We start from the raw sequence: 57,671 nt of genomic DNA on the forward strand, positions 1-57,671 counted from the left end.
AGTCAAGAGATTATTCATTCGAACATTCTTCTTTTTCTCTTCCCGTCCGGGCGACTTGTCAGTCGTTGTTCCCGGTCAGTGGAGGCGCATTATAGGGAGTTCTCAGAAGGCCGCAACCCCTAAAATACAAATAATTTACCGACCGCTGAATCTTTCATCAAATGATGTTTAAAGCGGCAATTCCTGGATACTTCTGAAGCCATATGCCTGTAAAACAGGCAGCAAACTTTGCGCCTCTGCAGTCATCGCCATGCAGTAGGCGACACACTCGATTTCCACATCGGCTTTTCTTTCAGGAATTGGCACATGAGAAGTTTCAATTAACCAATGCGCACGCCTCGCAATCGCAGAACCCGAGTCGATCATACGCGTACCATCAGGCAAAACCTGTGACAGCTCTTGCGAAAGCAACGGGAAATGCGTGCAACCTAAGACCACCGTGTCTGGCGGTTCACGTAAACGCAACCAAGGATGCAGGATTTTCTTCAACGCCGCTAACGAAACCTCTTCACCATGCAGCTTCGCTTCCGCAAGTTCTACCAGTTCCGCCGAACCCAGCATCAGAATCTGACAATCCGTCGCAAAGCGTGCGACCAGATCATGCGTATAAGGACGCTGAACTGTCGCACGGGTCGCCAGCAATCCGACCACACCATTACGCGTTAATTTAGCTGCAGGTTTGATTGCCGGGACAACCCCGACAACAGGACAACTGAATTTGGCGCGTAATGCGGGGAGAGAAACGGTGCTCGCAGTGTTGCAGGCGATGACAATAATAGAAAGGGGATGGCGTTTCGCAACAGCGGTGACAATCTCCACCACGCGCTCAACGATAAACTCTTCGGATTTCTCGCCGTAGGGGAAAGCCACATTATCGAAGGCATATATATAGTGCAGGTCCGGCAACATCTGCCGGACCTCATCATAAACCGACAACCCGCCGACGCCAGAATCGAAAACCAGCACCGTCGGGCGGTCAGGAACTTGTGTTGTATCAGAAGGTATAGCTTCCAGTAAGGTTGTACTCACGTCCTGGTGTTTCGTAGCCATAAACCGTCTCGTAATCTTTATCAAAGAGGTTGGCAATTCTACCACGAACCGTCAGATGTGACGTTACCGGATATGACACAGCAAGATCCCAAAGACTCACACCACCCAGGCGTACATTTTCATTGGTGTTGTAATTCTTATCGTATCGTTCACCCAAATACTGATAATTGAGCGACCAGTCAAAATCAGCCACAGTCCAGTCGAGCTGATATTTCGCCTGTTGTTTAGCACGGCGTAATAAAATCTCGTTGGTCTCAGCATTGCGGGGATCCAAATATTCCAATGTGACCTGATGCCTCAACGGACCCGTATCGAAAGACCCGGTCCATTCAACACCCTTAATTGTTGCCTTATCGATATTGTAATAACCGAATTGCTGATTGTCGTAACTGATCATCTGATCGATGTCATTACGATAAGCAGACAAACGCCAGTTCAATGGTCCGGTCAGGCCTTCCAGCCCACCTTCCCATTCTTTACTTTCTTCAGGCTTAAGATCGGCATTACCGCCAAAACTGCCATATAACTGTCCCAGATTAGGCGCTTTAAACGCTGTTCCGTAAGACGCAATCAAACGGTAGCCGTCAATAAACTCCCAGGCAGCACTACTTTGCCAGGTGCCATGCGAACCAAACTGTGAATTATCGTCATTACGCACTGCGCCTTCAAAAGTGAAATCGCTCACTTTTTGCTGAGCTGTCGCGTACACACCCGTGTTTCGTTGGGTATAGCCATCGGTAATATAGTTTGTGCCTGGCTGAGTACTGAGTTTCTGCCAGTCAGCGCCAGCGCTGAGGGTTCCCTGCCCTACCTGGAAAGTGTTTCCCCATTGCAAATTGTATTGATCTGAATCGTCCAGCGTTGCAGAAGCGGAATAAGGACCGTATTTCGGGTCATAATTGTAGTCTTTAGTATTACTATAGCTTCCGCTGATTTGCGTCGAATAGATCCCTTGCTGGAAGCGCAACCCGGTATCGTAAGTCCGGCTGTACAACTGGCGTGTGTCAGGCAGCGCATCACTGTGTGCCGGATCTGCGTAACTGTATGTTCCGTCATAGGCCGTGCGGTTATCAAAACCGTATGCGCGGGCAAAACCGCTGAACTGGTCGTTGAACTGATGCTCAAGACCTGCCCAGAGCGTCTTACTCATGAAGCCATCACGATCGGGTTGACGCGGATCACCGTAATTATCCGGCAGATTCGCCACCACATCGGTACCTTTTGTATAGGTATAGTTCCCAGCTACCGTCAGAACAGTATTCTCACCGAGTTTCTGCTGCGTTGAGCCGTCATAAGCCTGATAGCCGTTTGAACCGATACCGGCTGTCAATGTCGTGCCTAATTTATCACGCGTGGTAATGATGTTAACCACACCCCCAATGGCATCGGAGCCATAAACTGCCGAGCGTGGGCCACGAATAAACTCAATACGCTGAACCAGAGAAATGGGAATCTGGCTGATATCCACCGCGCCGGAAATACCTGCCTGGTTAAGACGCACACCATCCATCAGCACCAATGTGTGGCTGGCATTCGTTCCGCGAACAAATAATGAGGTCTGCTGGCCCATTCCACCGTTCTGGGCAATATCCACGCCCGGTAAACGACGCAAAACATCAGCCACAGATTTTGACTGCCACCGGTCGATATCTGCGCGCGTGACGATATCCGTCGGCGCGAGTACTGAGGAAACGGGCTGTGGAAAACGGTTCGCGGTAACAACCAGATCATCACCACTGTTTGTGGAAGTGCTGTCTTGCGCCCACCCTGAAAAAGCCGTGACAGATAATGCCGTCAGCAGCACATGCTTTTTAATTGTCATGAATCGAGCATCCAAACTTAATTGGCGGATGCCGCAGAGGATCACCGACGGTATTTCGCGACGACGATGATTAATGCGACGTAACATCGGCAGGTCTTCGGACTTAGGATTTGCAGGCTAATTAATTACGTCGTAATTAATTAAAAAATACCCGCACCGGGCGATGACTTCCCATCTCCTCTTCTCTCTTGTCTTTATATAAAGAGGGAAAGAGAAAGAAGAAACAGTGTCTGCATAATAAAGAATGCTATCGCCGTGATTTCCCCATACCGCTGCGCGCCAGTTCCGGATTCACACCGGATTCCCTTTTAACTCAGTCAATGAGGCCGAAGCGCAATCCTACGATCAACCCATTTGGAAATCCAGACATCCGTAACGTCAGGTATGTTTTACCGGAAGAAATGCAACAAAGGTGGACATAGGAGTGACTTTCCCTACAATCCCCCGCAAAGTTTGTTCATTTACTTCCTGTTAGACGAGATAACCGATGACGCCTGAAAACCTGCCCATTGAACACTATGACGACCAGCTGGCGGAAAAGACCGCACGTCTCACGGCGATGATGTCGCCTTATAATGCGCCGCAGCCTGACGTTTTCCGTTCTCCTGTCAGCCATTATCGTATGCGCGCCGAATTCCGTGTCTGGCACGATGAAGGCGACCTGTACTACATCATGTTTGATCAGCAGACCAAAGCCCGTGTGCGTGTGGACCAGTTCCCGACCGCCAGCGAACTGATTAACCGCCTGATGCCTAAGCTTATTGCGGCCATCAAACAAGATCCGGCATTGCGCCGCAAGATCTTCCAGGTCGACTATCTGTCGACCCGCAGTGGCAAAATCATTGCCTCGCTGCTTTACCATCGTAAGCTTGATGACGAATGGCAGCAGGCTGCTACCGCCTTGCGCGACCAGTTGCGCGCTGACGGGTTTGACATCCAGCTGATTGGCCGTGCAGCCAAAACTAAAATCATGCTCGATCAGGATTATGTCGACGAAGTCCTTCCGGTGGCGGGCCGCGATATGATTTACCGTCAGGTGGAAAACAGTTTCACCCAGCCAAACGCTGAGATGAACATTCAGATGCTGGAATGGGCGCTGAAGGCCACGGAAAACTCGACCGGCGATTTGCTGGAACTTTACTGTGGTAACGGCAACTTCTCGCTGGCTCTGGCACGCAACTTTCGCCGCGTTCTGGCGACAGAAATCGCCAAACCTTCCGTCGCAGCCGCGCAATTCAACATTGCGGCGAACCATATTGATAACGTGCAGATTATCCGCATGGCGGCCGAAGATTTCACACAGGCGCTGAATGGCGTACGCGAATTCCGCCGTTTGCAGGATATTGATTTAAGCGGGTATGAATGCAACACCATTTTTGTCGACCCGCCGCGCAGCGGACTGGATGACGAAACAGTGAAGATGGTGGCAGGCTACGACCGTATTCTTTATATCTCCTGCAATCCGGAAACACTGTGCGCGAATCTGGAAACACTGAGCAAGACGCACCGCGTGACACGTCTGGCGTTGTTTGATCAGTTCCCGTATACGCACCATATGGAATCTGGCGTGCTGCTGGAAAAAATCTGACAGCGGATGAAAAAACAAAAACGGGCACCTTTTGAGTGCCCGTTTTTACTTCAGTCCGTTATCCGCAATACTACAGATAAACCCGCAGATATTCTGACAGACACAGGATCGCCATTGCCTGTCCGTAAGGCATTGAGGTCAGCGCGATTTCACGATAGAAATCGAGATCATTCCCCATCGCCGTTCCGAATGATGTTTGCGTCAGCTCCCCTGCCGGGTTGATGTGTTTGATCACCCCCTGAATGGCTTTCTCCGCCACCGGCGCATAAGACGCATCGATATAACGTTTACGCACGGCTTTCAGAATGCCATAGGCGAAACCGGCGGTCGCTGAGCTCTCAAGATAAGATTGCGGGTCATCAAGCAGCGTATGCCATAAACCGCTGTCATCCTGACATTTCGCCAGCGCACTGACCTGACTTTCCAGCACCTGCAATAAATAGCGACGGGTGGCGTTATTTTCCGGTAAATCCACCAGTTCGAGGAATTCCGGGATCGCGATGGTCAGCCAGCTGTTGCCACGCGCCCAGCGGGCCTGCGCAAAGTTATGATGTCCGTCGAACGTCCAGCCGTGGAACCACAGACCGGTCTCGCGATCCATCAGATACTGCACGTGCATCAGGAACTGATACGTCGCTTCTTCGACAAACTCCGGACGGTCCAGCAATTTGCCGATTTTCGCCAGCGGCAGCACGCTCATCATCAGTGTGTCGTCCCACATTTGCTGATGATTTTCGTTGTTATAAACGATGTGCTGCATCGCACCTTTATCAGTGCGCGGCATTTCATACATTACCCATTCCGCCCAGCGCTCCAGATAAGGGCGCCATGCCGCATTGCCGGTTTCCTCATAACGATAAGCCAGCGTCAGGAACGGGCTCATGGTATTGACGTTTTTGGTCGGCGTGCCTTCCGCCAGACGCGCGGTAAACCAGTCGTCGATCACCGCACGCATTTTTTCGTCACCAGTCTGCTGATAATACTGATAAATCCCGTAAAGTCCGATACCGTGCGTCCACTCCCAGCCTGCCCAGCCTTTGGTATCAATCACGCGGCCATCGTCCAACCGCAGCAGGAATTCACCGGTTTTATCTTCGATATTCACCAGATTGTTGGTCACGTTGTGGATCAGCGATTTCAGTTCCCCGCGAGAAATGAAATGTTCCGGCTGTCGCAGCAAGGCACTGTGTTTAACTTCAAAAACTTTCATGGCGTTCTCCTGTGAATTCAAAATTTATAAACGTCCCTGGACCGGCATTTCAGCGGTATTTTCACGGGTCAGCTTTTCGGGAGGCGGGTTATTGCGATGCAGATAACCGATGTTGTTATTGCCCCACAGAGATTCGTATTTCATTCCTGTCAGCATTTCGACCGTAGCCCGGTCTTCCGGCGTAATTTGCTCCGGTACGATACGGTTAGCATCACGCATTTTCTGCGTTTCGCGGGTCAGCACACCGTGCGTTTTCTGATTAAGACGGAAGAACAGGGAGATGGTGAAACCGATACTGAGCATCAGCAATGACCCGATCACCAGTACACCAAGAATGGTATGACCGACTGCCGGAACCTGCTGACTTTGCCCGGAAACGAACCCGGCAAGTTGCAAGATAATCCCTACCAGCATCACCGCACCGGCCTGTGATGCTTTGCGGGTCAGCGTCATCACGCCGGCGAAAATCCCTTCGCGGCGCTGACCGGTAATGGTTTCATCAACGTCAGCGATATAGGTGTAGATATTCCACGGCACGTAGTTGATCCCGCCACGGCCAAGACCGGCCAGCGCGGAAATCAGCAGCAGTAATGACATCGAATCATTCATACCGGTGTAATACAGCACGCCGTACGAGATAGCGGCCAGCCCGAACAGGGAAACAGCCAGACGATAAGATGGTGCAGGACCAAAGCGGATACACAGCGGGATCATGCCAATTACCGCCACGAATTGCAGGATGGCCATCATGCCCATCAGGTTGGAGGCAATTGCAGCACTTTGCATCAGCACGAACACGACGTAATAGGTGAAGACGGCATTAAACACGTCCTGCGCGATATACCCGCCAAGGTATAACCCCAGATGTTGACGGAAAATCTTGATGCGCAGCGTCGAGGATAATTCCACTTTCAGACGTTTCAGGCTTTGCGCCAGCGTCAGTTGCTGACGTTCGCGCTCAATTTTCTTCGTGGCTTCAGATTTGAGCTCTTCCGGTCTTTCCCAGGTAAAGAAATACACCAGTGTCAGAACGAATGCGCAAATTACCGCAAAGACCAGGCTCGAATAGAAGAAGGAAATGGCATTATCTTTGCCGAAATGCTGCAACAGAATCCCCGGCAGGAAGGCCGCCAGAATCGCTGACAACTGTGCCAGAGCGATACGGGCGCCGGAAAATTTAGTTTTCTGTTTGAAATCATCGGTCATTTCCGGCACCAGTGTTTCATACGGCACCAGAATCATGGTGTAGACGATATCGAACAGCAGATAGGTCAGCAGATAATAGACATATCCCATGTCTCCCACCCACATGAAGCTGTAGCTGAACACACAAGGAATACCGAGCAGGATGAAGAACTTGCGGCGGCCAAAACGCTTGCCGAGCCAGGTGTTGCCGAAATTATCAGTGAGATACCCCATCAGCGGGCTCAGCACCGCATCGGCTACGCGCGCGGTGGCAAAAATAAAGGTCGCTTCAATGGGCGAAAGACCGCAAAACGTGGTGTAAAAATAGAGTAGCCACGCCGCAGTCAGAGCTGTCGTTCCCGCCCCGAGAAAATCGCCTGACCCGTAAGCGATGTAATTAAAGAATCCGATTTTACGTGTTTTCATTGCCGTGTTGCCTCTGTTAAATCACCTATAGGCGTAGGCTGAATGCGAACGAAAATACTTCGTCCGGCCATGATTCAAATTAACGAGGAGCAGGAATGAAAACCTTTTGGTTTTTGCCACTCAAACGGACTTTATGGCAAAGAAATGAAGAAGTGGGCGATCAATCTCTAAATATTGAACATAGGTTTGATATTAATGAAATGACAGTTCATTAAATGGACTGGATATAAAAAAAGGCAATCCGCAGATTGCCTCGTTGGCTTATGAGGAAGGACTACTGAGCGGAAGACTTACGTTTTTTCAGCTTCAGACCTATCCAGAAGATCAGTGCCACACAAATCAGCGACGGCAGGAAGTTTGAGCCCAGTTCAGGGTATTCTGCGCGCACGATGGTGCTGTACAGTAACAGACCCAGCAGGAAGCAGGCTGCGGCCAGAACCGGTAACCCTTTCGGCATTTCACCGCGGTGGTAACGAACGTGCAGGCAATACACCGCTAACACCAGAGAAATGATCGGGAAGATCGAAAACGTTACGACAGAACTGAATAACGCATCGAAAGTGCCATTAATTGACAGCCCGGCAATCAAAGCCAAAACCAGAGTGCCATTATCCTGGTTCGGTTGTTCGGTCATCTTCTTTACCTCGGGTCATATTAGTGAGGGGGGTCACAGCCGTCCGTTCCTGCTGACGGCGATACCAGTAATATGCGCCTTTGGAAATCATCCGCAGCTGCAACACCAGGCGTTCCTCCAGCTGGCGGCGCTGTGCAATATCCACATCCAGCGCTTCCGCCCCGGCGTTGAAAACGATGATCACCATGGCTTCAGCCTGCGCTTCAGTAAAACTGCGCGGCATATGGTTTTCGAGTTGCAGATAGTCGGCAAGTTCCGCAATAAAATGCTGAATTTCACGGGCGACGGCGGCACGAAACGCCGATGACGTACCGGAGCGTTCACGTAACAACAGGCGGAATGCGTTGGGATTGTTACCGATGAATTCCATAAACGTGGAGACGGATGTGCGGATCACGCTGCCCCCTTTCGCAATGCGCTGGCGTGCCTGGCGCATCAGCTGACGCAGCATCAGACCACTTTCATCAACCATTGTCAGACCCAGTTCATCCACATCGCGAAAGTGCCGGTAAAAGGAGGTTGGCGCAATGCCTGCCTCGCGGGAAACCTCACGCAGACTCAGACTGGCAAAGCTACGCTCGGCACTAAGCTGGCTAAAAGCCGCCTCAATCAGTGAGCGGCGCGTGCGCTCTTTTTGTTGTGCTCTTACGCCCATAACCTTCATCCGGATAGTATTCTTCTTTTTGATTATTCGCCCGATATCGCTTCACTATACCAAAAATTTTAACGGCCGGAGCCAAAGATACAACAGCATAAAGTGGGTCAGAATGTTGCTGCATTACCATTAAATGACAACTGCATGTGGGGTAAATAGGTGTAATATGTTACTTTCTCGTTGTGATTTTGTATAAAAATAGGTTTCGAACCATGCCACAGCACTCACATTTTGATGCCATCATCATTGGCTCAGGCCCTGGCGGAGAAGGCGCCGCGATGGGACTGGTTAAACAAGGCGCCCGGGTTGCTGTCATCGAACGCTATAACAACGTCGGTGGCGGATGTACTCACTGGGGAACTATCCCTTCCAAAGCATTACGCCACGCCGTCAGCAGAATCATCGAATTTAACCAAAACCCGCTCTACAGTGATAACTCCCGCACTATGAGTTCGAGTTTCCCGGACATCCTGCGTCACGCCGATTCGGTTATTAATCAGCAAACACGTATGCGCCAGGGTTTCTATGAGAGAAACCAATGCCAGCTGTTTTCCGGAGATGCCAGTTTTGTGGATGCCAACACCATCAGCATCCGCTATGCCGATAACACACACGAACAAATTACCGCTGATAACATCGTTATTGCCTGCGGCTCCCGTCCTTACCGGCCAGCCAATGTCGATTTTGGCCATCCGCGGATTTACGACAGCGATCTCATTCTTGAACTGAGCCATGAGCCACGCCACGTGATTATCTACGGAGCGGGTGTAATCGGCTGCGAATATGCGTCGATCTTCCGCGGTCTGAACGTCAAAGTGGACTTAATCAACACCCGTGACCGCTTGTTGTCTTTCCTCGATCAGGAAATGTCAGACGCCCTGTCCTATCACTTCTGGAATAACGGTGTGGTTATCCGCCACAACGAAGAGTTCGAGATGATCGAAGGCGTGGAAGACGGTGTGATCATGCATCTTAAATCCGGTAAAAAAGTGAAAGCTGATGCACTGCTGTATGCCAACGGGCGCACAGGTAACACCGATAAACTGGGTCTGGAGAACATTGGTCTGGAAGCTGACAGCCGCGGGCTGCTGAAAGTGAACAGCATGTATCAGACTGCGCTGTCGCATATTTATGCGGTCGGTGACGTCATTGGCTATCCAAGCCTGGCATCAGCGGCTTACGATCAGGGACGTATCGCCGCGCAGGCCATGATTCAGGGCGAAGCGAAAGTCCACCTTATAGAAAACATTCCGACGGGTATTTACACCATTCCTGAAATCAGTTCCGTGGGTAAAACCGAACAGGAACTGACAGCGATGAAAGTGCCCTACGAAGTGGGCCGCGCACAGTTTAAACATCTGGCACGCGCACAAATTGCAGGCATGAACGTGGGTAGTCTGAAGCTCCTGTTCCACCGTGAGACCAAAGAAATTCTGGGAATTCACTGCTTTGGTGAACGCGCCGCCGAGATTATTCACATCGGTCAGGCCATCATGGAACAGAAAGGTGAAGGGAATACTATCGAGTATTTCGTTAATACCACCTTCAACTATCCGACCATGGCAGAGGCCTATCGCGTTGCGGCACTGAACGGCTTAAACCGCCTGTTTTAAGACTGCAGTTCGGTCCATGTAAGGCTGCATGTGCTCTTTGATGGCTTCCGCCAGCTGCTCGTAACGCCCGCGCAGTGGCGAACCGGGACGATATACCAGCGCGATGGTGCGTCGTGGTTCCGGTTTGTCACACATCAGATACGTCACGCCGTCACGGCTGCGCTCATTGGGCACAGCCAGTGATGGCAGCAACGTAATCCCGCTTCCCGCCGCCACCATATTACGCAGCGTTTCCAGACTGGTTGCCCGGAAATGGGTATCTTCATCCGCGCCTGCCTGGAAGCAGAAACCGAGCGCCTGATCACGCAGGCAGTGCCCGTCTTCCAGCATCAGCAGTTTTTCACCGGCCAGATCGGCCATCGCCACACGATCGCGAGATGCCCATGGATGATCGTCGTAGATCGCCAGCCTCATCGGCTCATCAAACAGCGGCACTTCAATAAACGCTTCGCTCTCTTTCACCAGCGCCAGAATGGCACAGTCGAGTTTTCCGCTGTCCAGCTGAGCCAGTAACTGATGGGTTTGCGCTTCGTGCAGATACATTTCCAGCTTCGGGAAGGTTTTGTGCAGCGAAGGAATAATCTGGGGCAGCAAATAAGGCCCGACGGTCGGGATCAGCCCGATATGCATCGGCCCGGACATCGCTTCACCCTGTTGGCTTGCCATCTCTTTCAGAACTTTCACTTCACGTAACACCGTGCGCGCCTGATCCACCAGCAACAAACCGGCTTGTGTAAACAACACTTTGCGGCTGGTTCTTTCAAGCAACATAACGCCAAGTTCATCTTCCAGTTTACGAATCTGACCGCTTAACGTCGGCTGACTGACATGGCATGAATCTGCTGCGCGGCGAAAGTGACGGAACTCCGCCAGCGCCACCAGATACTCTAGATCGCGAATGTTCATTTTTCCTCCAGTCCCTAAAAGGCAATGAGATAGCTGTTAACGATAGATAAGATAGCAATCAACGATTATATCTATCAACCATTATTGTGAATAATGCCTCCCAGCGAAACGGCAATGCCGAAAATATTTTGTATTTTATTGATTAATTAAGAGGTTATTCATGTTTGCAAGCCAGGAAGGGAAACACGTACCGCACGTTACTTTTCACACCCGACAGGGCGACCAGTGGGTAGATCTCAGCAGCGAGCAGCTGTTTAAAAATAAAACAGTGATTGTGTTTTCATTACCGGGAGCCTTCACCCCGACCTGCTCTTCAAGCCATCTTCCACGTTACAACGAACTGGCTCCGGTCTTTAAAAACCACGGCGTCGACAGCATTCTGTGCGTTTCCGTGAATGACACCTTCGTGATGAACGCCTGGAAAGCCGAACAAAACGCGTCCAACATCACTTTCATTCCGGACGGTAACGGTGAATTCACCAAAGGCATGGACATGCTGGTTGAGAAAGCGGATTTAGGCTTCGGCCCGCGTTCATGGCGTTATTCCATGCTGGTGCGCAATGGTGTAGTCGAGAAAATGTTCGTTGAGCCAAACAAACCGGGTGACCCGTTTGAAGTGTCTGATGCAGACACCATGCTCAAATATCTGGCACCAGAATTTAAAGTACAAGAATCCGTGTCCGTATTCACCAAACCGGGCTGTCCGTTCTGTGCGAAAGCCAAACAAATGTTGCAGGAACGCGGCATTCAGTACGAAGAAATTGTATTAGGTAAAGACGCGACCACCGTCAGTCTGCGCGCCGTGACAGGGCGGGCGACAGTGCCGCAAGTCTTTATCGGTGGACGCCACATTGGGGGAAGTGACGACCTGGAGGTTTACCTCCATTCAGAAACAGAAGCGTTGTGCGAAGTCGCACAATAAGCGTCGGGAAACCAAACAGTAAAATCAGGCGGACTTCGGTCCGCCTTTTTTATTTTACGCTAAACGCGCTTTCGCATCGGCAATCGCCTGCGCGACCTGCTGCGGAGAAACGCCACCTTTGGCGGCACGTTTGTCGAGACAGGATTGCAGTTCAAGGATCGCGTAAACGTCATCGCCAATCACATTGCTGAATTTCTGCAAATCAGCCAGCGGCAATTCTTCCAGCGCCTTCCCCTGATTAATCGCTTCGACCACCGCTTCACCCACAATATGGTGTGCTTCGCGGAACGGCACGCCTTTGGCAACCAGATAGTCTGCCAGTTCGGTGGAATTAGCGTAGCCTTGCTGTGCAGCTTCTTTCGCACGCGGGCGTTTCACCTGAATGCCGTCCAGCACCAGCGACGCCATATTCAGGCAATCCATCCAGGTGTCGAGCGCATCGAACAGCCCTTCTTTGTCTTCCTGCATGTCTTTGTTGTACGCCAGCGGCAGGCCCTTCATGGTCATCATCATGCCAGTCAGTGCGCCTTGTACGCGGCCACATTTGCCGCGGATCAGCTCCAGCGCATCCGGGTTTTTCTTCTGCGGCATCAGGGAGGAACCTGACGTTACGCGATCGGACAAATCAATAAACGCCGCTTCGCCGGTGTTAAAGAAGATCAGGTCTTCGGCAAAACGGGAAAGGTGAACCATACTGATGGCCGCGTTGGACAGCAGTTCAAGAACATGGTCACGGTCAGAAACGCTGTCGAGGCTGTTACGGGTCGCAGAAGCAAAACCTAACCAGCCCGCCAGCTGTTCGCGATCCATCGGATATGCCGTACCGGCCAGTGCGCCACAGCCCAGCGGGCTGACGTCCAGACGGGTCAGGGTATCTTTCAGACGGCTTTCGTCACGCGCCAGCATTTCAACATACGCCATGCACCAGTGCGCAAAGGTCACAGGCTGAGCGCGTTGCAGATGGGTGTAACCCGGCATCACCGCGTCCTGATTGGCTTCGGCGGTGGCAACCAGCGCCTGCTGTAAATGATGCAATGCATCGCCCAGTTCAACCACCTGCGCTTTACACCACAGTTTGATGTCGGTCGCGACCTGATCGTTACGGCTGCGGCCGGTATGCAGTTTCTTGCCAAGATTACCGACTTTGTCGATCAGTTTACCTTCGACCCAGCTATGAATATCTTCGGCGTCGCTGGCTAAAATAGCGCGGGGATTGGCACGGACTTCTTCCAGCAGCACGGTCAGCGCCTCTTCCAGCTGGATTTGCTCGTCAGCGGTTAATACGTTGACGGTCACCAGCGCTTTGGACCAGGCTACTGAGCCCACGATGTCCTGCTCTGCCAGCCGGTAATCGAAACGCAGTGAGTCATTGAGTTCTTTAAACCGCTGATCCGCTGCCTGAGTAAAACGTCCGCCCCAAAGTGCCATTTTCCTGCTCCTGAATTTTTTATGCAAAAGGGCGCACTATGCTGCGCCCTTGAAAAGGGTATACCGAATGCGCCGCCGGTGCGTTACGCCAGAATACGTGTGCCGATGGCGACGCCGTTAAACAGTGCCGGTAATTGTTCGGCATGACGCCAGCTGGCAATATCAACCGGACGTCCCAGAGAACGGGCGGCGTCCAGCGCAGCGTGAACTTTGACGATCATGCCATCGGTGATAATACCCTGCGCGATAAGCTGCTCGGCTTTCTCTGCGCTCATTTCCGGGATACGCTGACCTTTGCCGTCAAGAATGCCACTGACATCAGACAGCAGGATCAGATCCGCGCCCAGCGTGGCCGCCAGTGCGGTCGCAGCCTGATCAGCGTTAACGTTCATCAGCTCGCCGTTTGCGGTGATGCCGATAGAACTGACAATCGGCAGGTAGCCTGCGCCGTGCAGCGTGTTAATCAGCGCCGGGTTACCCGCTTCGGCTTTACCGACGAAGCCCAGTGATTCATCCAGTTGTGTAACGCTGACAGTACCGCCGTCTGCCAGAGACAGGCCAACGGCGTTGATATGATTTTTAACCGCCCACGCCAGCAGGGTTTTGTTAGCGCTGCCAGCAAGTGCGCCGGTGATAATGTCAATCTGATCAGCCGGAGTCACACGCAGACCGGCTTTTTTCACCACCGGCAGATTCAGCTTTTTCATCAGCTCGTCAACCAGGCAGCCGCCACCGTGAACAATAACCAGCGGGCGGTGATATTCCTGACGATAAGCCACTACCGCCATGAACAGGCGCTCGAGCGCTTCTTCATTGTCCAGCAACACACCACCTAATTTTATGACTAACGGATTCATAGCTGTTCGCGCCCCGACCGGTTGAGAATGTTAATTAATAACAATACATTTAATTTAATCTAACACCCCTGCACGTCTGAATAAACGCTCAGGGGCGGTTGTTTTTTGTTTGCTGACAATCTGACGAAGTATTAAAGCAGTGATTGTGTTTCCGGGAAGCCGAAACGGATATTCATGCACTGAACCGCCTGCGCGGACGCGCCTTTAAGCACATTATCCTCCGTCGCCACCACAATCAGATGTTCGCCTTTCACCGCAAAACCGATATCGCAAAACGGCAGGCCAACCACGTCTTTCAGCGCCGGAACGCCTTTGGTGTACAAACGCACCAGCGGTTTATCGTGATAAGCATTATGGAAGGCTTCCGCCACGTCCTGCTCCGTGACACCCGCGTTCAGACGGCAGGTGATGGTCGCCAGAATACCGCGCGGGAAGTTGCCCAGATGCGGTGTGAAAATCACCGGCACGCCAAGGTGCTCGGCAATTTCCGGATGATGACGGTGGCTGAAAAGTTTGTATGGCTGAAGGCTGACTTCGCAGAAGCTGTTGCCGAGCGTGGCTTTACGGCCTGCGCCACTGACACCGCTGGTGGCGTTGATCACCGGCCACTGGCTGTCATTGAGCAAACCATTTTCGATAAGGGGTTTAAGCGCCAGCTGCGAAGCGGTCGGGTAACAGCCCGGAACGGCGATCAGCTGTGCATCTTTTAATTTGTCAGCCTGCCATTCGGCCAGGCCATACACAGCTTGGTCGAGCAGGTCGAGATGCTGATGCTCAAAACCGTAGAATTCGGTATAAAACTCAGGTTTGCTGACGCGAAAAGCACCGGATAGATCAAACACTACGCAGCCCGCCGCCAGAAACTGTGGCGCTAAATCGTGGCTGACTTCATGCGCGGTCGCCAGAAATACCACATCGACACCTTTCGCGGCTTCCGCCACGTCAGTCAGTGGCGAAACAGGCAAATCGACGATGCCTTTTAATTGAGGATGCAAATCAGAAAGTAATTTTCCTGCATCTGCACTTTGCGCTGAAACCGTTAAACCGGTTATGTTCATATGTGGGTGGCGATTCAGGTAAGCAGCGAGTTCGGCTCCGGCATAACCTGTGGCACCAACAATCAGCGTATTTAACATAGGGCTTGTTCACCTTCTCAATTTTTGGGTAGGGGCCGGATGAATTTTTTTCCGGTTTCCTTACGCGCTGGCTTATTGTATTTTTATTCACAATTATTGCATGAATATGAATACTACCCTAACTAAAGGCTGTCAACAGTGAAGATGAAATTACCTCCTTTTATTGAGCTCTACCGGGCGTTAATCGCCACCCCTTCCATCAGCGCCACAGACGCTGCACTGGACCAGAGCAATGAGACGTTAATCAATCTACTGGCAGGCTGGTTCGGTGATTTAGGCTTCAAAGTTGAAGTGCAACCCGTGCCAGGAACACGCCATAAATTCAACATGTTAGCCAGTACCGGTGAAGGTGCAGGCGGGTTGCTGCTGGCGGGTCATACCGATACCGTTCCGTTCGATGACGGCCGCTGGACACGTGATCCTTTCACCCTGACCGAGCATGAAAATAAGCTCTATGGTTTAGGGACTGCCGATATGAAAGGTTTCTTCGCGTTCATCCTCGATTCATTGCGTGATGTCGATCTGACCAAACTGACTAAACCGCTGTATATTTTGGCGACCGCCGATGAAGAAACCACCATGGCCGGTGCCAGCTATTTCTCTAAAAATGCCAAAATTCGCCCTGACTGCGCGATCATCGGTGAACCCACGTCGCTCAAGCCGGTTCGTGCGCATAAGGGGCATCTGTCGAATGCAATCCGCATCACCGGTCAGTCCGGCCATTCCAGTGATCCGTCCCGCGGCGTGAACGCTATTGAACTGATGCACGAATCGATTACCCATTTAATGACGCTGCGCAATACGCTGAAAAGCCGTTACAACCACAGTGGTTTCGTGATCCCGTACCCGACCATGAACTTTGGTTATATCAACGGCGGCGACGCACCAAACCGTATTTGTGCCTGTTGTGAAATGCACATGGATATCCGCCCGCTGCCGGGTCTGACGCTGACCGACATTGATGGTCTGTTGAACGAGGCACTGGCCCCCGTCAGCGAACGCTGGCCGGGACGTATTGTGATTGAAGAACTGCATCCACCGATCCCGGGCTATGAATGTCCGCCGGATCACCCGCTGGTGCAGGTGGTCGAGAAATTACTGGGCGTGGAGACGGAAATCGTTAACTACTGCACCGAAGCGCCGTTTATTCAGGAACTGTGCCCGACGCTGGTGCTCGGACCAGGTTCTATCGATCAGGCACATCAGCCAGATGAATATATTGATACTGCGTTCATTAAACCGACTCGTGAGCTGATTTCTCAGGTTGTTCATCATTTCTGTTATCACTGATACTGAATGAAGGATTGATGAAGAAACAATCAGGGCGCTCACGGGCGCCCTTTGATACTGTACAAAAGGTGGATTAGCCAAACTGATATCGCCGCTGTTGTAATTAAATTTCAGCGACATCGCCAAAAAGACCATTTTTCACGTGAGTGTTCAGGGGTTTTTGGGTTAAAACATGTGCTGCATTTAAAAAGTATGGCCAGGTTGGCAGGGTGAACGGGGCAAGAATGCCTGACGGGTGAAAGTTATTTACAGAATATAAAAATTAAACGAGAGAACGGGTCAGAGGTAATATGAACGAACAATATTCCGCAATGCGAAGTAATGTCAGTACTTTAGGTAAATTGCTGGGCGACACGATCAAAGATACGTTGGGAGAGCATATCCTGGATCGTGTTGAGAAAATCCGTAAGCTGTCGAAATCCTCCCGTGCCGGAAATGACGCGGATCGACAGGAGTTACTGTCAACGTTGCAAAACCTCTCAAACGATGAGCTGTTGCCTGTTGCCCGTGCTTTTAGCCAGTTTCTGAATTTAGCCAACGTGGCTGAACAATATCACAGCATTTCGCCGCACGGCGAAGCGGCCAGCAATCCTGAAGCGCTGGCGCAATTGTTCGATCGTCTGAAATCCAAAAACCTCTCTGAGCAGCAGTTACGGGATGCCGTTGACCAGCTTTCTATCGAACTGGTGCTGACCGCACACCCGACAGAAATCGCCCGTCGTACGTTGATCCACAAACTGGTGGAAGTGAATAACTGCCTCAAGCAGCTCGACCATAACGATCTGGCCGATTACGAGCGCAAACAAATCATGCGCCGCCTGCGTCAGTTAATCGCGCAATCATGGCACACCGATGAAATCCGCAAAAACCGCCCTTCTCCGGTGGATGAAGCCAAATGGGGTTTTGCGGTAGTCGAAAACAGCCTGTGGGAAGGCGTGCCGGCTTTTCTGCGCGAACTGAACGAACAGCTGGAAACCTCACTGGATTACAAAATGCCAGTGGAAGCCGTGCCGGTTCGCTTCACCTCCTGGATGGGGGGCGACCGCGACGGTAACCCGAACGTAACCGCCGATATTACCCGTCATGTGTTGTTGCTGAGCCGCTGGAAAGCGACTGATCTGTTCCTGCGTGATATCGCGGTGCTGGTGTCAGAACTGTCGATGACCGAATGCACACCGGAACTGCGTGAGCTGGCCGGCGGTGCGGACATCATCGAACCTTACCGCGAAATCATGAAACAGCTCCGTTCGCAGCTGACCAATACTCAGGTGTATCTGGAAGCCCGTCTGAAAGGCGAGCGTGTTGCACGTCCTCATGATTTGCTGGTGAAAAATGACCAACTGTGGGCGCCGCTTTACGCCTGCTACCAGTCATTGCAGGCCTGCAACATGGGCATTATTGCCAACGGCCAGTTGCTGGATACCCTGCGCCGCGTGCGCTGCTTCGGCGTGCCGCTGGTGCGTATCGACGTGCGTCAGGAAAGCACCCGCCACACCGACGCTATCGCAGAAATTACCCGTTATCTGGGTCTTGGCGATTACGAAAGCTGGTCAGAATCCGACAAACAGGCTTTCCTGATCCGCGAACTGAACTCAAAACGTCCGCTGGTGCCACGTCACTGGGAACCGAGCGCCAACACCAAAGAAGTGCTCGATACCTGTCAGGTGATTGCCGAAGCGCCGGAAGGCTCGATTGCAGCGTATGTCATCTCGATGGCGCGCACGCCGTCTGATGTGCTGGCCGTACACCTGCTGCTCAAAGAAGCCGGTTGTCCGTTCCCGATGCCCGTTGCGCCGCTGTTCGAAACGCTCGACGACCTGAACAATGCCGACGATGTCATGAAGCAATTGCTGAGCATCGACTGGTATCGCGGTTTCATTCAGGGCAAACAGATGGTGATGATTGGCTATTCCGACTCCGCAAAAGACGCGGGCGTGATGGCCGCATCGTGGGCGCAATATCGTGCGCAGGATGCTCTGATCAAAACCTGCGAGAAAGCCGGAATTGCCCTGACTCTGTTCCACGGACGTGGCGGTTCTATCGGCCGTGGCGGCGCACCGGCACAGGCAGCGTTATTGTCTCAGCCTCCGGGCAGCCTGAAAGGTGGCCTGCGCGTTACCGAACAGGGCGAGATGATCCGCTTCAAATTCGGTCTGCCGGAAGTCACCATCAGCAGTCTGGCGCTGTACACCTCTGCAATTCTGGAAGCCAACCTGTTGCCACCGCCTGAGCCGAAACAAGCCTGGGTGGATATCATGGAACAACTGTCTGACGTGTCCTGCAAAATGTACCGTGGCTACGTTCGCGAAAATAAAGACTTCGTGCCTTACTTCCGCGCCGCAACGCCGGAACAGGAACTGGCCAAACTGCCTCTGGGTTCACGCCCGGCGAAACGTAAAGCCAGTGGTGGCGTCGAAAGCCTTCGTGCCATCCCGTGGATTTTCGCCTGGACGCAAAACCGCCTGATGCTGCCAGCCTGGCTGGGTGCCGGTGCCGGTTTGCAGGCTGTGGTTGATGACGGAAAACGCGACGAGCTGGAAACCATGTGCCGCGACTGGCCGTTCTTCTCCACGCGAATCGGTATGCTGGAGATGGTGTTTGCGAAAGCTGACCTGTGGCTGGCGGAATACTACGATCATCGTCTGGTTGGGAAAGAATTGTGGCCGCTCGGTCAGCAGTTGCGCGATCAGCTGGCAAGCGACATCAAAGTCATTCTGGCGATTTCTAACGACGATCATCTGATGGAAGATTTGCCGTGGATTGCAGAATCCATCGCACTGCGAAACGTCTACACTGACCCGCTGAACGTCTTGCAGGCTGAATTGCTGCACCGTTCCCGCGAGCTGGAAAAAGACGGCAAGCAGGATGCCAACGTCGAACAGGCGCTGATGGTGACGATTGCCGGTGTGGCAGCGGGTATGCGTAATACCGGCTAGTTTTCGCTGACATCAGCCCAAGAAAAACCCGCGAATTCGCGGGTTTTTTGTATTCAGTGTCGGGCAAAAAGATTAAGCGCGAACCGGCACAGCGATGTCTGGACGCACACCCAGCGTGTGGCAAATCGCGTAACTCATTTCTGCACGGTTCAGGGTGTAGAAATGGAAGTCCTTCACGCCTTCGCGGCTGAGGATTTTCACCATGTCCATCGCGATATTGGCACCGACCATTTTGCGGGTTTCGGCGTCGTCATCCAGCCCTTCAAACTGGCTGTTCATCCAGTGCGGTACACGCACATTGGTCATCGTCGCAAAGCGGGTCAGCTGTTTGAAGTTAGACACCGGCAGGATGCCAGGCACGATTTCCACGTCAATCCCCTGACCGGCGCAGCGGTCGCGGAAACGCAGGTAACTTTCCACATCAAAGAAGAACTGCGTGATGGCGCGGTTCGCACCGGCATCGATTTTACGTTTCAGGTTAATCAGATCTGACTGCGCGCTTTTGGCCTCAGGATGCACTTCCGGATAGGCCGCGACGGAAATATCAAAGTCGCCCACTTCTTTCAGCAGATGCACCAGATCGGTGGCGTACATTTCCGGCTTGCCGCCGCCTGCCGGCAAATCGCCACGCAGAGCCACAATGTGGCGGATGCCACTGTCCCAGTAATCCCGTGCGATCTGACGCAGTTCATCGCGGCTGGCATCGATACAGGTCAGGTGAGGTGCCGCTTCCAGACCGGTACGTTCTTTAATGCCTTTGATGATGCTGTGCGTACGATCACGCTCGCCGGAGTTCGCACCGTAAGTCACAGAGACAAACTTAGGCTTGAGGCTGCTGAGACGATCAATAGAGCTCCACAACGTATCTTCCATCTCGCTGGTACGAGGCGGGAAAAATTCGAAAGAAACGTTAATCTGACCCTGTAATTCAGCCAGATTCTGGTTCAGCGCTTCGCGCTGGTTTGCGTGGAAAAAGCTCATAAACACTACCTCATGGATCACTGCGTTTTGATTATGGTTCGTTATAATGGACGTTTGGACGTCTAAACGTATAGATAGAAAATGACGGAAAGAGAACAAAGTGTCAACGTTAAAATGATGGCAGGGGATGATTAATCTTCACGCAAACTGAAAGAATTTCACGTTGCGAAAATGAGGCTGAGGGGAAGCTGAGGAAAGTTAGAGGTTTTTTACGCCTTCCCCTCATGAGAGGGGAAGGCGTAAGGAATTACAGAAGTTGCGTCAGACGATTAAGATCAGATTGCAACGCACCTGCGGTCACGTCACGCCCTGCACCCGGCCCGCGGATCACCAGCGGATTATCACGATACCAGCGACTTTCGATAGCGAACACGTTATCGCACGGCAGTAATGCGGCCAGAGGATGGTCGTCACGCACCGCTTCAACACCCACACGGGCTTTGCCATTGGCATCGAAACGGGCCACGTAGCGCAGCACCAGGCCCATTTCACGGGCGGCTTCCAGACGTTGCAGCATTTGCTGGTTCAGCGCCTCACCGTCTTCAAAAAACTGATCTACGGAACCGTTCGCGCAACTTTCCGGCACCAGAGATTCCACGCGAACCTGCGTCGGTTCGATGTCATAACCCGCTTCGCGCGCCAGGATCACCAGCTTGCGCATGACGTCCTGACCGGATAAATCATCGCGCGGATCCGGCTCAGTCAGCCCCTGCTGCCAGGCTAAATCCACCAGTTCGGTGAACGGCAGCGTGCCGTCAAATTGCAGGAACAGCCAGGACAATGTTCCCGAGAAAATGCCGCTGATGGCCAGAATGCTGTCGCCGCTTTCGCGTAAATCACGCACCGTATGGTTAACCGGCAAACCAGCGCCGACAGTGGCGTTATACAACCAGTGGCTGCCGGTTTTTGAAAACGCGTCGCGGATCTGACGGTATTTATTCGTGTCCGACGCGCCTGCCTGTTTGTTGGCACTGATGACATGGAAACCGTAGCTGGCGAAATCCAGATACTGATCGGCCAGTTCAGCGCTGGCGGTGACATCCAGAACCACTAAATCGTCATAAGGATGCGCGCGCATCCACAGGAACAGCGATTCTTCGTCATGCGCCTGCGATTCATCATCAAAGAAGGCCAGCGCACGGCTGGCGTCCAGCCCTTCATAATTGAGCAGACTGCGCTTGCTGTCGACCACACCGGCCAGCACAAACTCGAAACCGCTGCGGGCAGAAATATTCTTTTGTTCACGGGCGAACAGTTCCAGCCAGCGTGAACCGATATTGCCTTTACCAAACAGCATCAGACCGATTTGCTTTTCAGCACGGAACAACGTTTTGTGCAGCCCCTGAATCAGGTGCGCGGTCGGGCCGATACGCAGTACAGCCACCAGACTGATACCGTCTTCGGCCTGCCAGATAAACTCCACTGGCTGATCTTTCATTTCCTGATAAAAACGGTGGCTGTGCAGCGGATTCTTGCACACGCCCGCCCCGACCAGCGCCACCAGCGCCAGCCCTTCACGCAGGGTCAGACGCGCCGGAAGGGCTGCCTCTTCGAGAACCTGCAACGCGCTACCCGCCACTTCAGAGGTGTAGCAAAGTTGCAGCAGATTACGGTCAGGATGAATGCCGGTACACAGCGGTTTGATCTGCGCACGTTTAAGCAGCAGCTCAACATCTTTTTGTGCCAGACCAAAATCGTGGCCGGAAGGAATGACCATTTCGATCAGACAAATATCATCATGGCTGGTGACAATTTTCGCGCCGGTACCGGAAGCCAGCACGCGTTCAATACGCGTTGAGCCCTGCTCCGGCTGGTAACTGCAACGCAGTTGCAAATCAATATCGCTGCCGGAAACCGGCTGAAGGGTACGGGTGTGCAGAACCGGTGCCGCCAGACGCGCAAGTTCACTGGCTTCATCGAGACGCAATAACGGCAGCAGGCAGGCATCTTTCACTTTGCGCGGGTCGGCGCTGTAGACACCGGCCACATCACTCCAGATGGTCACACGGCTGGCATTAGCCAGTGCGCCAATCTGGGTGGCGGAATAGTCACTGCCGTTACGGCCAAGCAGTACGGTTTCACCCGCGTCACTGCGGGCGATAAAGCCGGTCACCACCAGATATTGCTGAGGATGCTGCGCGAGAAGTTGTTGCAGCAGCGGATACGAACGGCCTTCATCAACCTGAGGTTGCGCAGCGCGTTCAGCCCGCAGGAATTCACGGGCATCCAGCCAGGCGGCCGGTAATTCCAGCTTACACAGCACTGCAGACATCAGGCGTGCAGACCAGACTTCGCCGTGCCCGACGACTTCAGCATAAATTGCATCGGTCATTTTGCCGTCAAGCAAAACAGCCAGACGTTCGAGATCATGAATAAAAGAAGCAATAAGCGGTTCGGCCATTTCCGGCGGCAACAGACCAGTTATCAAATCACTCTGATAACGGCGCAAAGCCTGCTGAACCTGATGCGCAGAAATTCTGTCTGTCTGGCTGAGCTTCAGCCAGCTGATCAGCTGGTTGGTTGTGCTGCCAGCCGCCGACACCACCATCATGTCACCCGGCTTCGCATACTCGGCCATAATGCCAGCGACACGCAGATAACACTTCACGTCGGCCAGACTGCTACCACCAAATTTGTGCAACTGACGACTTCCCGCCGGCGCTGCAACCGCTATTGCATTCATACTTACCTCGTTGCCACTGACTGGAATGCATTTTCCAGATCAGCAATCAAATCTTCGCTGTCTTCAAGACCTACAGAAATACGGAGCAAGCTGTCAGAAATCCCGGCGGCTTTGCGCGCTTCCGGCGCCATGCCAGCATGTGTCATGGTCGCGGTATGAGAAATCAGGCTTTCGACGCCTCCCAGTGATTCTGCGAGGGTAAATAACTTCAATTCTTTCAGGAAATGGCGCAACTGAGCTTCATCTCCGTTAAATTCAAAACTGATCATGGCACCAAAGCCACGTTGCTGGCGGCAGGCAATTTCATGTCCCTGGTTTTCCGGCAGCGACGGATGATACAGCTTTTTGACCTGCAATTGTTTTTGTAAATAAGCAACAATTGCCAGTGCATTTTCCTGTTGCTGTTTCACGCGAACCGTTAACGTGCGCAAACCGCGCAATAACAGATAGCTGTCAAAGGCCGCAGCGGTAACGCCAATGTTGTTCGCCCACCAGGCGAGTTCTGTCGCATGTTCTGCGGTCTTAGATATTACCGTACCGGCGACCACATCAGAATGCCCGTTCAGATATTTAGTACATGAATGGACGACTAAATCCGCACCAAGCTGCAATGGATTTTGCAACGCCGGACTCAGGAAGGTGTTGTCCACCACTGTCAGGGCACCGGCGGCGCGGGACGCGTCGCAAATCGCCTGAATATCCACCACACGCAGCAAAGGATTGCTCGGCGTTTCAATCAGCACCAGCTTCGGTTTTTCTTTCAGCGCATCGGCCAGCGCCTGTGGATCACCCTGATCCACAAACAGCACGCGATACGCGCCACGTTTGCTCAGGCTGTCGAACAAACGGTAACTGCCGCCGTAGCAGTCGTGCGGCGCAACCAGTAAATCGCCAGGTTTCAGAAAGACCGTACACACCAGATGAATGGCTGACATACCGCTGCTGGTCAGAACCGCACCGGCGCCGCCTTCCAGATCAGCCAGCGCACGCTGGACAACATCCCGTGACGGATTGCCGCGACGTGAATAGTCATGGGCTCTTGGCTGGTTGAAATCTTCAAAGTTATAGGTACTGGAAAGGTAGATTGGCGGAACTACACAACCATATTGCTGATCATTGTTCAGGCCACTGCCCACGGCAATGGTGGCTTGCTTGTGCGTCATAATCGTTTCTTCCTGACGAATTGCGAAGGATGAGGATATAAAGAGTAACGTCCGGATTTATAGACGTCAATACATCTGGACATCTAAACTTCTTTGCGTATAGATTGAGCAACAGCGCAATACCCGCTAAAATTATGGCGTTAATGAAGATGTCAGGCAGATCTGTCGTGCCGGGAGACGTAAGCTCAAGGTAACAAAATGAACAGTGCCGCAGGGAAAAACGTGAAATGTCCCTGTTAAATTCCGACATTTACTTAGTGAGAACAGTGAAAATCGGGCATAATCACGCGGTTTTCAGAATTTTATTTTTTGATAAATTTAAGGTGTCCCATGGCTGAGTGGAACGGCGAATATGTCAGCCCTTACGCTGAACACGGTAAGAAAAGCGAACAAGTTAAGAAAATCACGGTATCCATTCCGCTGAAAGTCCTCAAAATTCTCACCGATGAACGCACCCGTCGCCAGGTAAACAACCTGCGTCACGCGACCAACAGTGAATTATTGTGTGAGGCTTTTCTGCACGCCTTCACCGGTCAGCCTTTGCCGAATGACGAAGACCTGCGTAAAGAACGCAGTGACGAAATACCGGAAGCGGCGAAGATCCTGATGCGTGAACTGGGTGTGGATCCTGATACCTGGGAATACTGATCGCAACATCGCAAAGATGTGCTGAAAGACCGTGCGGCTCCCGTCGCGCGTTTTTTCAGTATCTGCGCGAAGAAAGAGAGTGCGGGAACGGGCATTTTATCTGGCGGGACGTCAAACGACAGGTAACAAAAAAGGCGCCAAAGGCGCCTTTTTTTGCTCTCAAGCGAAGCTTATTTGCTGCCTGGAACGCTGAAACGCTTGTTGAAGCGGTCAACGCGGCCACCGGTAGCCACTTCACGTTGCTTACCAGTGTAGAACGGGTGGCATTCGCCACAAACGTCCAGGTTCAGATCGTGACCCACAGTTGAGTGAGTTTTGATAACGTTACCGCATGAGCAAGTTGCAGTAACTTCTACATATTTAGGGTGAATACCTTGTTTCATGGAAAACCTCTTCTTAAGGCCGCGTCGCTATCCAACCCTGTTCTGTCAGACACCACGCGTAGTGGATGATAGGCTTTGAGTACGAAATGCACCAAAGGCGGCGAATCATACAGAATCTCTGACAACCGCGCAATCATGTTCATGCATTTCGAAGGACACAGTGTACACTATCTCGTCATTTTTTTATAGTCTGGACCCCCAATGCCTGTTGCCCACGTTGCTTTACCCGTCCCGCTCGCCCGTACTTTCGACTATCTGTTGCCGCCTGATATGCAGGTTTCAAAGGGTTGCCGGGTCAGTGTGCCTTTCGGAAAACGCGACGCCATTGGCATCGTCACTCAGGTCAGCGACTTCAGCGAATTTGGCCTGGAGAAACTGAAACCGGTGCGGGAAGTCCTCGACAGCTCCAGTCTGTTTACCCCTGATCTGTGGCGCATCTTGTTTTGGGCCGCCGACTATTACCATTACCCGATCGGCGAAGTGCTGTTCCATGCGCTGCCGGTATTGTTACGTCAGGGGAAAGCCGCTGAGCTTACACCGCTGTGGCAATGGTTCGCCACCGAGGAGGGGCGCGCGACGCCGCTCGACAGTCTCAAACGTGCGCCAAAACAACAGCAGGCGATGGCAGCACTGATGCAAAAACCGTTGTATCGTCATCAGGTTGCCGATCTTGATCTTACCGATACGGCCCTGCAGGCATTACGAGCCAAAGGGCTGACGGATTTACGCAGTATTGCGCCCGCCACGCACGACTGGCGCCAGGATTTCTCGGTGATCGGCGAACGTTTACGACTCAATACCGAGCAGGCCACCGCCGTCGGCGCGATCCGCAGTGAAGATCAGCAATTTTCCGCCTGGTTGCTGGCCGGTGTAACCGGCTCAGGTAAAACCGAAGTGTATCTGAGCGTGCTGGAAAACATTCTGGCGCAGGGTCGGCAGGCGCTGGTGATGGTGCCGGAAATCGGCCTGACGCCGCAAACCATCGCACGTTTTCGCGAACGTTTCAGTGCGCCGGTGGATGTGCTGCACTCCGGCCTGAACGACAGCGAACGCCTCGCCGTCTGGCTGCGGGCGCGCAATGGCGAAGCGGGCATCGTCATTGGCACCCGTTCATCGCTGTTTACACCGTTTGCGCGCCTCGGCGTCATTATCATTGATGAAGAACACGACAGTTCTTATAAGCAGCAGGAAGGCTGGCGCTATCACGCCCGTGATCTGGCGGTGTACCGCGCTCACGCTGAAAATATCCCGATTATTATGGGCTCGGCAACCCCGGCGCTGGAAACGCTGCACAATGTTGAACTGGGGAAATATCGTCAGCTCAAACTGACCAAACGTGCCGGAAATGCCAAACTCGCCCGTCAGAATTTGCTGGATTTAAAAGGGTTGCAGCTGAAAGTCGGGCTGTCTCAACCGCTGATCCAGAAAATGCAGGAGCATCTGAAAGCCGATAATCAGGTCATGCTGTTCCTCAACCGCCGCGGCTATGCGCCTGCCCTGCTTTGCCATGAGTGTGGCTGGATAGCCGAATGTCAGCGCTGTGATCACTATTACACTCTGCACCAGAATCAGCGTCAGTTACGCTGCCACCATTGTGACAGTCAGCGCGCCGTGCCGCATCAGTGTCCGCATTGCGGCTCAACACAACTGGTCTCGGTCGGCGTCGGTACAGAACAGCTGGAAAACGAACTGGCGCCGTTGTTCCCGGATACGCCAATCACGCGCATTGACCGCGATACCACCAGCCGGAAAGGTTCGCTGGAACAACACCTGAATGAAGTCCATCGTGGCGGCGCACGTATTCTTATCGGCACCCAAATGCTGGCAAAAGGGCACCACTTCCCTGATGTTACGCTGGTGTCATTGCTGGATGTCGACGGCGCGCTGTTCTCGGCAGATTTCCGTTCTGCCGAGCGCTTTGCCCAGCTTTATACGCAGGTTTCAGGCCGTGCCGGACGTGCAGGCAAACAGGGTGAAGTCGTATTGCAAACTCACCATCCCGAACATCCGCTGTTACAGGTGCTGTTGCAGCAGGGCTACGACGAGTTCGCCAGACAGACCCTGGCGGAGCGCAAAAGCGTCTTCCTTCCTCCTTATACCAGCCACATTATGATCCGCTCGGAAGACCACGATAATCAGCAATCTGCGCTGTTCCTTCAGCAGTTACGTAATCTGCTCGAATCCAGTCCGCTGAAAGATGATTCGCTGTGGATCCTGGGGCCGGTTCCTGCCTTACAAGCCAAACGCAGCGGACGTTTCCGCTGGCAGCTTTTATTGCAGCATCCTTCACGGCGCGTTTTGCAGCATCTGATCAAAAGCTCTCAGCCGCTGATTTCAAGTCTGCCGCAAGCCAAAAAAGTGAAATGGACACTGGATGTCGATCCGATTGACAGCTGATTCCAAAAGCGAATTTGCGTGAATAGTCAGGTTTTTTGCGTGATGCATCGAAAAAAGCATCTGGGTCACACTTTTAATGCAAATTAGGTAACAAATCCTACTCACATTCTGTTTAGAATGTGATGAGCTACACATCATGCGTAGCCAGGTGAGGAATGTTGATGTTGTTGTCTCAGTTTGATGCTGTTGCAAGGAGAGAGACGTTGGAGCACAAGAAAGAATTACCCGCCGCAACAATGAAAGATGTGGCTGAACAGGCAGGCGTTTCAACAGCAACCGTATCCCGTGCATTAATGAATCCGGAGAAAGTCTCCGCCGCGACTCGCCAGAAAGTTGATCAGGCCGTCATGGCCGTCGGTTATTCTCCTCATGCCCTGGCCCGCAACCTGAAGCGTAATGAATCACGCACTATTTTGGTGATCGTCCCCGACATCTGCGATCCGTTTTTCGCCGATCTGATCCAGGGGATCGAGCGCACGGCCGCCGAAAGCGGTTATCTGGTGTTGATCGGTGATTGTGCTCAGCAAAATCAGCAAGAGAAAACCTTTATCAATCTGATCATTACCAAGCAAATTGACGGAATGCTGCTGCTCGGCTCTGATTTACCTTTCGATGCCAGCAAAGAAGAACAACGCAATCTGCCGCCGATGGTGATGGCGAATGAATTTGCGCCGGAACTTGAACTGCCGACGGTCCACATTGATAACCTGACGGCCGCGTTCGAAGCTGTGCATTATCTTCTCAAGCTGGGGCATCAGCGTATTGCCTGCATCGCCGGGCCAAAGCATATGCCATTGTGCCAGTACCGTTCACAAGGTTATGTGCAGGCGCTGCGCCGCAACGGACTGAGCGTCGAGAGCAAGCTGACCATTCATGGTGATTTCAGCTATGAATCGGGGGCGCAAGCCGTCACCGAGTTGATGGCCCTGCCCGTGCCGCCGACGGCGATTTTCTGCCACAACGATGTGATGGCGATTGGTGCCATGTTCCAGGCGAAAAAAATGGGTCTGCGCATTCCGCAGGATTTGTCGGTTGTCGGTTTCGATGACATCAAGGCCAGCCAGTATACCGATCCTCCGCTGACGACCGTTGCGCAGCCGAGATTCCAGCTTGGCCGTCAGGCCATGTTATTATTACTTGAGCAGTTACAGGGAAATCCGGTACAAAACGGTTCGCTGCTGCTTGATAGCGAGCTGGTGGTGCGGGAAAGCACTGCGGCCCCAAAAGCGTGAGTCCGATTTTATGCTGTTCAACAGTTTTAATTTCAGTAAATGTTCAGGGTTGAGTAACATGACGCACTTCTTCATTCATCACGACACAGCGAAACGATAGTGGCACAAAGAGACTATGTAAGCCGTGGGCGCTCAGGAGCGCGGCGGAAAAGTACCAGCCGGAGTAAAAAACGCAGTTCCACAACGATCTCCAAAACCATGGTGGTGTTAGCCGTTGCGGTACTGGTGGTGTTTGTCGGTGGCCTCTATTTTATTGCGCACAATAAACATGAAGAAGCGACAGTGTTGCCGACGCACGCTGTCCGTCCGGGTAATGGATTGCCACCTAAGCCAGAAGAACGCTGGCGCTACATTAAAGAACTGGAAAACCGCCAGATGGGCGTCACCACGCCGACAGAACCGACGGCGGGCGGACAGGTCGAATCCAAAACACAACTGACGCCTGAACAGCGCCAGCTTCTCGAACAGATGCAGGCCGATATGCGCCAGACACCAACACAGTTGTCTGAAGTGCCGTATAACGACCCGAATCAGGCCACGCAGGCACCAGCGCATACTCAGCGTCAGGTTCAGCAACAGCAGCCGACGTACGCGCAGCAGCAGCCGGTAACTCAGCCGCGTCAGGTTCAGCCACAGCCAACGTATACGCCGCAAACGCAGCCGGTACGTGCGCCTCAGGCCCAGGTGCAAACGCAACCCGTTCAGCCAAAACCGAAGCCGCAAGTGAAAGAGCCGGTGAAAGAAGCACCGAAACCGCAACAGCCAGCCACCATTACCCAGGCTGAGCCGGAAAAACCGAAAGCACAGGAAAAAACCCAGCGCTTTGTGGTTCAGTGCGGTTCGTTCAAAGGATCTGAGCAGGCGGAATCCCAGCGCGCCAAGCTGGCATTCGAAGGTTTTGAAGGCCGGATCACCACCGGCGGTGGCTGGAGTCGCGTCGTCATCGGCCCGTACAACAGCCGTTCTGGTGCTGACAGCACACTATCGCGCCTCAAAGGCGCTGGCATCTCCGGTTGCATTCCCGTCGCAACCGGGGGTTGAAAACCCGTAATCCTTCCCCAATCTATACTTTCAATATGCCCCGTAAGTTTGTGAGACACGTTCAGTGTCCCGCAAACCTGCGGGGATCTTTTCCGTCTGCAACGAGGAACCGCTCGTGACAACAATTGTAAGTGTACGCCGCAACGGCAAGGTCGTTATCGGTGGTGATGGCCAGGCCACATTGGGAAATACCGTCATGAAGGGCAACGTCAAAAAAGTACGTCGCCTGTATAACGACAAAGTGATCGCGGGCTTTGCTGGCGGCACGGCTGATGCCTTCACGCTGTTTGAGCTGTTCGAACGCAAACTGGAAATGCACCAGGGTCATCTGGTGAAAGCCGCCGTTGAACTGGCAAAAGACTGGCGTACCGACCGTATGTTACGCCGTCTGGAAGCCCTTCTGGCCGTGGCCGATGAAAACGCCTCGCTTATCATCAGCGGTAACGGTGACGTTATCCAGCCTGAAAACGATCTGATTGCCATTGGTTCCGGTGGCCCGTATGCCCAGGCTGCTGCACGCGCGTTGCTGGAAAACTCCGAGCTTGAAGCGCGCGACATCGTCGAAAAATCGCTGAGCATCGCCGGTGACATCTGCATCTACACCAACCAATTCCACACTATCGAAGAATTGTCTTCTAAAGCGTAAGGATCGAAAATTATGTCTGAGATGACCCCGCGCGAGATCGTCAGCGAGTTAGACAGTTACATCATTGGCCAGGATAAAGCGAAACGCGCCGTGGCTATTGCTTTGCGTAACCGCTGGCGCCGGATGCAGCTTGATGAAGCGCTGCGCCACGAAGTCACCCCGAAAAATATTCTGATGATCGGTCCGACCGGTGTCGGTAAAACCGAAATTGCCCGCCGTCTGGCGAAGCTGGCTAACGCGCCGTTCATCAAAGTAGAAGCGACTAAATTCACGGAAGTCGGTTACGTCGGTAAAGAAGTGGATTCCATTATCCGCGACCTGACCGATTCCGCCGTAAAAATGGTGCGCCTGCAATCTATTGAGAAAAACCGTTATCGTGCTGAAGAACTGGCCGAAGAACGTATTCTGGATGTGCTGATCCCGCCAGCGAAAAACAACTGGGGACAACCTGACGAAGCGCAGGAACCTTCTGCTGCACGCCAGAACTTCCGCAAAAAACTACGTGAAGGCCAGCTCGACGACAAAGAGATTGAAATCAGCCTGGCATCCGGCCCGATGGGCGTGGAAATCATGTCCCCTCCGGGTATGGAAGAAATGACCAATCAGTTGCAGTCGATGTTCCAGAGCATGGGTGCTCAGAAACAGAAACCGCGCAAACTGAAAATCAAAGAAGCGCTGAAGCTGCTGATCGAAGAAGAAGCCGCGAAACTGGTGAACCCGGAAGATCTGAAAGAACAGGCAATCGAGGCCGTTGAGCAACACGGCATCGTGTTTATCGATGAGATCGACAAAATCTGTAAACGTGGCGGCCAGAGTTCAGGTCCAGACGTCTCCCGCGAAGGTGTTCAGCGTGACCTGCTGCCTCTGGTGGAAGGCTGTACGGTGTCTACCAAGCACGGCATGGTGAAAACCGATCACATTCTGTTTATCGCTTCCGGCGCATTCCAGACGGCCAGCCCGTCAGACCTGATCCCTGAGTTGCAGGGTCGTCTGCCTATTCGTGTGGAACTGCAGGCGCTGTCGACTGAAGACTTCGAACGCATACTGACCGAGCCAAGTGCTTCGCTGACTCATCAGTACAAAGCATTGATGGCGACCGAAGGCGTAACCATTGATTTCACCGCTGACGGTATCCGCCGTATTGCGGAAGCCGCATGGCAGGTGAACGAAACCACCGAGAACATAGGTGCGCGTCGTCTGCATACCGTTCTGGAGCGTCTGATGGAAGATATCTCTTACGATGCCAGCGAAAGCAACGGTATCTCCATAAACATTGATGCAGATTATGTTAGAAGCCACCTTGACCAGCTGGTAGCTGATGAAGATCTGAGCCGTTTTATCTTATAATTTGCTCATACGTTCCGAAAGTGATCTTCAGGGAGGCGTTTGCCTCCCTGATTTTTTTAGATTTCGGACTGATTCTTCACCTGAGAAATCACCTATGAGCACAATCACGCCTTTCACTCCGACAACCCCCGCCCGCGCCTGGCTCGAAAGCCTGCGCCCGAAAACCTTGCCACTGGCGTTTGCTTCTATCGTTATGGGTTCTGCCATTGCCAGCCTGCAAGGCGTTTTCCATCCGCTCATTGCACTACTGGCGCTGCTGACTGCGGGCTGTTTGCAAATTTTGTCAAATCTGGCGAATGACTATGGCGATGCCGAGAAAGGCAGTGACACGCCGGAACGCGTCGGGCCCTTACGCGGCATGCAAAAGGGCCTGATTACCGCCGGGCAGATGAAGCGCGCGATTATCCTGACCATCGCGCTGACCCTTATCTGCGGTACTGCGCTTATTGCCGTGGCCTGTCATAAGCCTAGTGACGTGGTCGGGTTTCTGATCCTCGGCTTGCTGTCGATTGGCGCCGCCATTACCTATACCGTCGGCACACGACCTTATGGCTACATGGGACTTGGCGATATTTCCGTGCTGATCTTCTTCGGCTGGATCAGTGTCGCAGGGACGTTTTATTTACAGGCAGGCTATTTCGACTGGATCGTAATGCTTCCGGCGACGGCGACAGGTTTGCTGTCCACTGCGGTACTCAATATCAATAATTTGCGCGATATCGAAACCGACAGCGCCAACGGCAAGAATACCCTGGCGGTTCGCCTCGGGCCGGTTAACGCACGACGCTATCACGCCATCATTCTGACCGCCGCCGTGCTGTGTCTGGTGATTTTCTCCGCCCTGCACCTGCCTCACTGGACCGGCTGGCTGTTTATCCTGGCGATCCCAATGCTGGCAAAACATCTGATACGGGTGATGAAATCGACAACATCCACTGAAGTCCGCCCGTTGCTGGAACATATGGTAAAAACCGCGTTGCTGACTAACGTCTTGTTTGCAGTGGGTCTGTTGCTCAATTGAGTAAAGTTGGCCTGATGTGCGTTTATCAGGTCGCTTTTCACATTTAACAATTGATGATTTTGCCAACATCCGCCGGAAAGGGATATACTGAACACTCATGCAGCAACCAGATGAAATCCTATGAAATACGATACTTCCGAACTTTGCGACATCTACCATGAAGAAGTGAATGTCGTTGAACCCTTGTTCTCCAACTTTGGCGGCCGTACTTCATTTGGCGGGCAAATCACCACCGTGAAATGCTTCGAAGATAATGGCTTGCTTTATGACCTGCTGGAAGAAAATGGCCGTGGCCGTGTATTAGTGATCGATGGTGGCGGTTCTGTTCGTCGCGCACTGCTGGATGCCGGACTGGCACGCCTTGCATTGCAAAACGAATGGGAAGGCATCGTGATTTACGGTGCAGTCCGTCAGGTTGATGATCTCGAAGAGCTGGATCTGGGTATCCAGGCGATGGCGGCTATCCCGGCTGGCGCAGGCAGTGAAGGGATTGGCGAAAGCGACATTCGTGTCAATTTCGGCGGCGTCACCTTCTTCTCCGGCGACCATCTTTATGCCGATAATACCGGTATCGTGCTGTCCGAAGACCCGCTCGATATTGAGTGATTTCCTTCTGAGCACAATAAAAAAGGACGCCTTGGCGTCCTTTTTTATTTGGAATATGAAGTAATTAAACTTCTTCCATTTTTCCTAACAATGCACGCAGACGATCCTGCCATACGTGTTGTTCTTCTTTCAGCTGCGCATTTTCACGCACCAGAGACTCATGGTTGCCGCTGGCTTGCTGAACTTCCTGAGACAGGGTGTTGTTCTGCTCTTTCAGTTCTTCGATTTCCATCTGCAACAGAGTAATGGTATCAATCGCTTGCTGAACTTTAGCTTCTAATTTCTCAAATACTTCAAATGACATTTTTCGGTCCCCTTATGTTCGCAAGGCGCACATCTTATGTTCTGCCGCATCGTCCGGACACGGCTCAAAAATTCCTGCACTCCGTCGATTTTTATAACGAATTCATCAGAGAATTGCGCAAAACCAGCGTGTGTCTTAACGGGTGATTGTATGTAGCCAGCTTTGTTCTGTCTACCCGCAACCCCTTTATCCACGCAGTCTGTTGCAATTTAACAGCGCCGGGTATCAGGAAATGCTTAAAAAGCAGCGTCACACACCAGAAATACTGTTTAATGCCGAATAACCTTAGCCGCTGCGCGGGAAGGCATGTTGATGTTCGTTTGTCACAAATGGCGGCTGAAAATGTTAAATCATGGACTTTTTGCGCTGCATCAAGTTCCAGCAATACGCGAAATCGCTCATTTTTATGACGCGACACACAAAATTTGATTTCGCTATTTCTCGTTTATGCTCGTTAACGATAAATTCACATTACGTTCTCATTTAATGATGAACGCCAAAATCCGATTACGTTCACAAACGACATAACAGAAAAATTATAACTAACCATTAACATCATCCTTAGCAGGATCAAACTATGAGCCAAACCATGAGTTCCACATTAAAAGGTCAGTGCATCGCTGAGTTTCTGGGTACCGGGCTTATCATTTTCTTTGGTGCGGGCTGTGTCGCAGCAATGAAACTTGCCGGGGCAACCTTTGGCCAGTGGGAAATCAGTATTATCTGGGGTCTGGGTGTGGCAATGGCCATCTACCTGACTGCCGCCATCTCCGGCGCACACCTGAATCCGGCGGTGACCGTCGCACTTTGTTTGTTTGCAAACTTTGAAGGACGCAAAGTTCTGCCTTACATCATTGCGCAAGTCGCGGGAGCTTTCTGCGCCGCCGCACTGGTCTACGGCCTTTACTACAACCTGTTCTTCGATTTTGAGCAAAGCCACAACATGGTGCGCGGCAGCGTCGAAAGTCTGGATCTGGCCGGTATTTTCTCTACCTATCCAAACCCGCACATCAGCGTATTGCAGGCGTTTCTGGTAGAAACGGTGATTACGGCCATTCTGATGGCGCTGATCCTCGGACTGACCGATGACGGCAACGGCATTCCACGTGGTCCGCTGGCGCCATTGCTGATCGGTATCCTGATCGCGGTTATCGGTGCCTCCATGGGGCCACTGACCGGATTCGCCCTGAACCCGGCACGTGACTTTGGTCCGAAAGTCTTCGCCTACTTCGCTGGCTGGGGCAAGGTTGCCTTCACCGGCGCGCGCGATATTCCTTATTTCCTGGTGCCGATTTTTGGCCCGCTGCTCGGTGCTTCTCTGGGTGCCATCGCGTATAAAGCGCTGATCGGCCGCCATTTGCCAAATCAGATTAATGAGCCGGCAGAAGAAAAAGCACCTCAGCCATCCAAACAGCGTAAGGCCTGATCGGCTAAACTGTTCCACAGCTTACTCATTCGCAGGATGAATATTATGTCAGCAGATACGACTCACGAAAAAAAATACATTGTTGCACTCGACCAGGGTACAACCAGTTCACGCGCGGTAGTGCTGGATCACGATGCCAATATCGTCAGCGTGTCACAACGCGAATTCACCCAGATCTACCCTAAGTCAGGCTGGGTTGAGCACGACCCGATGGAAATCTGGTCATCGCAAAGCTCGGTGCTGGTGGAAGTACTGGCGAAAGCCGACATTAACTCCGATCAGATTGCCGGTATCGGTATCACCAACCAGCGCGAAACCACCATCGTGTGGGAAAAAGAAACTGGCAAGCCAATCTATAACGCGATTGTCTGGCAATGTCGCCGAACTGCTGACATCTGCGAAAAACTGAAAAAAGACGGTCTGGAAGAATACATTCGCCATAACACCGGCCTGGTTATCGACCCTTACTTCTCCGGCACCAAACTGAAGTGGATCCTCGACAACGTTGAAGGTTCTCGCGAACGCGCTAAACGCGGCGAACTGCTGTTCGGCACCGTCGACACCTGGTTGGTCTGGAAAATGACGCAGGGACGTGTTCACGTGACGGATTACACCAACGCTTCGCGTACCATGCTGTTCAACATCCATGATCTGCAATGGGATGAGCGCATGCTGGAAGTGCTGGATATTCCGCGTGAAATGCTGCCGGAAGTTCGCTCTTCTTCTGAGATTTACGGCCAGACCAACATTGGTGGTAAAGGCGGTACGCGTATTCCTATCGCTGGCATCGCAGGTGACCAGCAGGCGGCGCTCTATGGTCAGCTGTGTGTACAACCTGGTATGGCGAAAAACACCTACGGCACTGGTTGCTTCCTGCTGATGAATACCGGTACTGAAGCGGTCGCCTCTAAAAATGGCCTGCTGACCACCATCGCCTGCGGCCCGCGCGGCGAAGTGAACTACGCGCTGGAAGGGGCCGTGTTTGTCGGCGGTGCGTCCATTCAGTGGCTGCGTGACGAACTGAAACTGATCAGCGACGCAACTGACTCCGAATATTTCGCCATGAAAGTGAAAGACACGAACGGCGTTTACGTAGTGCCCGCCTTTACCGGCCTCGGCGCCCCTTACTGGGATCCGTATGCCCGCGGCGCAATCTTCGGTCTGAGCCGTGGTGCGAACAGCAACCACATCATCCGCGCGACGCTGGAATCTATCGCTTACCAGACCCGCGACGTACTGGATGCCATGCAGGCAGACTCGGGCGCTCGTCTGCAGGCACTGCGTGTGGACGGCGGTGCGGTGGCCAACAACTTCCTGATGCAATTCCAGTCAGACATTCTTGGCACCCGCGTTGAGCGCCCTGAGGTGCTGGAAGTCACCGCGCTGGGTTCTGCTTTCCTGGCAGGTCTGGCCGTCGGCTTCTGGAACGACCTGGAAGAAGTGCGCAGCAAAGCGACCATCGAACGTGAATTCCGCCCAAGCATTGAAACGACGGAACGTAATGTCCGCTATAAAGGCTGGCAAAAAGCGGTGGCACGCGTTCGTTCGTGGGAAGATCACGACGAGTAATCGCCAGATATTATCGCCAACACCCCTTTCTGAAACTCCCCATCCGGGGAGTTTTTTTATGCACCTTTCCCGTTGTGCTAAAATCTGCGCCACAGATGAGCCTCGCCTCACCGACCTCTTTTTTTCTTTCTACAGGCTTTCCAATGAAACGTGAATTAGCAATCGAGTTCTCCCGCGTGACCGAAGCTGCCGCGCTCGCCGGTTACAAATGGCTGGGTCGTGGCGATAAAAACCTTGCCGATAACGCTGCCGTTCAGTCCATGCGCATCATGCTCAATAAAGTCGATATCGACGGTACTATCGTGATTGGCGAAGGGGAAATTGATGAAGCGCCGATGCTGTATATCGGTGAAAAAGTCGGTACCGGCAACGGCGACGCGGTGGATATCGCGGTCGATCCCATTGAAGGTACACGCATGACCGCCATGGGCCAGTCCAATGCACTGGCTGTGCTGGCAGTTGGCGACAAAGGTTCGTTCCTCAATGCACCCGACATGTACATGGAAAAGATCGCCGTCGGGCCGGGCGCAAAAGGCGCAATTAATCTCGAACTGACGCTGGCAGAGAATCTGGCCAATATTGCTAAAGCGCTGGATAAACCGCTGACCGAACTGACCGTCGCTGTTCTGGCAAAACCCCGTCACGACGACGCCATCCGCGAAATGCTGGCGTCAGGCGTGCGTGTGTTCGCATTCCCGGACGGCGATGTGGCGGCGACAATCCTGACCTGCATGCCGGAAAGTGAAGTGGATGTGCTGTATGGCATCGGCGGTGCGCCGGAAGGCGTGATTTCCGCTGCGGTGATCCGTGCGCTGGATGGCGATATGCAGGGCCGTTTGCTGGCGCGTCATGATGTGAAAGGCGATACACCGGAAAACCGTCGTATCGGCGAAGAAGAGCTGGCGCGCTGTAAAGCGATGGGGATCGAGGCCGGTAAAGTGCTGCTGCTGGATGATATGGCGCGTAACGATAACGTGATTTTCTCCGCGACCGGTATTACCAAAGGCGACCTGCTGGAAGGCATCAGCCGTCAGGGAAACATGGCGACCACCGAGACGCTGCTGATCCGCGGAAAATCCCGCACCATCCGCCGTATCCGCTCGACCCATTACCTCGACCGAAAAGACGCTGCGCTGCACGAATTTATTATCTGATCAACTTCCTTCCGGTCATCAAAAAGCAGGGCCATCAGCGCCCTGCTTTTGCACCATCAGGCAGTATGTCCTTCATGCTGGCTACGGTTCGACATCGGCCACCAGCACAGTAAAATCAGCAATGCCATCGTAAACATCAGTAACCCGAGGCTGAACTGACCGGTTTGCGGCAACATCGCCGACATCCATGCTACCAGCCCTGACCCCATATTCTGCAATCCGCCAACCAGCGCACCGGCCGCGCCCGCCAGATACGGGAAAGGCTCCATTGCACCGGTGGTCGCCAGCGGGAACAACATGCCAGCGCCAAAGAAAAACAGCGAAGCCGGCACCACCAGCGTCCAGATATTCATGATACCCAGCCAGCCAGGGATCCACATCGCCAGACCGGCCAGCAGACAACTGATGACCGAATGCCACATCAGTTGCTGGAAACTTTTCTCCGCCCGCCCGGCATACCAGGCACCAAAGAAGGCAGCAGGGATCGGCAGGATAAACAGTACGCTGACCATCACACCGCTCAGCCCGAGGACACCGCCCATCAGCACACCGCAACTGGCTTCAAACACCGCCACACCGGCCAGTGCACCGACCAGCATCACCAGATAGCGGCTGAAATTGGCGTCGGCCAGCAATAAACGCAGGCTGCCCAGCATGTTGCGCGGCGGATGGTCGGCAGTGAATTCCGGACGAGTTTCCGGCAACCAGCGGTACATCGAAAACGCCACACCGGCGCACAGAATCAGCAGGAAACCAAAACTGGCCCGCCAGCCTAACCACGCTGACAGTGCGCCACCAATCACCGGCGCCAGCAGCGGGCTGATCAGAATGCCCATGTTCAGCAGGCTGTTGGCATGGCGCAACGCGCCGCCACTGTAGAGATCACGCGGCATGGTTCTCGCCATTACGCCCGCCACACCGGTGCCCAACCCCTGAATGGCTGCAAAGGCGATCAGCATATTCAGGCTCGTTGACATCATCGCGCCCGCCGCACCAATCAGGAAAATCATCAGGCCGGTGAGGATCACCGGTTTACGGCCAATATTATCGGAAAGCGGGCCGTAAACCAGTTGCGAGCCGCCGTATGTCAGCAGATAGGCTGCCATCACCCGCTGTACCGCGCCCGGTTTCACGGCCAGACTGGTGGCCATGTCCGCGATATTCGGCACATAAATGGTTTGTGCCATTTGCCCGACAGCCACCAGCAAAATGAGCATGATAAGCAGGTGGATATTTTCCAGATTTTTCATTTTTCAGTTCATTATCAAATAAGATTGGAAAAGTGCAGAACAAATAACCAGTAAATTCAGCCAGACTACAGCGGCGCATAAGTTAACAAATTAATATGAATAAGCGAGTGTTGTAGGAAACTCTTCTCAACCTGTACTGGCAGCAGCGGGAACCACATGTGTAACGCAGGGTGTACGAAAATCGATATTGGCTAACGGGTGATGAACAGGCTGATAACATTTAACCGATACGGGATTCGGAAAATTTGAAATAAAATCAGGACATAATTTTGCAATTCATATTTCTCACTACATGAAGAAATCAGAAACCACGGGAGTTTTTTATGGCTGATTGGGTGACAGGAAAAGTCAAAAAAGTTGAGCACTGGACAGACAATTTGTTCAGCATCACGGTCAATGCGCCCATCGATCCTTTTACCGCTGGCCAGTTCGCCAAACTTTCGCTGGATATTGACGGCGAGCGGGTGCAGCGCGCGTATTCCTATGTAAACCCACCCTCCAGCGGCGAACTGGAGTTTTATCTGGTGAATGTGCCGGAAGGAAAACTCAGCCCGCGGCTTCACGTGATGCAGCCCGGTGACGAAATCAACATCACCAAAGAAGCCGCCGGATTTTTCGTGGTTGAAGAAGTGCCTGAATGCGCGACCCTGTGGATGCTGGCAACCGGTACCGCTATCGGGCCGTATCTGTCTATTTTGCAGGAAGGTATCGGACTGGAGCGGTTCAAGAATATTGTTCTGGTTCACGCGGCACGCTTTGCAGCAGATCTCAGCTATCTGCCATTAATGCAGCAACTGCAACGCCGTTATGAGGGCAAACTCCATATCCAGACCGTGGTCAGTCGCGAGGAGATTTCCGGTTCGCTGACCGGTCGCGTGCCTGCGCTGATTGAAAGTGGTGCACTGGAAGCGGCTGTCGGCCTTAAGATGCTGGCAGAGGACAGCCACGTGATGTTGTGCGGCAATCCGCAGATGGTTCGCGATACCCAGCAAGTACTGAAAGACACGCGGGGTATGCGCAAACATCTCAAACGTAAGCCTGGCCATATGACCAGCGAGCATTACTGGTAAGTCTGTTACCGCGAAACTAGCGGAATTTAACGTCGTCCGGTTCCGGGCCAAAGCGATTTGCGCCCGGTGTGCCGGTAAAACCGCCGCAGTCGATCAGCAACATGATGAAAATCACTGATGGCGCGAGCCGGCCCAGAACCCAGCTCCACGTCTGCGGCATCGCCGCTGCCCAGTTACCCGCCACCAGCATCCACGCCAGCACAAACAGCAGCGCCCACCAGGCCGATTTATTGCGGTCATGCAATCTTTTCACCAACACTGCGGCAGTCGGCCACAGTAAAACCACCAGCGCGAATCCGGCGGACTGATAGGTAATCCATTCCTGTGCGGCAAAAAAGAAATCAACCACCATCAGAATCAACCAGCTAACCATCCAGAGCCAGAAATCGCGGCGGCCCAGGCGGCCGTTAAAAGAAAACAGTGCATGCTGTAACGTCATTGGCAGTCCGTTCCGTAAAGTACAAGGGGAGTAAAATATTAAAACAGGCGGAGTGTAACTCACGGGCAGCGATGACGAGAATCTTTACGCACTCCTTTTGACATTACCCCCCGTTCCCCGCTTTAATCGGACTGTTGAAACAAAATAAGAAACGCCCTATGACTGTTGCTCAATCCTTATTACGACTGGCGCTGCCCGCGCTGCTTATGCTCGCTTGCCAGAATAGTGCACTCGCCGATCCGCCGGTCGATCACTCTGGCGCAGAGGAGATGCCAAAAGCCCCTTACCTGCTTGCTGGCGCACCCACCTTTGAAACGACGCTGATCAATTTTCGCGCCAAATACAATGAAGCCAATCCGACCCAGCAGATTGGCGAGTTCCGGTCGATCAGTGATAAATCTCCAAACAGTTCCCTGACCCGCGCTGCCAGCAAGATTAATGAAAACCTGTATGCCTCGACCGCACTGGAAAAAGGCACCGGTAAAATCAAAACGCTGCAAATCACCTATCTGCCGATTCAGGGGGCTGAAGAAAAGGCCGCACGCACGCTGGCGATAAGCTATATGGCTAACCTGATGCGTCAGTTCGACGCCACATTATCCACCGAGCAAAGCGTGGCAAGAGTCGCTTCTCTGATCGAAAAAGGAAAAGGTCAGCAGTTTTATAAGCAGGAGGTAGGCGCGGTGCGTTTTGTCATTTCAGACAATGGCGAAAAAGGACTGACATTCGCCGTTGAGCCGGTCAAGCTGGCGCTTGCTGAGCCGTGAGATGACGGTTTTTAATGACAAAAAGCAAAGCCTTTATGACCAATGATCTCTATACTGTTGCACAGGTAATCTGCTTATTTGGCAGAAATTTTAATCGACACTCGCGTCCCCTTTTGGAGGAAAAAACATGCGACATCCATTAGTGATGGGTAACTGGAAGCTTAACGGCAGCACCCACATGGTTAACGAACTGATTGCTGCTCTGCGTACTGAACTGAGCACAGTTGTAGGTTGTGGCGTTGCAATTGCTCCACCAGAAGTTTACCTGTCACAGGCTAAACACGCTCTGGCTGGCAGCCGTATTGCGCTGGGTGCTCAGAACGTTGATGCTAACCTGTCTGGCGCATTCACCGGTGAAATCTCTGCCGACATGCTGAAAGACATCGGTGCGCAATACATCATCATCGGTCACTCAGAACGCCGCACTTACCACAAAGAAAGTGATGAGTTCATCGCGAAAAAATTCGGCGTGTTGAAAGAAGCGGGTCTGACTCCTGTTCTGTGCATCGGTGAAACCGAAGCAGAAAACGAAGCAGGCAAAACTGAAGTCGTTTGCGCTAAACAACTGGACGCGGTTCTGAGCACTCTGGGTGCGAAAGCATTCGAAGGCGCAGTCATCGCTTACGAACCTGTTTGGGCGATCGGTACCGGCAAATCTGCCACCCCGGCTCAGGCTCAGGCTGTTCACAAATTCATCCGTGACCACATCGCGAAACAAGATGCTGCGGTTGCTGAACAAGTTATCATCCAGTACGGCGGTTCTGTTAACGCTGCAAATGCTGCTGAACTGTTCACCCAGCCAGACATCGATGGCGCACTGGTTGGCGGCGCATCACTGAAAGCAGACGCTTTCGCTGTGATCGTGAAAGCCGCTGCTGAAGCTAAACAAGCGTAAGCCTGTTTCTTCTGCGCAATAAAAAACCCCGGCATGCCGGGGTTTTTTATTGCCTGTAACATGGCGATTAACGCCTGGAGATTTGGTCGAAAATTCCGTCTGTCGCAAAATGGTCTTTCTGCGCCTCAGCCCAGGTACCTGCAACCTGATCAATGGTGAACAGTTTCAGTTTCGGGAATTCAGCCGCGAATTTCTTCTCCACTTCCGGATCACGCGGACGGTAATAATTTTCTGCCGCGATAGTCTGGCCTTCCGGCGAGTACAGGTATTTCAGGTAAGCATCCGCCACTGTACGGGTATCACGCTTATCCACGACTTTATCAACCACAGAAACCGTTGGCTCCGCCAGAATCGATTCGCTTGGCGTGACGATTTCGAACTTATCTTTGCCGACTTCTTTTGTTGCCAGCAACGCTTCGTTTTCCCAGGCAATCAGCACATCACCGATACCACGTTCAACGAAAGTATTCGTTGCGCCACGTGCACCGGAGTCCAGCACTTCGACGTTTTTATACAATGCTTTCACGAAATCCTGAGCCTTCGCTTTGTCATTGTTGTTGTGATGCAACGCGTAACCCCAGGCTGCCAGATAGTTCCAGCGTGCGCCGCCAGACGTTTTAGGGTTCGGCGTAATCACCGATACACCCGGTTTGATCAAATCATTCCAGTCATGAATTTGTTTCGGGTTGCCTTTGCGCACCAGGAACACAATGGTGGACGTGTAAGGCGCAGAGTTGTCCGGCAGGCGGGTGATCCAGTTTTTATCGATACGGCCGCGTTCTGCAATAGCATCAACGTCATAAGCCAGCGCCAGTGTTACCACATCCGCTTCAATGCCATTAATTACTGACGTAGCCTGTTTGCCTGAGCCACCATGCGACTGGCGTACGGTGACGGTATCACCGGTTTTGCCCTGCCAGTATTTACTGAATGCCTTGTTATATTGTTCATAGAATTCGCGGGTTGGATCGTATGACACGTTCAGAATCTGAATATCTTTGGCAATTGCTCCGGTTGCCACCAACAGCAATCCCAAACCTGCAGCCCATTTACGCATCGTACTCTCCCGAAATAGTTTCTATGGATTTCATTTATTTGTTCGTTAAAGAGAGCGTGCCAGATAAAAACGAAACACATAAAGAATAAAAGGTTTTTTTCTATTACTTTATGGAATAAACAAAAAGAGTGGCGAAAAAAAACCTCCCGCAAAGGAGGTTCTTTTAAACACGCAATAAGCTGAATCAGAAAAGTTTTTTCGCCGTGTCGTACCAGTCTTCTTTAAATTTGCTTTTCTTGTTCTCTGGCGCGATACAAATCGAGATGAGTTCGTGAACCATTTTCTCGTTTTCAACACCCACGCAGAAACCGCCCTGAGAATAGTCACGATCTTCTTCCAGCAACAGGTCAACAGCATACGCACCCATGCGGGAAGCCAGGATACGGTCATAAGCGACAGGTGCGCCGCCACGCTGAATATGACCTAATACCGTGCCACGCGTTTCACGACAGGTTTCTTTCTCGATGTATTTAGCCAGTTCTTCAATGTCATCTAACTTCTCGGTGATGGCAACGATGGCATGTTTTTTGCCTTTCGCGATACCGGCTTTGATTTCAGCAACCAGATCATCACGTTTGAATTCAACTTCAGGGATAGCGATAAATTCGCAACCCCCGGCAATCGCTGCTGCTAAGGTCAAATCACCGCAATAACGGCCCATCACCTCAACAATAGAGATACGCTGGTGTGAAGAGGAGGTATCACGTAAACGGTCAATGGCTTCAACCACTGTGCCCAGCGCCGTGAAGAAACCGATAGTGTAGTCAGTGCCCGCAACGTCGTTATCGATTGTGCCTGGCAGGCCGATGCAACGGATGCCACCTTCTTTGGTCAGCAGGTCTGCACCGGCATATGAACCGTCACCGCCGATAACCACAAGGCCATCGATACCACGGTCTTTCATATTCTGCAGCGCAACTTTACGCATTTCTGGATCACGGAATTCCGGGAAACGTGCTGAACCCAGGAAAGTACCGCCACGGTTGATCATATCGGAGACGCTGTAGCGATCCAGTTTGCGCATGCGGTTTTCATACATGCCGAGGTAGCCATCTTCAATACCGTAGACTTCCAAATCTGCAGATAAAGCGGCGCGGACAACGCCACGGATCGCAGCATTCATGCCTGGGGCATCGCCACCACTTGTCAGTACACCAATTTTTTTGATCATGACTACCTCTGAACTTGTAGATGCAATTTCTTAAGAATCTTGAGCCAGCCTGTTGGGCGAATTTTTTTTATGCAGCCAAAAGGGCTTATTAGCGTTTGAGCCTATAGTATAACAAAACACCGGTGCTGAATTGATTCAAGTCAGCAAGAATACGCATACACCGCTCGGTACATCGCAATTTACTGATTCATACGGCTTTTACAAGATATTTCCAGTTCGTTACGATCACATTTCCACCTTGTTAATTTCCTGTTCTGCAAATCCAACCCAAATTGAGGACAAAAAAAACCCCACCTTTCGATGGGGGAAGACAGGGATGGTGTCTATGGCAAGGAAAAACAGGGATCTTACTCGGTCGTGCTGGTACTACTCGTCTTCTGGGCAGAAGAGGGCTGTAATCCAGATAACTGCATTTGCATCTGTTTCATGCGCTGCTCATGTTTCTGGTTCAATACATCTTTTTGCTCAGGGGTCAGCAGATTAAACATCTGGTTGCGGATGCGGGCCATTTCGACCTGACGATCCACCTGCTCCTGAGCCATTAATTCAGCTTGTGCTCGCACGGCGGCCTGATCAAACTTTTCGGCGGTAACCAGCCTGTGCATCGTTTCTATCTGTTCTACATTTACATGGGGTAGATCTTTACGAGCCTGGTGCATCAGGTCACGCATTTGCTGGCGCTGTTGCTCAGTAAGATTTACACCATCAAACATGGTGTTGCGTTCCTGAGGCTTATCCAACATCGTGCTATCATGTTCTGCTGGCATCGCCGACACTGGTTTCGCACCATCTGCTAAAACGACACCTGAACTCAGCGTCAGAAGCGTGGCCAAACCGAATGAAGCTGCCTTAAACATCACATACTCCTAAAGTCTTTATCGCTTCATCGCGAATCATTGAAAAGCAGTCTAAACCTGCTGCTGCAAACAAGCGTCAGTGCTTGTAAAAGTACGTAAAGTCATGGAATAGCGGCAATTGATGACGTATTTTGCGTCTAGAGGTAAATACAATGAATAAAATTTTGTTAGTTGATGACGACCGTGAACTGACTTCACTTTTGAAAGAATTGCTCGAAATGGAAGGCTTTAATGTTGTAGTGGCTTACGACGGTGAGCAGGCATTAGAGAAAATCGATAATACCATCGATCTTCTGTTACTTGACGTGATGATGCCGAAGAAAAACGGCATTGAAACCCTTAAAGAATTACGCCAGCGCCATCAGACGCCAGTGATTATGTTAACTGCTCGTGGCAGTGAATTAGACCGTGTCCTCGGCCTCGAACTGGGTGCCGATGACTATCTGCCAAAACCGTTTAACGACCGTGAGCTTGTGGCACGTATCCGGGCCATGTTGCGGCGTTCTAACTGGAGCGAACAGCAGCAAACCAATGAGAACAACGGTTCACCGACGCTTGAAGTCGATGGCTTACAACTGAACCCCGGCCGTCAGGAAGCCAGCTTTAACGGTGAAGCGCTGGATTTAACCGGCACTGAATTCACCCTGTTGTACTTACTGGCAAAACATCTCGGACAGGTCGTTTCCCGCGAACATCTGAGTCAGGAAGTGCTGGGTAAACGTCTGACGCCGTTTGACCGTGCTATTGATATGCACATCTCCAATTTACGCCGTAAATTACCCGATCGTCAGGACGGACATCCATGGTTTAAAACCCTGCGTGGACGCGGTTATCTGATGGTTTCTGCTTCATGATAAACAGTCTTACGGCACGTATTTTTGCCATTTTCTGGTTCACATTAGCCTTAGTGCTGATGCTGGTATTAATGGTGCCGAAACTCGATTCACGCCAGATTACGCCGTTGCTTGATAACGAGCAGCGGCAAGGCCTGATGATTGAACAACACGTTGAAGCTGAACTGGCGACCGATCCTGCCAATGACCTGATGTGGTGGCGCCGGTTGTTCCGTGCCATCGACAAATGGGCACCGCCGGGTCAACGCTTGTTGCTGGTGACCAGCGAAGGGCGCGTTATTGGCGCTCAGCGCAATGAAATGCAGATCGTACGTAACTTTATCGGCCAGTCGGATAACTCAGATCGTCCAAAGAAGAAAAAATATGGTCGCGTCGAAATGGTGGGGCCTTTCTCCGTTCGTGATGGCGAAGACAACTACCAGCTTTACCTGATGCGCCCCGCCAGCAGTTCTCAGTCTGATTTTATCAACCTGATGTTCGACCGTCCGCTATTGCTGCTAATCGTCACCATGCTGATCAGCGCCCCGCTGTTGCTCTGGCTGGCGTGGAGCCTGGCAAAACCTGCACGTAAGCTGAAAAACGCCGCAGACGACGTTGCACGCGGCAATCTCAAGCAGCATCCGGAACTCGAAGCCGGACCGCAGGAATTCCTTGCGACAGGTGCCAGTTTCAACCAGATGGTCAGCGCACTCGAACGAATGGTAACAGCACAGCAACGGCTGATTTCGGATATCTCACACGAGCTACGTACCCCACTGACGCGCCTGCAACTGGCCACCGCGTTGATGAGACGTCGTCATGGTGAGGGTAAAGAGCTGCAACGTATCGAAAATGAGGCTCAGCGCCTTGATGGCATGATCAATGACCTGCTGGTGTTATCACGCAGCCAGCATAAAAATGAATTATCGCGCGAAACCCTGAAGGCCAGCGAATTGTGGGCGGGTGTGATTGATGATGCACAGTTTGAAGCCGAACAGATGGGTAAAAACCTTGAGGTCACGTCGCCACCTGGCCCATGGAAACTGATCGGTAATGCTGCGGCTCTCGACAGTGCGCTGGAAAACATCATCCGTAACGCCCTGCGTTATTCGCATCATCACATTGTCCTGAACTTCGCCCACGACAGTGAAGGGATCACTATCACCGTTGATGACGATGGCCCTGGTGTGAGTGAAGAAGATCGTGAACAGATTTTCCGTCCGTTCTACCGCACTGATGAAGCGCGTGATCGGGAATCCGGCGGCACCGGCCTTGGGCTGGCGATCGTGGATACCGCGGTTCAGCAGCACAGAGGCAAGGTAAAAGCCGAAGACAGCCCGCTGGGCGGCCTTCGTTTGATTATCTGGCTGCCGCTGCACCAGCGTTAAGATTCTGCTATTCTGCGTCCCTCTATCAGGGGGACGCATGCTTAACATTGTTTTATTTGAACCAGAAATCCCGCCCAACACCGGCAACATTATCCGCCTGTGTGCCAACACCGGATGTCAGCTTCACCTCATCGAACCTTTGGGCTTTGGCTGGGACGATAAACGTCTGCGCCGTGCCGGGCTCGATTACCATGAATTCGCCCATATAAAGCATCACGCTAATTATGACGCTTTCCTCAGCAGCGAAAATCCACAACGTCTTTTTGCCCTGACAACCAAAGGCACGCCAGCGCATAGCGCCGTGAGCTATCAGGATAATGATTTCCTGCTGTTTGGCCCTGAAACTCGCGGCTTACCGGCGTCTATTCTGGATAATCTGCCCGCACAGCAGAAAATTCGCATTCCTATGCGCGCAGAAAGTCGCAGCATGAACTTGTCGAATGCTGTTTCTGTGGTGGTTTATGAAGCCTGGCGTCAACTGGGATATCCGGGCGCATTGCTGAAAGAATAGCGGAATGGAAGTGAAGAAGATGGCATGCAAATTCATGCCATCTGAAAGCCCGTCAGATACCGTCGCCGAATTCAAAACCCTGCGCAATACCGTTGAAATGCTGATCCATATCCATGGAAGGACGCTCGCTTTCCGGACGCCCGACAATTCGCGCCGGAACGCCTGCAGCCGTGGTGTGCGGAGGAACTGATTGCAACACGACTGAGCCCGCACCGATTTTCGCACCAGCACCCACTTCAATATTGCCGAGGATTTTCGCACCGGCACCAATCATGACGCCTTCACGGATTTTAGGGTGGCGGTCACCGCAGGTTTTTCCTGTACCACCAAGCGTCACAGATTGCAGAATCGATACGTCATTCTCAACCACGGCCGTTTCACCGATGACAATCCCGGTGGCGTGGTCAAACATGATGCCGCAGCCAATACGCGCCGCCGGGTGAATATCTACGCCGAATGACACTGAAATCTGATTTTGGAAATAAATCGCCAGCGCTTTACGATCCTGCTTCCACAGCCAGTTACCGATACGGTATGCCTGCAGCGCGTGGAATCCTTTCAGATAGAGTAACGGGGTGGAATATTTGTCGACTGCCGCATCACGCTGATGCACAGCCAGAATGTCACGGGCAGCAGAGAGGATCATTTGTTCGTCGTTGCGATAGGCTTCTTCGACAACTTCACGGATCGCCATCGCAGGCATAATCGGATTGCCCAACTTGTTGGCCAGAATGTAGCTCAACGCGCCGCCCAGCGTTTCATGTTTTAGCAACGTCGCATGGAAAAAACTGGCCAGCATCGGTTCACACTCAGCCAGCGCTCTCGCCTCTGATTTAATGTTATTCCAGACCAGTTCTAATTCTTCTAGCGACATCACTTTTCCTTACGACTTTGCAAGTTCGGGTAATAAAAAGCCGCCCTGTCGGGAATACCAACAAGGTGGCTATTCTGCAGATGCCTTTCAGTGGCTGTGTTTTTCATCCTTGCTCGCACGGGCAAGCAAACTGATCGCCGCTTCACGCGCATCTTTACCGCAGTACAAGACCTGGTAAATCTGTTCAGTGATTGGCATTTCAACGTTATTACGCTGCGCCAGAGCCCGTACTTCTTTCGTATTGCGATAGCCTTCAACAACCTGACCGATGGTGTCCTGAGCAGTCTGAACATCCTTGCCTTGCCCCAGCATAATGCCAAAGCGACGGTTACGGGACTGGTTATCTGTGCAGGTTAACACCAAATCACCCAAGCCTGCCATGCCCATAAATGTGGCCGGATCAGCGCCTAAAGCGGAACCCAGGCGGGTCATTTCAGCCAGACCACGGGTAATCAGCGCGGTTCTTGCATTAGCCCCAAAGCCGATACCATCGGACATTCCGGCACCAATCGCGATAACGTTTTTAATCGCACCGCCCAACTGAACCCCGATAAAATCGGGATTGCTGTAAACACGGAAGCTTTTGCCACAGTGCAGCAATTGCTGCAGATCTTCGGCAAAACTGGCATCAGTGGCGGCCAGTGAGATTGCCGTTGGCATACCTGCCGCCAGTTCTTTGGCGAATGTCGGCCCGGAAACCACCGCTAACGGAATGGCATCACCGAGTTCTTCGCGCGCGACATCCTGCAACAGACGGCCGGTTTCTGCTTCCAGCCCTTTCGTCGCCCATACCACGCGCGCATCAGGGCGCAAATGGGGTTTCAGCTGACGCAAAACGTCACCAAATACATGGCTGGGTACCACAACCAGCACATTACGGCTGGCCGCTAACGCGACAGACAGATTGGTTTCGAGCAACAGATTATCGGGGAACGGAACATCAGGAAGGAATTCCTGATTACAACGGGCACGTTGTAATGCGTTGATGTGGTCGGGATTATGTCCCCACAGCACAACGGGATGGCCATTTCTGGCAAGAGTAATCGCTAAAGCGGTGCCGTACGAGCCGGCACCGATCACTGTCATTGACGCATTGACGGTTTTCATCAGGCATCCTGATGCGGTTCAGCACCTTCGCCTTCAGCTTGCTGTTGCAGATAGTTCATGAACAGAGCGTCAAAGTTAACAGGTGCAAGGTTCAGTTGCGGGAAGGTACCGCGGGAAACCAGGCTGGTGATGCACTCACGGGCATACGGGAACAGAATGTTCGGGCAATATGCACCCAGGCAATGCGCCATCTGGTTGCCATCAATACCGGAGATAGTGAAGATACCACCCTGCTGAACTTCGCACAGGAACGCAGTTTCGTCGCCCAGTGAAGAAGTTACCGTCACACGCAAGACGACTTCATATACGCCTTCAGCCAGCTGGCTGGAAGCGGTATCAAGATCCAGTTTAACTTCTGGCTGCCAGTCTTGCTGGAAAACCTGAGGCGCATTTGGCGCTTCAAAAGAGATGTCTTTGGTGTAGATACGTTGGATCTGGAAAGCCATCTCGGTGTTATTTTGTTCTGACATGTGAGTAGTACCCTCGGGTTAATAGTCCTTTTAAACACTTAATGAAAAACAGCCGCCGCCTTTATTAACCCAGCATTGGGTCAAGGCCACCGCGTGCATCAAGTGCATGTAAATCATCACAACCGCCGACATGCTGCCCATCGATAAAAATCTGAGGAACGGTTGAACGACCGCTGCGGGCGATCATTTTTTCACGTTTATCTGCATCGCCGTCGATAGCGATTTCATCGAATGAAGCTCCTTTGCTATTAAGCAGAGCTTTCGCACGATGGCAATAAGGGCAGGTTGCCTTGGTGTAGATTTCAATTTTTGCCATGGGTTCCACCTCAGAGTCGTAAAATTGAGTGCCGTAGCAGTTGGCTTAATGTCTTATTTACCGCGCACTAAAGGCAGGTTTTCACTGCTCCAGCCGCTGATACCTTCTTTGAGTGTAAACACGCGCTCAAAACCAGCAGCAATAAGGCCTTCAGCCGCAGTGCGGGAAGTTTGTCCTGTGGCACAAACCACGATAACAGGCTGTGCTTTATGTTTGGTCAGCTCACCCAGGTTGTTGTTCTTGATGTCAGCAGACAAAACATTCTGTGATTCAGCGATGTGGCCTTTGCGGAATTCTTCACGCGCGCGAACATCGACAACGATGGCATCTTCTTTGTTAATCAGGCGGGTTGCTTCGCCACGGGTGATCTCTTTAACTTTAGAAAAACGTGTTTTAAAGGTGGTCACAATTACTGCAATCAGTAACGCAACCCACGCCAGGCTGAGAACCGGATGCGCACTGATGAATGGCATAATATCTTGCATGGGGTGTAGCAACTCCCGTCAGTTGGGGGAAAATTCAAGGCTTCAGAGTATACCTGCGCGTCGGAGCAAATACAGCCAGTAAGCGCGGGTGAATGCCACAATCTGCGGCACATCCTGGAAAATTAACACGGCTTTATGCCGAAAGTTAACCCTCACCCCGCCTCATCTTTGATCTCCTCGGGCTATTCACACACGGCGCTGGGGTAAAATCAGCCCGCCTGAGTGCATTTAGCCGCGCCTGTTCATGCCGTTGCAACTGGCGAGCCTATTGAGCATTTCATCTTTTAAACTGAGGTCAATTGACATGTCGAGCAACAAAAAACCGATGGTTCTGGTGATTCTGGATGGCTACGGGCATCGTGAAGAACAACAAGATAACGCAATTCTGAATGCCAAAACCCCCGTCATGGATAATCTGTGGGCCACTCACCCGCATACCCTTATCGCCGCATCCGGGCTGGACGTCGGTCTGCCTGATGGTCAGATGGGAAACTCCGAAGTAGGCCATGTCAATTTAGGTGCCGGCCGCATCGTGTATCAGGATCTCACCCGTCTGGACAAAGAAATTAAAGAAGGCGACTTCTTTAATAATAGCGTACTGACTGGCGCTGTTGATCGCGCAATCGCCGCAGGTAAAGCGGTTCACATTATGGGTCTGTTATCTGCGGGCGGCGTTCACAGCCACGAAGACCACATCATGGCGATGGTCGAACTGGCACAACGCCGTGGCGCGAAAGCCATTTATCTGCATGCCTTCCTGGATGGTCGCGATACACCACCACGCAGCGCTGAAGCGGCGCTGAAACGCTTCTCAGAGAAATTCGCACAAATCGGTACGGGTCGTATTGCGTCAATCGTGGGCCGTTATTACGCCATGGATCGCGATAACCGCTGGGATCGCGTGCAACTGGCCTATGATTTGATGTCACAGGCAAAAGGCGCATTTACTGCCGATAATGCACTGGCGGGTCTGCAGGCCGCTTATGCCCGTGATGAAAATGATGAATTCGTGAAGCCAACCGTATTGCAGGCAGCAGGTGAAGAATCCGCGGCCATCAATGACGGCGATGCACTGATCTTCATGAACTTCCGCGCAGACCGGGCCCGCGAAATCACCCGCGCCTTTATCAGTCCGGATTTCGATGGTTTTGCCCGCGAAAAAGTCATCAACTTCGGCGATTTCATCATGCTGACCGAATATGCTGCAGACATCAACGCAGCTTGCGCCTATCCACCGGCATCACTGAAAAATACGCTGGGTGAATGGCTGATGGCGCACGGCAAAACGCAGTTGCGTATTTCCGAAACTGAGAAATATGCCCATGTCACCTTCTTCTTTAACGGGGGCATGGAAGATTCGTTTGAAGGCGAAGACCGTATTCTGGTGAAATCACCAAACGTGGCGACTTATGACCTGCAACCGGAAATGAGCTCTGCTGAACTGACGGAAAAGCTGCTCGGCGCAATCAGCAGTGGTAAGTACGACACCATCATTTGTAACTATCCGAATGGCGACATGGTCGGTCATACCGGCGTTTACGACGCAGCAGTGAGTGCCGTTGAAGCACTCGATAAATGTGTTGCTCAGGTTGTGGACGCAGTGAAAGCCGTGGGTGGTCAGTTGCTGATTACCGCCGACCACGGTAATGCAGAACAAATGCGTGACCCGGCGACCGGTCAGGCACACACTGCACACACCAGCCTGCCGGTTCCGCTGATTTATATCGGCGGAAATGCACAAGCGGTTGAAGGCGGTAAATTATCTGATATCGCGCCAACTATGCTTTCACTGATGGGCATGGAAATTCCGCCGGAAATGAGCGGCAAGCCGCTGTTTATCGCGCGTTAATTTCTGTTAAAAACCGTCAAAAAAGGCGTACTGACACCCGTTGGTACGCCTTTTTTGTTTGTGCATCAGCGGGTTGATTAGTGTTACGATACGAAAAGGGACAGCCATATTGTCTATCATCCACGGTCGACAAGCGGAAAAAAGTTTGAGCAAATTCAATCATTTCAGCCTGATGAGAACCCGCCTTTCCGCTCAGGACAAGGCCGTATCTGCCTTCCCATCTCCAGCCTTACTACTTTGCGTTTCCCTGCTGTCTCTTTCTGTGAGTGTGCATGCTGACGACAATAAAGATCAGCTCAAAACCATTCAGCAAAACATCGCGGAAAAAGAGAAAAGCGTAAAACAGCAGAAACAGCAACGCGGCACGTTATTGCAGCAATTGCAGGCGCAGGAAAAAACCATCGCCTCAGCCAGCAGTCAGTTACGCAGCACTCAGTCAACCCTCGCCACGTTGGGAAAAGACATTTCCGGGCTGAATGCGTCCATTGATAAATTGCAAAAACAGCAAAAGACGCAGGAAGCTATTCTGGCAAAGCAGCTCGATGCCGCATTCCGGATCGGGCAGCATAAAGGCCTGCAATTACTGCTGAGCAGCGAAGAGAGCGCACGCAGCGAGAGGATCCTGGCTTATTTTGGTTATCTGAATGAAGCGCGACAGAAAACCATTGAGGACCTGAAACAGACCCGAGCCACGCTGGCTGAACAGCGTGTTTCTTTGCAATCGAAACAAACCCAGCAAAAAAGCCTGCTGAGTGAACAACAAACCCAGCAGCAGAAACTCGAACAGGCTCGTGCCGCCCGTAAGCAAACGCTCACGGCACTGGAGTCTTCATTGCAAAAAGATGAGCAGAGCCTGACCGAACTGCGCGCTAACGAATCCAGCCTGCAAAACAAAATTGCCGCTGCCGAACGTGCTGCCAAAGCACGCGCAGAAAAAGAAGCCCGCGAAGCTGCGGCAGTCAGAGCGAAAGAACAGCAGGCGAAGAAATCCGGTTCCACCTACAAACCGACCCAAAGCGAGCAATCTCTGATGGCCCGTACCGGCGGTCTGGGCAGACCATCAGGTCAAAATATGTGGCCTGTTAATGGTTCGTTGATACATCGCTTCGGCGAACAGCTGCAGGGTGAACTACGCTGGAAAGGGATTGTTATCTCAGCAAGAGAAGGCAGTGATGTCCGGGCGATTGCTGACGGACGCGTCATTCTGGCGGACTGGTTACAGGGATACGGTTTGGTTGTGGTTATCGATCACGGCAAAGGCGATATGAGTCTGTACGGTTACAACCAGGATGCACTGGTCAGCGTAGGCGACCAGGTCAGAACGGGCCAGGCCATTGCTAAAGTTGGGAACAGCGGCGGACAAGGCCAGCCATCGCTGTATTTTGAAATTCGTCGTCAGGGCCAGGCCGTTAATCCACAGCCGTGGTTGGGAAGATAGCATTGCGATATAACAAGTCCGTTTTAGCTGCCCTTTGTGGTACTGCGTTTTTTGCTTGTCAGGTTCAGGCAGCGAAATTATCCATCCTGATCGATGACTTTGGTTATCGCCAGCATGAGGAAAACCAGGTACTTCAGATGCCAAAAGCGGTATCGGTCGCGATTTTTCCCAACGCACCCGATTCGCAGATGATGATGAACAAGGCTCACCAGCAGGGGCGTGAAATTCTGATCCATCTGCCGATGGCGCCACTTAGTAAGCAACCGCTGGAAAAAGACACGCTGACACCCTCCATGAGCGCCGCAGAAGTGAAACGTATTGTCGATCAGGCGATCAGCAATATCCCTTACGCGATTGGCATCAATAACCATATGGGTAGTGCTATGACCTCCAGCCTGACCGGGATGGAAAATGTCATGCAGGCAATGAATGCCCACAACCTGTTTTTCCTCGACAGCATGACCATTGGTAACACTCAGTCAGTCAAAGCGGCTCAGGGCACCCGGGTGAAAGTCATTAAGCGCAATGTCTTTTTAGATGATGTGCAGAATGAAGCGGAAATCCGCCGTCAGTTTGAACGCGCAATTCAGCTCGCACGCAAGAATGGATATGCCATCGCGATAGGACACCCGCATCCGACGACAGTGAAAGTGCTGCAGCAAATGTTGCCGAATCTACCTTCCGATATCGTTCTGGTCAGGCCAAGTGATCTGCTGAACGAACCCCAGCGCAGCATACCCGCCGGTAAGGTCACGATTGCGCTCGTAAAATCATCACGTAAAGGCATCAGCGTCTGCCACCTCAGGCAACCTCTCCCGCAGATTTATGCCGACAGCATGTTTAAAATTCTCGGGGAAAGCCTGAAATCTTCACCCGCTGCGGCATTTGTTGAACGGCAGTATTCTGTGATAACAACTTTTACTAAAAAGTAGAAATCGCACTCATTGGCGGTTTCCTGATTATATTGGTGGTACGCATATATTTGGCATCACCAACTAACTTATTGATATCAATTGATTTCATAGCCAAACTAAAAAGTAGAGCTTCTGGGTTTTGCCTCATATAATGGGCGCTGTATATTTTTTTGACCGGACTGAGCAAGGGCGCTAACCGATGGGACAAGATCGATCTAAAATTCTGCTACTGGATAGTGGCAAGGAATGGGGAGGCGGGACTAACAGCATGTTAGAACTGCTGAAAAGAATCGATCGTGAAAAATTTGAAATCAGCTGCTGCTTTTACAACGATTACGCCCGGGACAACGGCGAAACTATCAGTCAGATTTTAAACTCACTGAATGTACCGGTATTTTTTATTCCGCAGGTTAAGCAACCTGCCTGGGCGAAAATAGCTAAAGAAGTATTAAGAACGCTGTTTTTCTTTAGCAGTAATTTGCGTCAGAAAGCCATTTACTCTATCGACAAAATCTGGCGTATTAATCCCAATATCCGCAAAATTCACTCCCTGCTTGAACTCGGTCAGTTTGACATTCTCTATATGAATAATCAGCCCAGCTCTAACGTCGAAGGCTATTATTCTACTGCCGGTTTACCCACAGAAATCGTACAGCATTGTCGCATTGAACCGGTGCTCAACCGGGAGGTTGTGCGCATCGTTAACCGGTTCTGCCACAGCATTATCTCTGTTTCTCAAGGCGTTCAGGAACAACTGCTCAAACGTGGTGTACGCAAAGAGTTATGTTTTACCGTTTTTAATGGCATTGATATCCATCAGCCATTGCCCGAAGGCACAAAAATCCGGGAAGAATTAGCAGCCGACAACGACACGTTCATCTTTGGCAGTATAGGTTCTCTGATTAACCGCAAAGCTCATCACTTCACATTACTGGCACTAGACAAATTTAATCGCGCATTTCCGGAAGCCAAATGGAAAATGGTGTTTGTGGGTGAAGGCCCGAATTTACGCCGTCTCATTCAGCAAACTTCGGCTCTGAATATGATGGATAAAGTGGTATTTACAGGCTTCCAGAGCAATGCGCTGGAATATCTGTCCGCGTTTGATGCCTTTATATTAGGCTCAAAAAGTGAAGGGCTTCCGCGGGTCGTGTTGGAATCCATGCTGCTGAAAACGCCGGTGATTGGTTCGAATGTCACCGGTACAGCCGAACTGATTAAAAATGCAGAAACCGGCATGTTATTTGAGTATGGCGATATTGATATGCTCTTTAATCATATGAAAACACTGTATCTCAATGCCCATCTGAGAAATGAAATTGCAGAGCAGGCAAATCTGACTGTTCGCGAAAAATTTGCAATTGAAAAATATGTCTCAGGCGTTGAAACCGTTTTAAGCAGTGTGAAAAAGAAACAAGGCTGAATATGTTCAAATTTCTAAATCCAAAATATCGTCACATTCTTTCACGCCATAATTTGCCGTATGACGGGACCGTCATGGCAGGAAAACCAAAGAACAGCGTGACGTCTGTGGTGATCCCTTCCGCGGGGGCTGACTATATTGAAGAAGCTTGTCTGTGTGCAGAGTTTGCCGATAAATTTGCGACCGCATTACAGGAAATCGTGATTGTTACCGATCAGGCTGCCAGCCAGTTTCGCCCGTTACCGGAGAAAGTCCGGATCGTCACGCTTCACCCTGAAACCAAATCCGGTGATTATCG

52 protein-coding genes and 1 riboswitch (1 of these 53 running past the window's edge) are annotated in these 57,671 nt (G+C 52.0%); of the genes, 27 read left to right on the forward strand and 25 right to left on the reverse strand.

The window, feature by feature from the left end:
* Positions 1-168 precede the first annotated feature (168 nt).
* Together murI and btuB are read right to left on the reverse strand one after the other, a co-directional pair.
* Positions 169-1,050, reverse strand: a complete 882-nt coding sequence (gene murI / locus GW591_RS23290) for a glutamate racemase (RefSeq protein WP_013577558.1) — start codon at positions 1,048-1,050, stop codon at positions 169-171.
* On the reverse strand, positions 995-2,872 hold the full coding sequence (btuB, locus tag GW591_RS23295; RefSeq protein WP_013577559.1) for a TonB-dependent vitamin B12 receptor BtuB: 1,878 nt from the start codon (positions 2,870-2,872) through the stop codon (positions 995-997). The genes murI and btuB overlap by 56 nt, the downstream gene beginning before the upstream one ends.
* A 71-nt stretch (positions 2,873-2,943) precedes the next feature.
* Positions 2,944-3,218, reverse strand: a riboswitch (cobalamin riboswitch).
* 141 nt (positions 3,219-3,359) lie between these two features.
* Between btuB and trmA the strand changes: the two genes are divergently transcribed.
* Entirely contained in the window at positions 3,360-4,460 is a 1,101-nt protein-coding gene (gene trmA / locus GW591_RS23300; RefSeq protein WP_121020204.1) for a tRNA (uridine(54)-C5)-methyltransferase TrmA, read from the forward strand.
* A gap of 70 nt (positions 4,461-4,530) precedes the next feature.
* On the opposite strand, the gene bglB is transcribed toward trmA, so the two are convergent.
* From bglB to fabR, 4 genes are all read right to left on the reverse strand, one after another.
* Entirely contained in the window at positions 4,531-5,670 is a 1,140-nt protein-coding gene (gene bglB, locus GW591_RS23305; RefSeq protein WP_112152604.1) for a beta-galactosidase BglB, read from the reverse strand.
* A gap of 24 nt (positions 5,671-5,694) precedes the next feature.
* Positions 5,695-7,281 carry an MFS transporter gene (locus tag GW591_RS23310; RefSeq protein ID WP_013577562.1) on the reverse strand — a complete coding sequence of 529 codons (1,587 nt, stop codon included), beginning with the start codon at positions 7,279-7,281 and terminating at the stop codon, positions 5,695-5,697.
* A gap of 274 nt (positions 7,282-7,555) precedes the next feature.
* Complete coding sequence (locus GW591_RS23315; RefSeq protein ID WP_013577564.1) at positions 7,556-7,915, reverse strand: YijD family membrane protein; 360 nt, start codon at positions 7,913-7,915, stop codon at positions 7,556-7,558.
* Entirely contained in the window at positions 7,890-8,570 is a 681-nt protein-coding gene (fabR, locus tag GW591_RS23320) for an HTH-type transcriptional repressor FabR (protein WP_013577565.1), read from the reverse strand. The genes GW591_RS23315 and fabR overlap by 26 nt, the downstream gene beginning before the upstream one ends.
* Before the next feature lie 212 nt (positions 8,571-8,782).
* Between fabR and sthA the strand changes: the two genes are divergently transcribed.
* Positions 8,783-10,183 (forward strand): Si-specific NAD(P)(+) transhydrogenase, encoded by a 1,401-nt coding sequence (sthA, locus tag GW591_RS23325; RefSeq protein ID WP_013577566.1) that lies wholly within the window; start codon positions 8,783-8,785, stop codon positions 10,181-10,183.
* Here the strand turns inward: sthA and oxyR are convergent.
* Positions 10,166-11,089: a DNA-binding transcriptional regulator OxyR gene (oxyR, locus tag GW591_RS23330; RefSeq protein ID WP_013577567.1), complete on the reverse strand. Its 924-nt coding sequence runs from the start codon at positions 11,087-11,089 to the stop codon at positions 10,166-10,168. The genes sthA and oxyR overlap by 18 nt on opposite strands.
* A gap of 160 nt (positions 11,090-11,249) precedes the next feature.
* On the opposite strand from oxyR, the gene GW591_RS23335 reads away from it, so the two are divergent.
* A complete protein-coding gene (locus tag GW591_RS23335; RefSeq protein ID WP_013577568.1) occupies positions 11,250-12,011 on the forward strand; it encodes a glutathione peroxidase in 762 nt (253 codons plus the stop codon).
* 54 nt (positions 12,012-12,065) lie between these two features.
* Here GW591_RS23335 and argH read toward each other — a convergent pair whose 3' ends face one another.
* The 3 genes from argH to argC form a co-directional block, all read right to left on the reverse strand.
* Positions 12,066-13,439 (reverse strand): argininosuccinate lyase, encoded by a 1,374-nt coding sequence (argH, locus tag GW591_RS23340; RefSeq protein WP_013577569.1) that lies wholly within the window; start codon positions 13,437-13,439, stop codon positions 12,066-12,068.
* A gap of 83 nt (positions 13,440-13,522) precedes the next feature.
* Positions 13,523-14,296, reverse strand: coding sequence for an acetylglutamate kinase (gene argB, locus GW591_RS23345; RefSeq protein ID WP_013577570.1), 774 nt, complete (start codon positions 14,294-14,296; stop codon positions 13,523-13,525).
* A 131-nt stretch (positions 14,297-14,427) separates the two neighbouring features.
* Positions 14,428-15,432: an N-acetyl-gamma-glutamyl-phosphate reductase gene (argC, locus tag GW591_RS23350; protein ID WP_013577571.1), complete on the reverse strand. Its 1,005-nt coding sequence runs from the start codon at positions 15,430-15,432 to the stop codon at positions 14,428-14,430.
* Positions 15,433-15,570: 138 nt separating this feature from the next.
* Here argC and argE point away from each other — a divergent pair, with 138 nt between their 5' ends.
* Together argE and ppc are read left to right on the forward strand one after the other, a co-directional pair.
* Positions 15,571-16,722 (forward strand): acetylornithine deacetylase, encoded by a 1,152-nt coding sequence (argE, locus tag GW591_RS23355; protein ID WP_041673179.1) that lies wholly within the window; start codon positions 15,571-15,573, stop codon positions 16,720-16,722.
* Between the two features lie 290 nt (positions 16,723-17,012).
* Positions 17,013-19,658 carry a phosphoenolpyruvate carboxylase gene (gene ppc, locus GW591_RS23360; protein WP_013577573.1) on the forward strand — a complete coding sequence of 882 codons (2,646 nt, stop codon included), beginning with the start codon at positions 17,013-17,015 and terminating at the stop codon, positions 19,656-19,658.
* A gap of 72 nt (positions 19,659-19,730) precedes the next feature.
* Here ppc and metF read toward each other — a convergent pair whose 3' ends face one another.
* The 3 genes from metF to metB form a co-directional block, all read right to left on the reverse strand.
* Positions 19,731-20,639, reverse strand: a complete 909-nt coding sequence (gene metF / locus GW591_RS23365; RefSeq protein WP_013577574.1) for a methylenetetrahydrofolate reductase — start codon at positions 20,637-20,639, stop codon at positions 19,731-19,733.
* A 247-nt stretch (positions 20,640-20,886) separates the two neighbouring features.
* Entirely contained in the window at positions 20,887-23,322 is a 2,436-nt protein-coding gene (locus tag GW591_RS23370) for a bifunctional aspartate kinase/homoserine dehydrogenase II (protein ID WP_013577575.1), read from the reverse strand.
* A 2-nt stretch (positions 23,323-23,324) separates the two neighbouring features.
* Complete coding sequence (gene metB / locus GW591_RS23375) at positions 23,325-24,485, reverse strand: cystathionine gamma-synthase (protein ID WP_013577576.1); 1,161 nt, start codon at positions 24,483-24,485, stop codon at positions 23,325-23,327.
* A gap of 330 nt (positions 24,486-24,815) precedes the next feature.
* Between metB and metJ the strand changes: the two genes are divergently transcribed.
* Positions 24,816-25,133 carry a met regulon transcriptional regulator MetJ gene (metJ, locus tag GW591_RS23380; protein WP_004392248.1) on the forward strand — a complete coding sequence of 106 codons (318 nt, stop codon included), beginning with the start codon at positions 24,816-24,818 and terminating at the stop codon, positions 25,131-25,133.
* 170 nt (positions 25,134-25,303) lie between these two features.
* Here metJ and rpmE read toward each other — a convergent pair whose 3' ends face one another.
* On the reverse strand, positions 25,304-25,516 hold the full coding sequence (gene rpmE, locus GW591_RS23385; protein WP_013577577.1) for a 50S ribosomal protein L31: 213 nt from the start codon (positions 25,514-25,516) through the stop codon (positions 25,304-25,306).
* A 201-nt stretch (positions 25,517-25,717) separates the two neighbouring features.
* Here rpmE and priA point away from each other — a divergent pair, with 201 nt between their 5' ends.
* The 7 genes from priA to rraA all read left to right on the forward strand — a co-directional run bounded on the left by priA (position 25,718) and on the right by rraA (position 33,806).
* Positions 25,718-27,913 carry a primosomal protein N' gene (priA, locus tag GW591_RS23390; protein WP_015690597.1) on the forward strand — a complete coding sequence of 732 codons (2,196 nt, stop codon included), beginning with the start codon at positions 25,718-25,720 and terminating at the stop codon, positions 27,911-27,913.
* Between the two features lie 203 nt (positions 27,914-28,116).
* A complete protein-coding gene (gene cytR / locus GW591_RS23395; RefSeq protein ID WP_015690598.1) occupies positions 28,117-29,145 on the forward strand; it encodes a DNA-binding transcriptional regulator CytR in 1,029 nt (342 codons plus the stop codon).
* 99 nt (positions 29,146-29,244) lie between these two features.
* Positions 29,245-30,186: a cell division protein FtsN gene (ftsN, locus tag GW591_RS23400; protein ID WP_071823634.1), complete on the forward strand. Its 942-nt coding sequence runs from the start codon at positions 29,245-29,247 to the stop codon at positions 30,184-30,186.
* Between the two features lie 115 nt (positions 30,187-30,301).
* Positions 30,302-30,832: an ATP-dependent protease subunit HslV gene (gene hslV / locus GW591_RS23405; protein ID WP_015690599.1), complete on the forward strand. Its 531-nt coding sequence runs from the start codon at positions 30,302-30,304 to the stop codon at positions 30,830-30,832.
* 12 nt (positions 30,833-30,844) lie between these two features.
* Positions 30,845-32,179 (forward strand): HslU--HslV peptidase ATPase subunit, encoded by a 1,335-nt coding sequence (gene hslU, locus GW591_RS23410; RefSeq protein ID WP_013577582.1) that lies wholly within the window; start codon positions 30,845-30,847, stop codon positions 32,177-32,179.
* A 94-nt stretch (positions 32,180-32,273) separates the two neighbouring features.
* Positions 32,274-33,200 (forward strand): 1,4-dihydroxy-2-naphthoate polyprenyltransferase, encoded by a 927-nt coding sequence (locus GW591_RS23415; RefSeq protein WP_121020205.1) that lies wholly within the window; start codon positions 32,274-32,276, stop codon positions 33,198-33,200.
* 120 nt (positions 33,201-33,320) lie between these two features.
* Positions 33,321-33,806, forward strand: a complete 486-nt coding sequence (gene rraA, locus GW591_RS23420) for a ribonuclease E activity regulator RraA (RefSeq protein ID WP_013577584.1) — start codon at positions 33,321-33,323, stop codon at positions 33,804-33,806.
* A gap of 64 nt (positions 33,807-33,870) precedes the next feature.
* Here the strand turns inward: rraA and zapB are convergent, their stop codons facing one another.
* On the reverse strand, positions 33,871-34,110 hold the full coding sequence (zapB, locus tag GW591_RS23425) for a septal ring assembly protein ZapB (RefSeq protein ID WP_013577585.1): 240 nt from the start codon (positions 34,108-34,110) through the stop codon (positions 33,871-33,873).
* 577 nt (positions 34,111-34,687) lie between these two features.
* Here zapB and GW591_RS23430 point away from each other — a divergent pair.
* The 3 genes from GW591_RS23430 (at position 34,688) to glpX (ending at position 38,259) form a co-directional block, all read left to right on the forward strand.
* Positions 34,688-35,536 carry an MIP/aquaporin family protein gene (locus tag GW591_RS23430; protein WP_013577586.1) on the forward strand — a complete coding sequence of 283 codons (849 nt, stop codon included), beginning with the start codon at positions 34,688-34,690 and terminating at the stop codon, positions 35,534-35,536.
* Between the two features lie 45 nt (positions 35,537-35,581).
* Positions 35,582-37,105 (forward strand): glycerol kinase GlpK, encoded by a 1,524-nt coding sequence (glpK, locus tag GW591_RS23435; protein ID WP_013577587.1) that lies wholly within the window; start codon positions 35,582-35,584, stop codon positions 37,103-37,105.
* 143 nt (positions 37,106-37,248) lie between these two features.
* Positions 37,249-38,259 carry a class II fructose-bisphosphatase gene (glpX, locus tag GW591_RS23440; protein ID WP_013577588.1) on the forward strand — a complete coding sequence of 337 codons (1,011 nt, stop codon included), beginning with the start codon at positions 37,249-37,251 and terminating at the stop codon, positions 38,257-38,259.
* A gap of 56 nt (positions 38,260-38,315) precedes the next feature.
* On the opposite strand, the gene emrD is transcribed toward glpX, so the two are convergent.
* The gene (emrD, locus tag GW591_RS23445; RefSeq protein WP_119262196.1) at positions 38,316-39,509 is read right to left on the reverse strand and encodes a multidrug efflux MFS transporter EmrD; all 1,194 of its coding nucleotides are present in this window, start codon (positions 39,507-39,509) and stop codon (positions 38,316-38,318) included.
* 323 nt (positions 39,510-39,832) lie between these two features.
* On the opposite strand from emrD, the gene fpr reads away from it, so the two are divergent.
* Positions 39,833-40,579, forward strand: coding sequence for a ferredoxin--NADP(+) reductase (gene fpr / locus GW591_RS23450; protein WP_112152574.1), 747 nt, complete (start codon positions 39,833-39,835; stop codon positions 40,577-40,579).
* Between the two features lie 16 nt (positions 40,580-40,595).
* Here the strand turns inward: fpr and GW591_RS23455 are convergent, their stop codons facing one another.
* Positions 40,596-41,018 (reverse strand): DUF805 domain-containing protein, encoded by a 423-nt coding sequence (locus GW591_RS23455; RefSeq protein WP_013577591.1) that lies wholly within the window; start codon positions 41,016-41,018, stop codon positions 40,596-40,598.
* 158 nt (positions 41,019-41,176) lie between these two features.
* On the opposite strand from GW591_RS23455, the gene GW591_RS23460 reads away from it, so the two are divergent.
* A complete protein-coding gene (locus tag GW591_RS23460) occupies positions 41,177-41,785 on the forward strand; it encodes a DUF1454 family protein (protein WP_013577592.1) in 609 nt (202 codons plus the stop codon).
* 127 nt (positions 41,786-41,912) lie between these two features.
* Complete coding sequence (tpiA, locus tag GW591_RS23465) at positions 41,913-42,680, forward strand: triose-phosphate isomerase (protein ID WP_166861437.1); 768 nt, start codon at positions 41,913-41,915, stop codon at positions 42,678-42,680.
* Between the two features lie 67 nt (positions 42,681-42,747).
* On the opposite strand, the gene GW591_RS23470 is transcribed toward tpiA, so the two are convergent.
* The 3 genes from GW591_RS23470 to cpxP form a co-directional block, all read right to left on the reverse strand.
* Entirely contained in the window at positions 42,748-43,737 is a 990-nt protein-coding gene (locus GW591_RS23470; protein ID WP_112197345.1) for a sulfate ABC transporter substrate-binding protein, read from the reverse strand.
* A 184-nt stretch (positions 43,738-43,921) separates the two neighbouring features.
* The gene (gene pfkA, locus GW591_RS23475; RefSeq protein WP_013577595.1) at positions 43,922-44,908 is read right to left on the reverse strand and encodes a 6-phosphofructokinase; all 987 of its coding nucleotides are present in this window, start codon (positions 44,906-44,908) and stop codon (positions 43,922-43,924) included.
* A gap of 347 nt (positions 44,909-45,255) precedes the next feature.
* Entirely contained in the window at positions 45,256-45,765 is a 510-nt protein-coding gene (cpxP, locus tag GW591_RS23480) for a cell-envelope stress modulator CpxP (protein ID WP_013577596.1), read from the reverse strand.
* 152 nt (positions 45,766-45,917) lie between these two features.
* Between cpxP and cpxR the strand changes: the two genes are divergently transcribed.
* The 3 genes from cpxR to trmL are packed head-to-tail and all read left to right on the forward strand — an operon-like array spanning position 45,918 to position 48,497.
* Positions 45,918-46,619: an envelope stress response regulator transcription factor CpxR gene (cpxR, locus tag GW591_RS23485; protein ID WP_013577597.1), complete on the forward strand. Its 702-nt coding sequence runs from the start codon at positions 45,918-45,920 to the stop codon at positions 46,617-46,619.
* A complete protein-coding gene (gene cpxA / locus GW591_RS23490) occupies positions 46,616-47,986 on the forward strand; it encodes an envelope stress sensor histidine kinase CpxA (protein ID WP_119262198.1) in 1,371 nt (456 codons plus the stop codon). Before cpxR ends, cpxA begins: the two co-directional genes overlap by 4 nt.
* A 37-nt stretch (positions 47,987-48,023) precedes the next feature.
* Positions 48,024-48,497, forward strand: a complete 474-nt coding sequence (gene trmL, locus GW591_RS23495; protein ID WP_013577599.1) for a tRNA (uridine(34)/cytosine(34)/5-carboxymethylaminomethyluridine(34)-2'-O)-methyltransferase TrmL — start codon at positions 48,024-48,026, stop codon at positions 48,495-48,497.
* A 52-nt stretch (positions 48,498-48,549) separates the two neighbouring features.
* Here trmL and cysE read toward each other — a convergent pair whose 3' ends face one another.
* The 5 genes from cysE to GW591_RS23520 all read right to left on the reverse strand — a co-directional run bounded on the left by cysE (position 48,550) and on the right by GW591_RS23520 (position 51,749).
* The gene (gene cysE, locus GW591_RS23500) at positions 48,550-49,371 is read right to left on the reverse strand and encodes a serine O-acetyltransferase (protein WP_013577600.1); all 822 of its coding nucleotides are present in this window, start codon (positions 49,369-49,371) and stop codon (positions 48,550-48,552) included.
* An 87-nt stretch (positions 49,372-49,458) separates the two neighbouring features.
* Positions 49,459-50,478, reverse strand: a complete 1,020-nt coding sequence (gpsA, locus tag GW591_RS23505) for an NAD(P)H-dependent glycerol-3-phosphate dehydrogenase (RefSeq protein ID WP_013577601.1) — start codon at positions 50,476-50,478, stop codon at positions 49,459-49,461.
* On the reverse strand, positions 50,478-50,948 hold the full coding sequence (gene secB / locus GW591_RS23510) for a protein-export chaperone SecB (protein ID WP_013577602.1): 471 nt from the start codon (positions 50,946-50,948) through the stop codon (positions 50,478-50,480). The genes gpsA and secB overlap by 1 nt, the downstream gene beginning before the upstream one ends.
* Before the next feature lie 64 nt (positions 50,949-51,012).
* Positions 51,013-51,264 carry a glutaredoxin 3 gene (grxC, locus tag GW591_RS23515; protein ID WP_013577603.1) on the reverse strand — a complete coding sequence of 84 codons (252 nt, stop codon included), beginning with the start codon at positions 51,262-51,264 and terminating at the stop codon, positions 51,013-51,015.
* Between the two features lie 53 nt (positions 51,265-51,317).
* Complete coding sequence (locus GW591_RS23520) at positions 51,318-51,749, reverse strand: rhodanese-like domain-containing protein (RefSeq protein WP_013577604.1); 432 nt, start codon at positions 51,747-51,749, stop codon at positions 51,318-51,320.
* Positions 51,750-52,053: 304 nt separating this feature from the next.
* On the opposite strand from GW591_RS23520, the gene gpmM reads away from it, so the two are divergent.
* The 5 genes from gpmM to GW591_RS23545 form a co-directional block, all read left to right on the forward strand.
* Complete coding sequence (gene gpmM / locus GW591_RS23525; RefSeq protein ID WP_037035330.1) at positions 52,054-53,598, forward strand: 2,3-bisphosphoglycerate-independent phosphoglycerate mutase; 1,545 nt, start codon at positions 52,054-52,056, stop codon at positions 53,596-53,598.
* Between the two features lie 145 nt (positions 53,599-53,743).
* Positions 53,744-55,036 (forward strand): murein hydrolase activator EnvC, encoded by a 1,293-nt coding sequence (gene envC / locus GW591_RS23530; RefSeq protein WP_015690600.1) that lies wholly within the window; start codon positions 53,744-53,746, stop codon positions 55,034-55,036.
* A 2-nt stretch (positions 55,037-55,038) separates the two neighbouring features.
* Positions 55,039-55,968, forward strand: coding sequence for a divergent polysaccharide deacetylase family protein (locus GW591_RS23535; RefSeq protein WP_112152575.1), 930 nt, complete (start codon positions 55,039-55,041; stop codon positions 55,966-55,968).
* 181 nt (positions 55,969-56,149) lie between these two features.
* Complete coding sequence (locus tag GW591_RS23540) at positions 56,150-57,373, forward strand: glycosyltransferase (RefSeq protein WP_037035334.1); 1,224 nt, start codon at positions 56,150-56,152, stop codon at positions 57,371-57,373.
* Between the two features lie 2 nt (positions 57,374-57,375).
* Positions 57,376-57,671, forward strand: partial view of a hypothetical protein gene (locus GW591_RS23545; RefSeq protein WP_013577609.1) — the 5' end (the start) only. The gene runs 634 nt beyond the window's last position; only the first 296 of its 930 coding nucleotides appear in the window; the start codon lies at positions 57,376-57,378; its stop codon lies off the right edge, out of view.

Origin of the sequence: Rahnella aceris (assembly GCF_011684115.1) — a bacterium.
Classification (GTDB): Bacteria; Pseudomonadota; Gammaproteobacteria; order Enterobacterales; family Enterobacteriaceae; genus Rahnella; species Rahnella aceris.

What these genes read in the sequence shown, in the direction of transcription:
- murI (WP_013577558.1), bottom strand. Translation starts at nt 1,050, where the DNA reads ATGGCTACGAAACACCAGGACGTGAGTACAACCTTACTGGAAGCTATA.
- btuB (WP_013577559.1), bottom strand. Translation starts at nt 2,872, where the DNA reads ATGACAATTAAAAAGCATGTGCTGCTGACGGCATTATCTGTCACGGCT.
- trmA (WP_121020204.1), top strand. Translation starts at nt 3,360, where the DNA reads ATGACGCCTGAAAACCTGCCCATTGAACACTATGACGACCAGCTGGCG.
- bglB (WP_112152604.1), bottom strand. Translation starts at nt 5,670, where the DNA reads ATGAAAGTTTTTGAAGTTAAACACAGTGCCTTGCTGCGACAGCCGGAA.
- GW591_RS23310 (WP_013577562.1), bottom strand. Translation starts at nt 7,281, where the DNA reads ATGAAAACACGTAAAATCGGATTCTTTAATTACATCGCTTACGGGTCA.
- GW591_RS23315 (WP_013577564.1), bottom strand. Translation starts at nt 7,915, where the DNA reads ATGACCGAACAACCGAACCAGGATAATGGCACTCTGGTTTTGGCTTTG.
- fabR (WP_013577565.1), bottom strand. Translation starts at nt 8,570, where the DNA reads ATGGGCGTAAGAGCACAACAAAAAGAGCGCACGCGCCGCTCACTGATT.
- sthA (WP_013577566.1), top strand. Translation starts at nt 8,783, where the DNA reads ATGCCACAGCACTCACATTTTGATGCCATCATCATTGGCTCAGGCCCT.
- oxyR (WP_013577567.1), bottom strand. Translation starts at nt 11,089, where the DNA reads ATGAACATTCGCGATCTAGAGTATCTGGTGGCGCTGGCGGAGTTCCGT.
- GW591_RS23335 (WP_013577568.1), top strand. Translation starts at nt 11,250, where the DNA reads ATGTTTGCAAGCCAGGAAGGGAAACACGTACCGCACGTTACTTTTCAC.
- argH (WP_013577569.1), bottom strand. Translation starts at nt 13,439, where the DNA reads ATGGCACTTTGGGGCGGACGTTTTACTCAGGCAGCGGATCAGCGGTTT.
- argB (WP_013577570.1), bottom strand. Translation starts at nt 14,296, where the DNA reads ATGAATCCGTTAGTCATAAAATTAGGTGGTGTGTTGCTGGACAATGAA.
- argC (WP_013577571.1), bottom strand. Translation starts at nt 15,432, where the DNA reads ATGTTAAATACGCTGATTGTTGGTGCCACAGGTTATGCCGGAGCCGAA.
- ppc (WP_013577573.1), top strand. Translation starts at nt 17,013, where the DNA reads ATGAACGAACAATATTCCGCAATGCGAAGTAATGTCAGTACTTTAGGT.
- metF (WP_013577574.1), bottom strand. Translation starts at nt 20,639, where the DNA reads ATGAGCTTTTTCCACGCAAACCAGCGCGAAGCGCTGAACCAGAATCTG.
- GW591_RS23370 (WP_013577575.1), bottom strand. Translation starts at nt 23,322, where the DNA reads ATGAATGCAATAGCGGTTGCAGCGCCGGCGGGAAGTCGTCAGTTGCAC.
- metB (WP_013577576.1), bottom strand. Translation starts at nt 24,485, where the DNA reads ATGACGCACAAGCAAGCCACCATTGCCGTGGGCAGTGGCCTGAACAAT.
- metJ (WP_004392248.1), top strand. Translation starts at nt 24,816, where the DNA reads ATGGCTGAGTGGAACGGCGAATATGTCAGCCCTTACGCTGAACACGGT.
- rpmE (WP_013577577.1), bottom strand. Translation starts at nt 25,516, where the DNA reads ATGAAACAAGGTATTCACCCTAAATATGTAGAAGTTACTGCAACTTGC.
- priA (WP_015690597.1), top strand. Translation starts at nt 25,718, where the DNA reads ATGCCTGTTGCCCACGTTGCTTTACCCGTCCCGCTCGCCCGTACTTTC.
- hslU (WP_013577582.1), top strand. Translation starts at nt 30,845, where the DNA reads ATGTCTGAGATGACCCCGCGCGAGATCGTCAGCGAGTTAGACAGTTAC.
- GW591_RS23415 (WP_121020205.1), top strand. Translation starts at nt 32,274, where the DNA reads ATGAGCACAATCACGCCTTTCACTCCGACAACCCCCGCCCGCGCCTGG.
- rraA (WP_013577584.1), top strand. Translation starts at nt 33,321, where the DNA reads ATGAAATACGATACTTCCGAACTTTGCGACATCTACCATGAAGAAGTG.
- zapB (WP_013577585.1), bottom strand. Translation starts at nt 34,110, where the DNA reads ATGTCATTTGAAGTATTTGAGAAATTAGAAGCTAAAGTTCAGCAAGCG.
- GW591_RS23430 (WP_013577586.1), top strand. Translation starts at nt 34,688, where the DNA reads ATGAGCCAAACCATGAGTTCCACATTAAAAGGTCAGTGCATCGCTGAG.
- glpK (WP_013577587.1), top strand. Translation starts at nt 35,582, where the DNA reads ATGTCAGCAGATACGACTCACGAAAAAAAATACATTGTTGCACTCGAC.
- glpX (WP_013577588.1), top strand. Translation starts at nt 37,249, where the DNA reads ATGAAACGTGAATTAGCAATCGAGTTCTCCCGCGTGACCGAAGCTGCC.
- emrD (WP_119262196.1), bottom strand. Translation starts at nt 39,509, where the DNA reads ATGAAAAATCTGGAAAATATCCACCTGCTTATCATGCTCATTTTGCTG.
- fpr (WP_112152574.1), top strand. Translation starts at nt 39,833, where the DNA reads ATGGCTGATTGGGTGACAGGAAAAGTCAAAAAAGTTGAGCACTGGACA.
- GW591_RS23455 (WP_013577591.1), bottom strand. Translation starts at nt 41,018, where the DNA reads ATGACGTTACAGCATGCACTGTTTTCTTTTAACGGCCGCCTGGGCCGC.
- GW591_RS23460 (WP_013577592.1), top strand. Translation starts at nt 41,177, where the DNA reads ATGACTGTTGCTCAATCCTTATTACGACTGGCGCTGCCCGCGCTGCTT.
- tpiA (WP_166861437.1), top strand. Translation starts at nt 41,913, where the DNA reads ATGCGACATCCATTAGTGATGGGTAACTGGAAGCTTAACGGCAGCACC.
- GW591_RS23470 (WP_112197345.1), bottom strand. Translation starts at nt 43,737, where the DNA reads ATGCGTAAATGGGCTGCAGGTTTGGGATTGCTGTTGGTGGCAACCGGA.
- pfkA (WP_013577595.1), bottom strand. Translation starts at nt 44,908, where the DNA reads ATGATCAAAAAAATTGGTGTACTGACAAGTGGTGGCGATGCCCCAGGC.
- cpxP (WP_013577596.1), bottom strand. Translation starts at nt 45,765, where the DNA reads ATGTTTAAGGCAGCTTCATTCGGTTTGGCCACGCTTCTGACGCTGAGT.
- cpxR (WP_013577597.1), top strand. Translation starts at nt 45,918, where the DNA reads ATGAATAAAATTTTGTTAGTTGATGACGACCGTGAACTGACTTCACTT.
- cpxA (WP_119262198.1), top strand. Translation starts at nt 46,616, where the DNA reads ATGATAAACAGTCTTACGGCACGTATTTTTGCCATTTTCTGGTTCACA.
- trmL (WP_013577599.1), top strand. Translation starts at nt 48,024, where the DNA reads ATGCTTAACATTGTTTTATTTGAACCAGAAATCCCGCCCAACACCGGC.
- cysE (WP_013577600.1), bottom strand. Translation starts at nt 49,371, where the DNA reads ATGTCGCTAGAAGAATTAGAACTGGTCTGGAATAACATTAAATCAGAG.
- gpsA (WP_013577601.1), bottom strand. Translation starts at nt 50,478, where the DNA reads ATGAAAACCGTCAATGCGTCAATGACAGTGATCGGTGCCGGCTCGTAC.
- secB (WP_013577602.1), bottom strand. Translation starts at nt 50,948, where the DNA reads ATGTCAGAACAAAATAACACCGAGATGGCTTTCCAGATCCAACGTATC.
- grxC (WP_013577603.1), bottom strand. Translation starts at nt 51,264, where the DNA reads ATGGCAAAAATTGAAATCTACACCAAGGCAACCTGCCCTTATTGCCAT.
- GW591_RS23520 (WP_013577604.1), bottom strand. Translation starts at nt 51,749, where the DNA reads ATGCAAGATATTATGCCATTCATCAGTGCGCATCCGGTTCTCAGCCTG.
- gpmM (WP_037035330.1), top strand. Translation starts at nt 52,054, where the DNA reads ATGTCGAGCAACAAAAAACCGATGGTTCTGGTGATTCTGGATGGCTAC.
- GW591_RS23540 (WP_037035334.1), top strand. Translation starts at nt 56,150, where the DNA reads ATGGGACAAGATCGATCTAAAATTCTGCTACTGGATAGTGGCAAGGAA.